Source organism: Leclercia sp. GLN_9 (genome assembly GCF_043105735.1).
Taxonomy (GTDB): domain Bacteria; phylum Pseudomonadota; class Gammaproteobacteria; order Enterobacterales; family Enterobacteriaceae; genus Enterobacter; species Enterobacter adecarboxylatus.
The window spans coordinates 396,036-453,706 of the sequence record NZ_JBICLV010000004.1 but is presented as its reverse complement, the minus strand read 5'-3'; the positions used below and the strand labels follow the sequence as shown (position 1 = coordinate 453,706).

The following is a 57,671-nucleotide window of genomic DNA, read 5'->3' as shown; positions in this document are numbered from 1 at the left end:
CTCTGCCAGCCGGGGCAGCGTTTTCTGAACCCCGTCAACGGGATCGTGACAGAACTGCCGCCAGGCGCAGAGCGGGCCTTGTGGCTGGTAACCGGGGATGTGTTTTCGTTTGATAACCAGCTGGGCTTTGCGTTTGTTCGCCCTGAACATCTGATGCCGCTCACGCCTGAAGAGGCGCCAGAAACCCTCGACGCCTTGATGCTGGATTGATTCAAAGCTGACGCAGCCAGTCGGCTAACACCTGCGCGTGATTCTGCTGCCGGTCTTTCGCTCCATACAGCAGCGTCACGGTCTGTTCGTCTGCAAGGCGGGCAATGCGCCGTCCTTCATCCTGATGCAGAACAAGCTCCTGACGATAGGCCTCGCTGAAGCTGGCAAAGTCTATCGTCTCGCTGTGAAACGCTTTGCGCAAATCGCTGGAGGGGGCCAGAGTCTTACACCACTCGTCGCAGGATAACGCCTCCTTTTTTACCCCCCGCGGCCAGAGCCGGTCCACCAGGATCCGGTAGCCATCCTCTTGAGTGGCCTCGTCATACAGTCGTTTACATGTAATCATTTTCCCGCTCCTTTTCCTGTCGCTGTAACGCTAAGCTATTTCCGCCCACTTATTTTAAGGTGTTGTGATATCAACGGAAGATCGGTAGTCTGAGGCGCCTTATGTTACTTGATATTTGTCTGGCATAAGGATCTCTCTATGGAACTCTCCGCGGTAAAAAATACCCTCCGAATTGCGCTGGTTGGCGACTACAATCCTGACGTGCTGGCTCACCAGGCGATCCCGCTGGCCATTGATGATGCCGCAGCGGTGCTGGAGATCACGGCCGACTACGACTGGCTGGCAACCACCGAATTAACCAGCCCGGAAGATCTGGTGGGCTACGACGCTATCTGGCTGGTTCCGGCAAGCCCCTATAAAAATGCTGCAGGCGCGTTTATTGCGGCACGCTATGCCCGCGAAAACAGCGTGCCGTTTCTCGGCACCTGCGGTGGCTTCCAGCATGCATTAATTGAGTATGCCCGTAATACCCTGGGCTGGCAGGATGCGGCGCACGCGGAGATCGATACCGAAGGCCGCATGGTGATTGCCCCGCTGACCTGCTCGCTGGTCGAAGTCAGCGACGCTATTGAATTGCGCGCCAACACCCTGATTGCCAGAGCCTATGGTCAGGAAGAGATCGAAGAGGGTTATCACTGCAATTACGGCGTCTCGCCTGAGTTCGCGCAGGCGCTGGAGAAGGGCGATATGCGCGTCACCGGCTGGGACGCGCAGGGTGAGATCCGCGCCGTAGAGCTGGTGACGCACCCGTTCTTTGTCGCCACACTGTTCCAGCATGAACGTGCTGCGCTGGCGGGCCGACCAGCCCCGCTGGTGCAGGCTCTGCTTCGCGCCGCACAGAAGTACTAAAAGCTGGCTTAGCCGGAGGTGATCTCCCGATCGCGTCCGGCAAGGATCCCACAGATGGCCATTACCACTGATACCAGTCCACAGGCCAGCAGCGGGATGCGCCAGTCACCGTTGGCATCGTGGATTTTGCCCATCAGCGGCGGCCCACAGGCGGCCAGCAGGTAGCCCACCGATTGCGCCATCCCGGAAAGGGCCGCGGCCTGATGTGCCGAGCTGGCGCGCAGGCCAATAAAGGTCAGGCCGAGGATCATCGTGGCCCCGGATCCGAAGCCAAAAATTAGCGTCCACATCACCGCCAGATCCGGCATAAACCACAGCCCCGCACTGCTCACCGCACACATCAGCGCCGAGAGTCCGGCTACGCCACGTTGATCCTTCAGCCGAAGCAGGATCAGCGGCACCACAATGCCCGGCGCAGCGGTTGCCAGCTGCAGCAACCCGTGCAGGGAACCGGCTTCGGTCTCGCTGTAACCATGGCTTTGCAGGATCGCCGGCAGCCAGCCAATAATCACGTAGTAAATCAGCGAGTTGATCCCCAGAAACAGCGTCACCTGCCAGGCCAGCGTCGAGCGCCAGATGCCCCGGCTTTGCAGCGCACGCGAGCCGCTCAGCGATCCGGCAGGGCGCTGGCGCCACTGCGGTAGCCACAGGAGCAACGCCAGTAGAGGGAATACCATCAGCATTAACAGCGCACCGTGCCAGCCTGCGCCGCTCAGGGCAACCGGCACCACCAGCGCCGAACCAAGCGCCGCGGCTGCCCCCATCGTCAGGGAGTACGCCCCGGTCAGTTTCGCCACCTGGCCGGGGAAATCACGCTTGATCAGCCCCGGCAGCAGCACGTTACCCAGGGCTATCCCGCAGCCAATCACCGCGGTGCCGCCAAACAGCAGCGCGGCAGAGGGGAGGGAACGCAGGGCGATCCCGGCGATGATCAGCAGCAGGGCGATCATCAGGCTGCGCTCCATACCGATGCGGCGGGCAAGACCGGCCGCCAGCGGCGAGATCAACGCAAAGGCCAGCAGCGGGAGCGTAGTAAGCAGCCCCGTCTGGGCAGTGGTCAGGGCATAATCAGTGCGGATGGCATCCAGCAGCGGTGCAGCACCGGTAAAGGTCACCCGCAGCGAGGTGGCAATCAGCAGGATCCCGGCAATCAGCAGCGCACGCTGTTTACCGGCAGGTGAAAGGGCAATAGTCATTGTTTTCTCTTACATCGAAATGAATCCACAGGATACGCATTTTCAGGCCGGTTGAAATCAAGCTAAAATGACAGATTATCGCTAATATCGGACAACATGATGATAGGCCTGGGCCTTGAGGGCTACGATCCCGACAGCCAGCATGACGCCGCGGTGGCGTTTCATGTGCGCGTGGTGGCAGACGAGCAGCGCATCCCCCTGCATCAACACCGGAAAGGGCAGCTGATCCTTGCCCTGCATGGGGCGATCACCTGCGAGGTGGAAAATGCGATGTGGATGGTGCCGCCGCAGTTTGCGGTCTGGATCCCCGGGCAATTGCCGCACAGCAATAAGGCCACGCCCAGCGCCCGGCTCTGTTTTTTATTTATCGAGCCCGGAGCCGTCACCTTGCCGGATCGCTGCTGCACGCTAAAAATTTCACCGCTGGTACGGGAGCTGATTCTGACCCTGGCTGAACGCAGCCCAGGACACCATGAGCCCGCTACCCGGCGGCTGGTGGAGGTGCTGTTTGATGAACTGCCCCGTCAGCCGGAGGAGCAGCTGCAGCTGCCGGTCTCCTCGCACCCTAAAATTCGCCTGATGAGTGATACCATGGCCGCATCCCCGGCGGAATGGCAGACGCTGCACCAGTGGGCGCACCATTTCGCGATGAGTGAGCGCAATCTTGCCCGGCTGGTGGTGAGTGAAACCGGGCTTAGCTTTCGCCGCTGGCGGCATCAGCTCCAGCTGATCGTGGCTCTGCAGGGATTGATCCGCGGTCAGTCGGTGCAGCAGGTGGCCCAGGAGTTGGGTTATGACTCCACCACCGCGTTTATCACAATGTTTAAAAAGGGGCTGGGTCAGACTCCCGCGCGCTATATTGCCAGTCTGGCTACGACTTCCCGATAAACAGCGATACCAGCCCGGCGGCAATCAGCGGGCCGACCGGTACACCGCGGAACAGTGCCACCCCCAACACCGTGCCCACCAGCAGGCCGGCCACCAGCGTAGGCTGGGAACTCATCAGCGTGACGCCGCGCCCGCCCAGCCATGACACAAACACACCTACGGCGATGGCAATTAACGATTTCCAGTTCATAAAGGCGTGGATCAGCGTGGAGGCCGGCAGGGTGCCGCTGGCAATCGGTGCCATCACGCCGATGGTGAGGATAATAATCCCGACGGTCAGGCCTTGCTTTTCGATCCACGGGAAAAAACTGCTAAGGGGCGTTACGCGGACGATGATCAGCACCAGGATAGAGATGGCCACCGTGGTGTTGTGGCTGACAAATCCCAGCGCCGCCAGGCCCAGAAGAATGAGCAGGGTAGGGTCAAACATATTGTATTCCTTGCCAAAATAAAAAAAGTAAGCCTGCTTACTTTACGCCCTGGCACGCCGGTAAAAAGGCTTTTCTACAAAAAAATGTCTGATTTGGGCGATTGCCTGAAGACGCTGAGCGATATGGCCTTTCCCGGCCTACGCTGCCCTTAATCCTCTAGCTCCCTTAAACCTCGTTTATCTCTTAAACCGTTTAAACCGTGAAAGCCCGTTGACAGATAATTGGAAACAATCATTCCATATCTTTATTAGTAGGCTGCTATATAATGTTTTCATTCGCTGACATTTTTTGAGATTTAATCAATTATGATTTTGGTTGTTATTAATTTATTGTCATGGAGGGTTCTGTGAACAGAAAGTTTAAAGAAATTGATGATACTGTTCGCAGTTTGAATCAATCCACAGATGCGCACTTTAGATGGTTAGTAAAAATATTACGATTTATCGACAGTCGTAATGTCGATTTACCTGAGATAAGCAGTGACGAAGCCCACCTGCATTGCGAGTTTGGCCACTGGCTGAATACCCGTTTACTGGAAGAGCGGGAAGACACTAATTTTTTACTGGATATTAACAAAAAACATATTCACGTTCATCAGGCGTGCCGTAATCTTATTTCCGCCATTGAACAGCATCGTCAGACCAATGACGTTTTTAACCTTTTCGAAGAATCCTTGCTGGCGTTTACCGAAGCCCTTACCCACTATAAAGTTCACCTGCTGCAGCTGCGTACCAGTTATGATGCGCTAACCGGCCTGCCGCTGCGACGCATTCTCGATGAGTCCTTCGCCAGCATGAATAAAGAGTTGGGCGCGGATGGCCTCTATTTATTATTACTGGATATCGATCACTTTAAGAAAGTGAATGATAATTACGGCCATCTTAACGGGGATATTGTTCTGCGTTCGCTGGCCCTGAATATCAGCAATAATATTCGGCGCTCTGAATCGATGTATCGCTATGGAGGTGAAGAGTTTATTGTTGTTCTGCATGCCAGCAACGATCAGGATGCGGTGGCCATTGCCGAACGCCTGCGCCGTGACATTGCCCGGCTTGAAACTATCGCCGGGGAACATCTCATTCGTGTTACCTTCACCGGCGGATTAACGCGCATTCATAAAGGAGAGTCCCTCCGGGAAGTGCTGGAGCGGGCAGATATTGCGTTATATACCGGCAAGAAAATCGGCCGAAATTGTTCCCAACTGATTAACCGGCAATTGCAAACGCAAAAGTTTTGCGATTAGAGAAAATAAGCCAGTTAGAAGTTAACTGGCTTAATTATGGCGACAGGGCGTGAGTTGCGCCCATATCATCATTCTTAAAATTTCAACTGTTTCTGCTCCTCTTATTCTCTTCATCCAGCGTTGTTCCCTCCCGCTTCGCCCGGCAATATTTTGACCCTGATTTACGTGCCTGCTCGTCACCTGCTTTCGTTAGCGAAAGGATTCACTTTACGGCGGTACTCCACGAAACCCCTTGCTCAGGCTCAGAAATGAAAAAAGTACGCTTTGCTCCCCATCCGCTGGCCCTGTCGTTGCTGATGACGATCTCCGGCTCCGCGATGGCGACAGAACCTACCAGCGCGCCCGTAGACGATCAGGATGTGATCACCGTGACGGCACCCGTGCTCTCTCCGCTTAACGTGGTGACCTCACCGAAAACGCCGCGGCAGCCCGTACCGGCCAGCGATGGCTCCGATTACCTGAAAACCATTCCCGGCTTCAGTCAGATCCGTAACGGCGGCAGCAACGGCGATCCGGTGTTTCGTGGCATGTTCGGCTCGCGTTTGCGCCTGCTGACCAACGACAGCGAGATGCTCGGTGCCTGTCCGTCGCGGATGGATGCGCCAAGCTCATACATCTCGCCGGAAAGCTACGATCTCCTGACGGTGACCAAAGGGCCGGAAACCGTACTCTGGGGGCCGGGCAACTCTGCCGGGACGGTGCGCTTCGAGCGTGAGCCGCCGCGCTTTGACAGCGCGGGCGTTAAGGGCGATGCCAGCTTCCTTGCTGCCTCAAACGATCGTTTCGATGAGAATGCCGACGTCAGCTTTGGTAACGATCAGAGCTATGTGCGTCTGAATGGGAATAAATCGAAGTCAGGTGATTACAAAGACGGCAACGGCGATCGCGTGGCCTCGAAGTGGGACAAGTGGAACACCGATCTCGCCATCGGCTGGACGCCGGATGCCGACACGCTGCTGGAGCTGTCCGCCGGGCAGGGCAATGGCGACGCCAGCTACGCCGGGCGTGGTATGGACGGCTCCCAGTTCAAGCGGGAAAGTCTGGGCCTGCGCTTTAAGAAAGAGAATATCGGTAAAGTCTTCGACTCGCTGGATGCGAGCATCTACTACAACTATGCCAACCACATCATGGATAACTACTCCATGCGCTCTCCTGGCACCCCGGATCCTGACGCCATGAACGGGATGCCGATGGGGTCGATGGACATGTCAATGCCGATGGAGAAACAGGTCGATCGCCGTACCGTCGGCGGCAGGATAATGGGCACCTGGCTGTGGTCAGATTTCCAGCTGCAGAGCGGGGTGGACATGCAAACCAACACCCACCGCAGTAACGACGATGACGAGGACAAAGGCTGGCAGGAAGATGCCCGCTTCCACGATTACGGTACATTTGGCGAGCTGACGTGGAATGCGACCGAGTTAAGCAAAGTGATCGGGGGCGCGCGTCTCGATAAGGTCGAGGTGGATAACTACACCGGCATCGGCAGCGACAGCCGGCAAGATATCCTCCCGGCGGGCTTTCTGCGCGTGGAGCATAATCTGGGCACCATGCCGGGCATGGTCTACGCCGGGCTGGGCTATACCGAACGTTTCCCGGATTACTGGGAACTGTTTTCACCCACCTACGGGCCAGATGGTACGTCGGACGTGTTTGATCATCTGAAACCGGAGAAAACCACCCAGCTCGATATCGGTGCCCAGTACAAAGGCGAGCGCACCACCGGCTGGATCTCGGCCTACGTCGGGCGCATCAACGACTATATCCTGTTTATTTACGACCCGGACGATAGCCACGTCAGCCAGGCCGACAACGTGGATGCCACCATCATGGGCGGCGAGATGGGGGCTACGTATAAGCTGAGCGACCAGTGGAAAACCGACGCGACCCTTAACTACTCCTGGGGCCAGAACACCGACGATCACCAGCCACTTCCGCAAATGCCGCCGCTGGAAGCGCGTCTTGGCCTGACGTGGGAGAAGGGCGACTGGAGTTCTACCGGGCTGCTGCGTATGGTCAGCCCGCAACATCGGGTTGCGATGAACGAAGGTAACGTGGTCGGGAAAGATTTCGATCAGAGCGCCGGGTTTGCGATCCTCTCAGCCAACGCATCCTGGAAGGTGAATCAGTACCTGAAGTTGAGTAGCGGGGTGGATAACCTGTTGGATAAGGACTACAGCGAACATCTAAACCTGGCGGGGAACAGCAGCTTTGGTTACTCCTCTGATACCCCGGTGAATGAGCCTGGCCGCACCGTCTGGGCGAAAATGAACGTCACCTTCTGAGGCTAACGTAACACCGCCGGTCAGTGACCGGCGGTGGAGTTAACTGTTGCTGGTGGCCGATTGCTTATGGAACAGCTCCCGGAAGACCGGGTAGATGTCGTCCTGATCGCGAATGTGCTGCATCGCGAAGTTATCGAACATCGCTTGCAGATGCTCGTACTCACGCCACAGCGTCTGGTGGGCGCGGCGGGTGATCTCGATATAACTGTAGTAGCGCACCACCGGCAGCAGTTTTTTCGCCAGAATTTCATGGCACAGCGGCGAATCATCTGCCCAGTTGTCACCATCTGATGCCTGGGCTGCATAGATGTTCCACTGCGCCGGGTCGTAACGCTCCTTCACCACCTCATCCATCAGCTTCAGGGCGCTGGACACGATAGTCCCCCCCGTCTCCTGGGAGTAGAAGAACTCATGTTCATCCACCTCTTTCGCCTGGGTGTGGTGGCGAATATAGACCACTTCCACGTTCTTATAGGTTCGGCTCAGGAACAGATAGAGCAGAATATAAAAGCGTTTGGCCATATCCTTGGTGGCCTGATCCATCGAGCCGGAAACGTCCATCAGGCAGAACATCACCGCCTGGCTTGAGGGTTCGGCACGTTTTTCGTAATTCTTGTAACGCAGGTCAAAGGTGTCGATGAAAGGCACGCGCTCAATTTTGGCGCGCAGTTCGGCTATCTCTTTACGCAAACGCTCCTCTTCGAGCAGCTGCGCCGGCTCGCTGTTCTCCACGCTATCCAGATCGGCTTCCAGCTCGCGAAGCTGACGCCGTTTGCCCGCCGTCATGGCGGTACGCCGCGCCAGGGAGTTCTGCAATGAACGCACCACGCTGATGTTGGCCGGTACGCCGTTGGCGGTATAGCCAGCCCGATGCGTTTTATATTCATTCAACTGACGGTGCTGATTCTTCTTCAGATTCGGCAGGGCCAAATCTTCAAACAGCAGATCCAGATACTCATCCTTGGAGATCTGAAACACAAATTCGTCCTGACCTTCCCCGTCCGGGCTGGCCTGGCCCTGACCACTGCCGCCGCCACCGCCGCCGCCACCTTGCGGGCGTTCGATACGGTCGTTCTGAATGAAATGGTCGTTACCGGGATGAACGCGATGGCGCAAACCGCCGCGTCCCTGATGAAACATCGGTTCGCTAATGTCGTCCGTTGGAATGGAAACGGACTCCCCACTGTCTACGTCGGTTACCGAACGCTTGTTAATGGCCTCGGAGATCGACTGTTTGATTTGCGCTTTATAACGGCGCAAGAAGCGCTGGCGGTTCACCGTGCTCTTGTTTTTGCCGTTAAGACGCCGGTCAATAAACCAGGTCATATGCCCCCCGTACTGCATTTGCCAACTTTATGCTGCGGCGCAGGGCCGGATGCGCGCTGCTTATCCGGCCTACGGTTCGCATCTTATGTAGGCCCGGCAGCAACGCGCCGCCGGGCACCGGGCTATCAGGACGATTTACGCACGCGCAGGTACCACTCGCAGAGCAGGCGAACCTGTTTGCGGGTGTAACCTTTCTCCATCATGCGGTCGACAAAATCGTCGTGCTTTTTCTGCTCGTCAGTTGAGGTTTTGGCATTAAACGAAATGACCGGCAACAGCTCCTCGGTATTGGAGAACATTTTCTTCTCAATCACGGTGCGCAGTTTTTCGTAGCTGGTCCAGTTCGGATTGCGTCCGCTGAAGTTCGCTCTGGCGCGCAGCACGAAGTTGACGATCTCATTTCGGAAGTCTTTCGGATTACTGATCCCGGCAGGCTTCTCGATTTTTTCCAGTTCCGCATTCAGTGACTCGCGGTCAAACAGTTGGCCGGTATCCGGGTCACGATACTCCTGATCCTGGATCCAGAAATCGGCATAGGTGACGTAGCGGTCAAAGATGTTCTGCCCGTACTCGGAGTAAGACTCCAGATAGGCGGTCTGGATCTCTTTGCCAATAAACTCGGCGTATTTCGGGATCAGATAGCCTTTGAGGAACTCCAGATAACGTTCAGCCTGCTCCTGCGGGAACTGCTCACGCTCAATCTGCTGTTCCAGAACGTAGAACAGGTGTACCGGGTTAGCCGCCACTTCGGTGTGATCAAAGTTGAACACGCGGGAGAGGATTTTAAACGCAAAGCGCGTGGAAAGACCGTTCATCCCTTCATCAACACCGGCGTAATCACGATACTCCTGGTAGGATTTCGCTTTCGGGTCGGTATCTTTCAGGCTTTCACCGTCATAGACGCGCATTTTCGAGTAGATGCTGGAGTTTTCTGGCTCTTTCAGGCGCGACAGGATCGAGAAGCGCGACAGCGTTTCCAGGGTTCCCGGGGCGCAAGGGGCATGAACCAGCTCACTGTGGTTCAGCAGTTTCTCGTAAATCTTGATCTCTTCGGAGATCCGCAGGCAATAAGGCACTTTGACGATGTAAACACGGTCAAGGAAGGCCTCGTTGTTCTTGTTGTTACGGAAAGTGACCCACTCCGATTCGTTGGAGTGCGCCAGAATAATACCGTTGAACGGCAGGGCGGAGATCCCCTCCGTACCGTTGTAGTTACCTTCCTGGGTTGCGGTCAGCAGAGGATGCAGCACCTTGATCGGCGCTTTAAACATCTCAACGAACTCCATAATCCCCTGGTTGGCGCGGCATAGCGCACCGGAATAGCCGTAAGCATCAGGATCGTTCTGCGCGTGGTTTTCCAGTTTACGGATGTCGACTTTACCGACCAGCGCAGAGATATCCTGGTTGTTCTCATCACCCGGTTCGGTTTTAGCAATCGCAATCTGTTCCAGAATCGACGGCCAGACTTTCACCACGCGGAATTTGGTAATGTCACCGCCAAATTCATGCAGGCGTTTCGCCGCCCACGGCGACATAATCGTGCCGAGATAGCGACGGGGAATGCCGTACTCTTTATCCAGGATTTGCGCATCTTCCTGCGGGTTAAACAGACACAGCGGATGGTCGTTGACCGGGCTGCGTTCGCCGTTGGCGCTGAGCACGTAAATGGGCACGCGCTGCATCAAGGCTTTCAGCCGCTCGGCCAGCGAGGATTTACCACCGCCGACAGGACCCAGCAGATACAGGATCTGTTTCTTCTCTTCCAGACCCTGAGCAGCGTGCTTCAGGTAGGAAACAATCTGCTCGATGGCATCTTCCATGCCGTAAAATTCTTCAAACGCAGGATATCGGGCGACGACCCGATTCGAAAACAGACGGGAAAGCCGTGGCTCCTGGGCAGTATCAACCATATTCGGCTCACCGATAGCCATCAATAGTCGTTCTGCCGCATTGGCATAGGCACTGCGATCTTGCCGACAAATGGTAAGAAACTCCTGCAGTGTGAACTCTTCGTCCTTGGCAGCTTCATAGCGCTGGCGATAGTGATCGAATATATTCATGGCATGCCGTCCTGTTGTAATCTGTGGGAACATTCAACAGCTATATGTTTTTAGCGTCACTTTCAACGGGATAATTTTTATGTACCGTCCTATTTGTTATGAGCGTGTATCGTCTTTTGATCAAGTTTTGAGTGGGTCAGGACTAGATGACCAACGTTCAATTATTGAACAGTTCTTAGACGATAACCCTGAGAATTTTACGAAAAATAGGATTTACATAACGGATGAAGGGGTGTCAGCTTTTAAAAATGCTAACATTTCAGCGGAGTCCAATCTTGGTAAATTTTTGCAGGATGTGCGAGGACGCAAGTACGGCAAAGGTGACGCACTTATCGTTACATCGCTGGACAGGTTGAGCCGAAGGTCGAGCTGGTCTGAAAACACAATCCAGTTCATCGTGACTAGCGACATAGTTATCTATGACATCAGTACAGGACTGGTGTTAAAGAAAGATGACAACTTTTCAAAGATTCTGATGGAAATCATTCTGCAACGTTCACACAACGAATCGCTGATGAAATCTGTAAGGGCAAAAGTAGCTTGGCAGAATAAGATTAACAAGGCCGTAGCCAATGGTGATGTTGTTACTAGTCGTATGCCGTTCTGGTTAGAGAACGTTGACGGTAAGTACTCAGTCATCAAAGAACAAGCGGAACTGATCGTAAATTGCTTTAACTGGTACGTTAAAGGATTGAGTACTGGTGAGATCATCAAAAAACTTAATAAACCGAAGTGGCACATGGTCACTGTTTCACGTCTCATTCGTGATCGTCGTTTGCTAGGTGAGCATAAACGATCCAATGATGAAGCAGTACCTAACGTTTACCCAATAATTGTTGATAGTGATTTATTCGTAACGGCAAACAGGATGATGGATTCAGTAATGATCCAGAAGAAAAAGCCTGCTGAAAAGATGGAGTACGTTCCAGAAGTCGTTGAGAAGATTTTCCAACTGTATGATACTGGTGTAGGTACTGGTGCAATCGTAAAACAGATACCTAGCGGGTGGAGTACTGTTAACGTTCTTAGAGTACTCAGAGACAAGGACGTTGTAGAACAAAGGATCATAGATAACCTTACATTTGAACGAGTGAATTTAAAGTTATCTAAAAATGGTGTTGCAAACCGTATTAGAAAAGATATCAAAATTGCCGCCGATGATTACATAACAAACCTGTTTCCTCGTATTCTAAAATGTGGCTGTTGTAATGGTAACATTGCCATACACTATAACCATGTTCGTGCAAAGTATGTGATATGTCGTAACCGTGAAGAAAAAAAGTCATGTAATGCAAAGTCATTTCAGTACATCAGAATTGAGGAAAACATTCTAAAGGTTGTTAAGAATGTGGATTTCCAAAAGCTAATGAATGAGGGCAGGGCGGACAAAAGCAGTATTTTAGACTCGTTACGTATCGAATTATCTTCATTGCGAGAGGAAGAAAAACTCTATCAAGAAAAGATAGCCGAACGTAAGGCCGCTGGTAAGAAAGCATCAATAGCATTCATGGAAGGCTTAACAGATGTTCAGGACAGGATTGATGAACTTGAAGATAGATTGAGTCATGAACAAGTAGAAAGTGAAATTCCTGCTTTTGATTTCAATCTTTATGATGTGTTAGATCCAACAAATGTAGAGCTTAGGGCAAAAGTTCGTAAAGAATTGAGATTAGTACTATCAAGTGTAAAATACATATTAGATGATAAACGTATTTTTATATCATTGAAATATTTTAATGAGGTTCTTTCTCATTTAATTGTTATCAATAACAAACGTTTTGGTGGTGAGGTTCTACAAGAAATATCCATTACAGAAAAGAATGGTGAAAGGATCTATGACATTAAAGAACTAGGTAAAACAGTCTTTAGAGTTGTTGTTACCATTGATGCTTATGATATGTGGACGCTTTCACTTAGTCGGGATAAAACCGTAGAGGCAGTAGGACCATACTTGGATCTACTAAAACGTGAAAATCTTGATTTGGTTGTAAATGAAGATCAGATCGAATGGATTGATTAAGTACTGAATGATTCAAAGAGCCTCGCAAATGCGGGGCTTTATCATTTGTTATACTGTAAATGTAGGGTAATGGGTTGGAGGTATAGAAAACGGTACAAGGCTTACATAGTAAAGTAACAAATTTTAGATAAAGCTTCGCACCCGGTGGGTTTGAATTTTCCGTGTAATTTAAAGCGAATCCTTTATATCATTACGGTTGTGAATGGTCAAGAAAAAATTTAAATTCCTCGATATTTTTTGTGAAAATTGTACAATAGCGTCATAAACCAAAACCAACGGAGGAGTACGACCCATGAGATGATTTTTAACTATGAGGAGTAGCAAAGATGCGTAAAAAAGAAAACAAAGATAAAAAGGAAAAGGTCAGCCTTTTTTTTCCAGCTAATTATGATATTGGACTCTCACTAAAAGAAAAGGTAGGTTTGAGGCTTTTCTCAAAGCGTGAGGATTCCAACGATGAAATTATATGTCAGTACTTTTTTTCTGACATAATTAAAGTGCAAAGTATATTTTTGCCATATTCTTCTGATATTCAAATCATTACAGAAGAATTTCCGCTATCTGAGAAAGGTTGTCAGGAATGCACACAAGCATTTAAGCACCCTATTTCAATGGAACTTGTACAAACAATACTTGAAACGAATTGTTTAGTAACAGGACTTGTGGTCTATTCAAAGCCTTTACTGAAATTAGTTAAATAGTATATCAATTTGATGGTGTTTTAAGTACTTCCAAACTAAATAATATAGTTAATAGTAATAGGGAGTACTTAAATGAATTTCTTTAAAAAATTAGCATATGAGATGGTGGGGGTTCTGCTCTACATTTTTGTGATAATCCCTTTTTTTTGCAATAGTTTGCGTAATTTTTATGTTTTTAACGTTATTGCTATTGCCTTTGAAGATTACAACGATAAATAAATGCGTAGGTTGAAAAGTGAAACGATAATATGAAATATGGTATAATATAGATAAATCCCTATCACATATAATTTAATTCCCATAAAAAACTCCCAATGATCTGGGTGTTTTTTTGCGTTCAAAAATGAAGAAAAAGAATTCCACAGAGGAAATGTTATGAAAGAAACGAAGAAACTATCAGTTAGTACTAAATTAAATGAAAGTCAGGTAGAGCTACTTGATAAGCTTATCCAGAAAGGAAAAGTTAAGACAAGGGCGGAAGCATTACAGTACTTAATAAATCAACAGCTAATTTTAGGTGAAAAATAAACGTTTGATACTGTCGTAAAAAGTATCGAGGCGTACTAACACGGAACGTTAGTACATATCATGGATGTTAGAACATGGAAGTTTGGAAAAAAACAGCTTATACAAATTATGAAGTAAGTAACTTAGGCAGAGTACGTAATACTAAAACAAGTAAAATACTAAAGGGGCATATAAACGATGGCAATGGTTATCGGACAGTATCACTCTCAACTCAAAATGGCACAGTAACAATAGAGGTACATCGATTAGTAGCAATAACATACTTAGGTTTTGAAGCTGGTAAAGTAGTACACCATTTAGATGAGAATAAATTGAATAATCAACTTATCAATTTAGAGTGGGTTACTCAGCAACAAAACGTACAGGCATCAGTAAGACCAAGAATTACTAATCCAAAACTAACGCCAGCACAGAAACAAGTTGTGAAAGAATTATATTCAAATGGTATGTCATGTATAAAAATCACGGCACATTGTAATCAACTATGGGGAAGAACAACTACAAGAGCGACGTATACACGCATTGTGAGAAACTAAAGAAGTATCGAGTACTGGTATGTGGATGCCAGTACTTTTTAAGTAAAGGAAATTATTATAATGAAAAAAAATAATGAAGAATTCAAATCTATTCAAGGTGGGTTTAGTAGCTATAAAAATGATCTTACAGTTGAAGCAAAACGTCTAATCATCAGTACAATCAGTGAAGCGATGAAAAGTAGTAACAAGCCTTATTCAGCGGCTAAAGTGTACTATGTAGTATATAACGCAAGTACTTTGAACTTTGACGGCGTGAAGTACTGGCTACAACGCTACTACGCGACGCACCGAGGCGAACCACTGCCACAGGATGCAACCATACGTAAGTATGTTACCGTAGTGAAGAAGGTAGCGAAGGTACTGGTAGAGGCACATACGCAGGGTTTAAAACTCTTCAAGTCTGCCGAGGAAGGGAAGCACTACATGAATGAAGAACAGCAGTATCAATTTAAGTCTCTGATTGATGAAGGCGTAGCAACAGAGGATCTGATGGACGCCTTAAAAAATATGATGGATAAAAACGAGAACCAATAGGTTCTTATTTGATGCGTTTGGTTCTCGTTTTGAATATTTTGAGAACCAAAAATTGCTTTAAATCTGCAATATTATGCATTTAAGTGATATTTTTATGCATAAATTATGGATTTTATGCATAAATTATACCGCCTGTGTAAAAACGAGAACTATATTAATATTAACCCATACCCATACCCATAACTTTATAAGTATATGAGACTTACATATTTCCAGTCTCAAAGAGCCTATTCGCTTTGCTCATAGTCTCTGTAAAACTCAAAATAAAATCGAAACTTGCGTTTTTGCCAGTCCCTCAAGGAACTACCAAAAGCCGCCGAGTTCCATTACTCGCTTTCGCTCAGACAGGTATCAGTACTGACAAAGGACTACTCAAAGTGATTCGTGAGTACGATGCCCGAGTCCAGCTACCCAAGTGTACACCGAGTAATAACACTTTTTAAATCACAAAACAAACGCATTGACGGTACGGTAAAACGTATCACTTTAGTGAAATTTTTATCACAAACAGGCTTTGAATTTAAGACTCCTAAGCGAGAAGTTTTCACCCGTAAGGTAGGCGTTGATATTAATACTATAGAAAAGAAAGCTGATGAGCCAGTACTAAACAAAGATAGAGTCAAGTCACTATTGGAAGTACTATAATTTTGGTAAGCACAAATCATAATTAAAGTACCAGTACTTTGAAAATCGACAGCCTTGAAGTTAGTGCTTGAAGTACTTTTTTTGATAGTTTATAATTTTAAGGCAGAGTCATTAATTAAAAAAATGACTTGACGTGCCTAATTCCCGCTTATACTATATCTTCTCACCGGGGGATTATCCCTTTTCAGGTGAAAAACTCGACTCAGTAAAAATGAACTATAGATGAGCCTCAATGGTTCAATATCTCAATGCTATGTCATTTACTAATGGCATACTTGAGTGACGGGTTAACTATATATTAAGTCTAAAAGTGGTAAATATCATGATTAATAAAATACATAATCAAAAAGAGATTGAACAGCATTATCAGAACGCTGTTAATGTATCAACAACCTCAACTAGAGAAGTAGATGGCATCAAAATTGTCAGTTTCTGGGAGGAGGATGTAGAATATATTTATGAACGTAAACCTAATGAAGATTGGAAGCGAGTACCTTTCTTGTACGAGAAGAGTGAAGAATAATTAAATAAGTTCTGCAAAACAATGGCTGAACAATATCAGCCATTGCATAATACCTAAGAATCACAATCTATGATTACTATCCAAAGTATATATAAGCAATGCTTAACTTTATATAATAGTACTAACAAATATTGAAGTTCTCAGATGGTTAGCCGATACTCGTTCTACAAACAAAACGTGAACGAGGAATTTCTACAATGTCTACACTTACAGCAAAGATTCTTTCTAAACTCAATACTACTGATTTTAACATAGGGATTCTTAGTGCTGACAATGCCGACCGGGCAGCACTGGTAAAGGTTAAACCAGAAGATATCGATACTCTGATCGACAATCTAAACCAACTCAAAACCTATGTTGCAGACCTGCAAGAACACAAGCAGGCCAACGCTCGCAAGCTACTTGAATCACTAGTAGCTGAATCATCAGAGTTCAGTACCGTTGAAGAACTGCTATCTGTACTGGGTAAAAACGTAGAAACATCAGCCTCAGCCGCTACCACAGCTACCAAAATGAATACCAATAAGTCATTCGAGGTAGTACTTACAGATTCATCTAACAACGAACGCCGTACTTTCACCATCACCAATAAGGTGCTTCCGAAGGCGTTACAGAACGATCCGGTATATCAAGCAATTATTGCTAAAAACAAAGAACTGACTGATGTTGATTTGTTCTTACGTGCATACAGCCCTACGTATGCAGAACAGTACCCAATCAATGCTAAGTTCAAGAAAGAAACGTTCTATCTGAACAGCAAAGGCCGCTTGAATGCTCAGGGTACTAAGTACTTTGAAGCATGGAAGAAAGAAAATCCAGAAGGTGATGAAAAATCCTTTAAAGAAGCAGTGACGAAAGCATATAAGAACGTATAGGAATAATTAGCCCACTGTAATAGTGGGTAGTTAACGGGTATAGAGTGTTAAAAGTGTAGAGGGATATATGGGTAAAAATAGTCAACAAAGACGGGCAGCTAAACAAAGTAAGAAAAACCAAACAACTAGAGAAATAGCTGCAAGGAAAAACAGGCAATTGTATATGACACCAGACATATTTTTTGATGAGTCGGGCAATACTGGCGGGAATCTTTTGGATTCGAATCAATTCTGTTTCACTTTAGGTTCATGTCAAATAAGCAAGTCGGATGCACTTAAAGCTCTCGAACTAACTGGAAGCAAATCACCTGATGAAGCACATTTCAAAACGCTAAGACGTAGAAAATCAGGTCAAGATGGAATTATTAGGCTATTGGAAAGTAAGTGCATTAATACTGAAAGTGTAAAAATTTTCATTATTGATAAAAGCTACATGTTAACTACAAAAATAGTTGATATTTTAATAGAAAATTGGAGTTTCAATCGGGGTGTTGATATTTACAAAAATGGTCAAAATATAGCTTTATCTAATTATTTTTATTATTGTCTGCCTGTCTTTTGTGGGAAAGAACCAACATACAAGATGTATGAACAATTTATGAAAATGATTAAAATTCAGGATAATGAATCAATTGAGGAATTTTATGCCTCTGTCGAACACTTGAAAACTTGTACATCTGATGAAAAATTTATTAGTAGTATTGATAGAATTAGCATTACAAGAAGCGATATAGAAGATATCCTTGAGGATACTGAAAAATACATGCTTGACCCTGCCATCCCATCCTTCTTTAAACATTGTATAGAGTGGGATAAAATCTATCCGAATGGGTATCATATTAAGCATGATGATTCTAAAGCAATAAATGAGCGAAAAGGATTATTCGATACATTCATGGACTACACAAAAGAACCTGAAACATTTGGCTATGATCGAAGAACTTTTGATCTTCCACTTAAAGCTCGTTCTTTAACTTTTCACTCCTCAGTAGAGTTTCCGCAAATTCAAATTGCTGACATAGTAGCTAGTGCAGCAGCATATTATGGGAACTGTATAAAAGATAACAAGACTGATGACTATCTTTTTAAAGAGTTAGAAAGAATTAAAATTGATAAGTATTTTTACGATATGCTTTTATGGCCGACAACTTCTGTCACTCCAGAGGAGTTAGGAACGGTGCACACAGGCGGTATAAATCCCGCTGATGGTGTGGCAAGGTTCCTCACAGAAGCTTGAGCGTAAATTCATTAAGATATAAGAACGAACTAGCCCACACTTAATCGTGGGCTTTTTTTATTTTGGAAACTGGAAATAATCATGAATGTGTTTTTTGAAATTAGATGAATCATCTACTATATCCTCTTTGAGTTTTCCTAATTCATTATGAACAATATCAATCGCTCCGAAATCTTTCATAAATATGCAACCTTGTAAGCTATAAGAAATGTCACAAAACTTTTTCAACCTGGCAAAACATCTATGTGTTTCAGGTAACACCAAAATATTCCAGCGTTGACACGCATAAAGTTTTGATTGCAAAGCAATAATCCTATATGCCAATGCTTCAACTTCATTCCATGTTTCAGTACATTTAGGATCGTTGGTTCTAATGGTTATAATTTTGAAATATAACTTTTGAAGATCATTTTCAATCACATCATATTCAGACATAAGAGCTGATACATGGTTAAATCCAGCTTCATAACTTTTCTGCATTATCCAATTAGGTGCTGCCTTGTACGCACGATATGCTATATACGTTGTCAAGACAGATGAAGCAGTACTTACCCAATCAGACACACTACCCCACTCTAAGCCACTCATACCTGTAAATAACACCTTTGAGAAAGAAATAATTGCGGAAATTAAAAGTACTATAACTAATCCTATGAGGACCAAATTAGTTAGCTTCAAATTCTCCATTTATTATACCTATATCGAGTTGTGATTATATTGTTCTTACATTGCTTTTATTGTTAGTACCGTAGGTTCCATCTTTTTCTAGATAAAGCTAACTTTTTAGGAGCAAGTAAAAAAACCAATATTTCATGAATGTAAGGAACTAAAGGATCTTTTATTCCCTTTTCAAGCTCAATTTCATCAACGCAATCTTTAAGCGTTGATACTAAATGATAGTAAGGTTGTAGCATATCAATAATTTCCATAACAATATATGGAGAAACGTTACGCACTTTCCATGTCAAAATATATTCATCAATTTGGCTTAAAATATACCCATCTAAACCTTTATTCCATGTGTAACCAAAGGCTTTGTTTTTTTCTGCCCAAATGTTTAAATCGTACTCGAGTTTTTCTTTTCTCTTATCTGAAATGTGCTTTCTAAAGCATGAATTGATTATTTCATTCCATAATGATAAAGGATCAATGCTTTGCTTTTTACCTTTAACAATTTTATCAAGATTGTAGTATCGGGATGTATCAGCAAAATCAGAAAGCATTGTTAAAATAAGGTCTTGCTGCCAGTTTAATTTCCAATCAAAATTTGGTAGTAGTTTCCCCCCATAGGTAGAGCAATGAGTATGAAGCTCATAAATGTTATGACTAAATTTTTTAAGTGTTTTAAAGTCAGGCTTTTCTAAATCATTTTCAATCATATGATTAAGAATGAAAACTATTTTGAATAATCTCTCCATGCCAACTGATAGTTGGAAAAAAGAGCTATAGAAACTACCTTTGTCATGTGGACTACATTTCCTTAACGCAGTAAGACCACCGCAAATTGATGAACTTACAAGATAAGACTCAACCATGAATTGATTGAATGAATCACCTAACATTCTAATTCTCCATTTAAACAATAATTATTGAGACTATTCATTTGAGGTATTCTTTAGTTTTAATTATTAGGATCAATCAACTATTCTTTTTGTTATTCTATAAAATTAATTCATTGAAACGTGTATTTTATACTTTACCACTGAAAACGTACTCAAGTACACTACCTATTCACGCACTGTCTGCAATGGGTTTGTTATTATGGGATGGACGGTGCGTGATTCCTTAAAATGGAAGTTCACCCTGATCACAAAACCAATCTTGCTCGTCATGGAGCTGTTGCATACGCCGCTTTGCATTGAGGTACGTCAGTCCATCAATCACCGTATCTAACGGTTCTTCATAGAGCAGTACAAAGCAATGACTTTCAATGATACCCACCCAGTACTGACGATACTCATTCTGGAAGAATACCCGATCACCAATGTTGTACTCTTCCAAAACTGACCCCCAGTAGCATACCGTACCCCATTGCCCGTGATGCACGAACCGCTGTATGCCTGTAGTAATCGACGGATCAAAGCCATCTTTACTCATAATTTAACCCTCCATTTAACTGTGTGTGTATACAGTAATGCGGACACGGAAAAGAAGATCCAGATTGCAGTACTTCATGATGAACACAACGCCGTATAACGCTCTGTATCGCGTTCTAAGCGATGCAGTACAAACACGTGTGAGTACTCAAATAATTGATTTAAAGCCACTAAATAGCGATACACGCACGTTTGAAAGGTACTCGACAGGTAGTCGCAATCGGGAGTGTTCGGCAGCGAGTTCTTTTAATCGTATGTGCAAAAAACGATCAATCGCGTGCCGAACCTACTGAAATCATAAATACCAGTACAGCAACAACAGTACTGGAGATTTCAGAATGGCTATTAACAAAAATGAATACGGCAGGCGATACGGTGTGAATGAATCTACCGTTCGTGGATGGGTAGAACGCGGTATGCCACAAGATACTGATGCCGAAGCTACCGCCTGGATTGTAGAGAACATACTCAAACCGTTGCGTGATACCGATACGAAAGAGCAGATTGAAAAGGCTCGTCTAAGGAAGTTAATTGCCGAAGCAGAACAGGCCGAAACCGAACTAGATAGGCAGCGTGAACTACTGATCCCCGCCGATGAAGTTTATAAAGAACTAAACCAATTCTTTAAAACCCTCCGTGATTACTTCCGCACGTTACCGAACAAGATTCAGCACGAAGTATTTGAACAGGATTCTGTACTTAAAGTTAAGCGAGTATTACAACAACGCATTGATGAAATGTTAACTGAAATCGGGGATATGAAATACGAAATAGAAAAAGGCAAGGATGCCGAAGATGAAAACAAACAAGACTCTGAAAGTACTTAAACGTACTATTAAAATATTAAAACCGCCTCAAAAGATGAGGCCCAGTGAATGGGCAGAGAAACATTTAATTTTGCCAGATGGTGCAGCAGCCGGGCAGAAGTTAAAATTATATTCCTTTCAGAAAGAAATGCTAGATATTATCGACGACATTCGATACCGCAAAGTTGTATATAAAACATCAGCCCAGATTGCAAAAACCACTTTGCTAAATTCAGCATTATTTTACTGGATGGGTACTGATTCTAGTAACATCGGTATTGCACAAAGTTCATTGGCAGAATTGAAACAATGGAAATCTGCAAAGATTGATAAAACAATTGAGCAGGTGCCAGTACTATCAGAATTAATCACAGACAAAAACGACAAGACCAAAGCAAACAACCAACAGCAGACCGAATTAAAAGACGGTTCTTTCTTGTATTTTATGACTCTTGGATCTGCTAAAGCATTACGCGGTAAAACACTTAAACGAATCATACTTGATGAAGTATCGGCAATTGATCAAAACTCACCAGAAGGGAACCCGATTCGCTTATCTGAGCAGAGGGCGACGGATTTCGGCCAGGAAGCGAAAATCCTCATAAGCTCAACACCAACATTTTCAGGTGATGCTATCGATGTTGAGTACCAGAACAGTGATCAACGTGAGTACTTTGTTAAGTGTTACCACTGCCAGCATGAACATACATTGAAGTGGGAGAACGTAAAATTCGACTGGAAGAAGAACGGCAAGCGTAGCATCCCTGATTCCAGTACTGCAAAGCTACATTGTCCAAATTGTCAGGAAGAGATAACCGAATCTCAACGTATCAAAATGGTATCTGGTGGATGCTGGATAGCTCAGAATCCAGAAGTAACAGATACAGCAGGATTTTTTATTAATCGACTGTACAGTCCTAACAGTACTATCCAAGCTATTGCAAAAGAGTTTGAATTAGCATGGTATGAATATAACTATCAAACCTTCTATAATACAGTACTAGGTTTACATTATTCAGATCTTCAAGAAGAACTAGATGATTTAGCATTAGAAAATCTACGTGATGATACGTTTGATTTATCTAATATACCTGATTCAGTACTTGGAATTGTTGTCGGTTGCGATCAGCAATTAGACAGACTTGAAGCACAAGTATTAGGTTTTAATGAAAGTGAATTATTCGTTTTAGGATATCGATACTTCTACAGTCCTAACTGTGAGATTAAAGGTGCTAAAGCCTATAACGATCTTGCGACCTTCTGTAATCAGAAGTTTAAGACAGTATCCGGGCGTGAAGTACCAGTGCTTAAAGTTGCTGTTGACGGTGGTAACGGTAGAGCAATGCAGACGGTACATAGTTTCTGTCAGCAGTATAAAAAGTTTGAAATGATCAAGGGTTCATCAAGTACTACAGGTGATTTGTTCAAGCGTAGTACTACCGATGGTAGGCAGTTCTACATGCTGAACGTGCACGAGGGTAAGACATGGGTACGTAGCCTTCTTAACAACGCTGTAGCAGGTAAAACAGATGCACCATTAACGATACGTTTTGCACACGATTTGCCTGATGACTACTTTGATCAGCTCACATCTGAGAACTTAGAACGTACTGGTTCTGGCGTTAGATGGAAGCAGATCACAGGCCGCAGGAACGAAGCGTTAGATACATTGGTCTATTCATTATGCATGATGAAACTGGCACTCAGTAAATTAGGTGGTCAACCGTTTAAGAAATTACGAGAGTACCGAAGCACTAAACGACAAGAAATAGCTCCAGATAATACGCCTACCGAACAACCCACCGAAACCAGAAATAAAAGTACTAAATATACTAAACCAGCAAACAAAACCAGCATTGGTAAATCATGGTTCGGATAGGGATAAATAAAAATGAAAGAAACAATCTATATCGGTGAAGTACTCAATGAAGTACTACAGCCTAATACAACAATTAAAATCGGGAATAGTACTAATACGTTATTCACACACAGCACACAGGATGAAACTGAATCAGTAGCTATTGATACCTCAGAATGGCAATCAGGCTATTATTCAGTTGTATATAACAACAATGGTGAACTAACGATTAGTACTGTAACCGTCATTGATCCGATGGCACAAACAGACCGATTAACAGAACTTCAAACACAATTAGATGATATTAATAAAATTATTACCGCACGTATTAACGGTGATACTCATACGTTAACCATCAATAATAAGACCTTAATGAAAGAAGATCTGAATACATTGAACAATCTAAAAAACAGTATCACTAAACAGGTTAATGACCTGAAACGTAAACTAACTAAAGGCAATGCAGGCTTTTTTAAAAGTACTATTCATTGCCGCTAATAACAGGAGATCACAAGGATGTGGCCTTTTAACAAACGGCAAATAGAACCAGTACCAGTAAATCTACCAGTCCCGCAAAAAAATACTAATCATGTACGAAAACACCAGGACAGTAATACAGAGTTCCAGACAAATACACGTTCTTTAACTGGCTTACCTAATAAGGTTTTAGGTAAATTTGGTAATGGTGTTCAGAACGTAAACATCAATGCAATACTTAGACAGTCATTACCAGCTTTACGTGATGCAAGTCGTTCTCTGGTACTACAGAATCCTTATGCACGTCAGTACGTGAACCTATCAGCGGGAACTGTAGCTGGTGCAGACGGTATCACCGTTCGACCTTCACCAGTTGGCCTCGATGGACAAACTGATCCAGTACTGGCAGATCAGCTTGAGAAGTTGTTTTACGAATGGGCATCAGATGCAAAACGCTTTAGTGCAGACGGTGCTATCAGCTTTGATACCTTCCAGGCACTTGTAGAACGTTCAAGAGCTACAGATGGTGAATGCTTCATTCGTTTGCACAGTGGTGGTGATGAACTCCATGTATCGATTATCGACGCTAGTCGTGTACCTAGTAGCAAGAACGAACTTCTAAAGAACGGTGTATACATCAGCAATGGTATTGAACGTGATAAGAACGGGCGGGTACTGGCCTATCACGTGGCAGATGTTCACCCGTTAAATTACTCAATCCAGACCAACAGTACTCAACGTGTACCAGCCGGTGAAGTACTACATTATTTTATTCCAGAATTTCCCGGTCAGGAAAGGGGATTTCCAGACTGTATCGCAGTAATCAAAACACTTGATGATTTCAATAGCTACAACGAAGCGACTGTTTTACAGAAGAAGATCGCAAGTTCAGCTATGGGATTCATTACCAATAGCGATAACACACACGAAGAACTTCTAGACGGTGAAAATCCAGAAAGGGAATTTGTAGAGTACTTTGAACCGGGCAGTATTAAAGAATTAGCACCAGGGCAACAAATACAAACTCTGAACCCTACCGCAGGTACAGATAAGATCACAGAGTTCTATGATGCTTGCTTAACTACTATCAGTACTGGTCTGGGTATTCCTAAGCAATCACTAATTTCTGATACCAGTTCTGCAAGTTATTCAGCCAGTAAATTGGCTGATCGTATGAGTCGTGAAGGATTCAAAACACGTTCTAATTTGCTAATCAGTAAAGTACTGAAACCTATCTACCGTGAATTTATCAAACGGATCATGGTATCTGAATTTAAAAGTCTAAGTTTCACCAATTTTGAAAATATTGCTAATTGTACTTTTATCACCGTAAAACAGATCTCTTTAGATCCGGTTAAAGATGCACAGTACGAGCAAGTACTTTTAGATATGGGTGTTAAATCAAAATCTCAAATTATCCGTGATTTAGGCATGGAGCCTCAGCATGTATTTGAAGAACTCAAACGAGAAGCGGAGATAAATAAAACAGAAGATACAAACGAACAAGGAAGTTCAAATAATGAAATTCAACAAAAAACAGAAAAGGGAGATGACGTTAACGAGTGATAACGCACTTTCCGATACAGACAATCGTACTGTATCCCTTGCATTCAGTTCTGAAAATCCAGTAGTACGATCAATTGGCGGTCAGGAATATAACGAAATTCTTCTACATAACCCTGAGAACGTTACTTTAGAACGGCTACAAAATAAAGCCGCATTACTTTTCAATCATGATTTTGATAACCATATTGGCGTAATTGAATCTGCCACTATCGATTCTGATCATGTAGGTCGTGCATTAGTACGTTTCTCAAGTGTAGGTATAGGTGCTGAAAAATTTGAAATGGTACGTGAAGGTACTTTATCAAAAGTTAGTGTTGGTTATTCCATTCTTGATTATCGAATTGAAGGCGACAACCTTTTAATTACTCAATGGGAGCCTTACGAAATCAGCATGGTATCAGTACCAGCAGATGATTTTGTAGGTATAGGCCGTTCCCTAGAAGAACCAGAACCAACTGAAGAGGAACGAGAAGAGGAAACTGAAAATGAACCAGAACCCGATCAAACAGCTACTGAACCTACTCATGATAGTACTGAACCTACTACCGAAGAAATTCAAATTAACGAACAAACCGAAGAAGTAGAAAAAGAACGCCGTACTGATGAAAATATTTCTGGAGAAGTACCAGAAACAGCAACGATAAATAATACAGATACAGCACAATCAGATTCTAACCCTGAAACTAACTCTGAGCTAGAACAGGAAGTTCAGCAAGAAGAAGATCAGGAAGCTATCCAATCTGAACAATCACGAATTGCCGAAATAAAAGCAATTTCTCGTACTTTCAATGTTAACGAAGAAATTAGTAATCAGGCAATCGAATCAGGCTTAAGCATTGATGCTTTTAAACGCCAGGCAATTAATAAACAAACTAATATCAAGGAAGATATAAAAATGGAATTTTCTCTTAATTCTCTAATTCGTTCAATTCTGGACGGTGATAAAACTGGTATTGAATATGGTAACAAGGGTGTTATTGTAAGTGATACTGATTTTGTTAATGCAATTCGTGCTGGTGTTAATACTACCAATGCAAAAGATGTAATTCACTCTGATGTACTTTACGGTTCATTCATTGATGTACTACGTGCACAGTCAGTACTGAAGAACTTGCCAGTACAAATGTATACCGGGCTAACTTCTGAAATTGCACTTCCAAAACTATCTGGTGATTTCACTTCTGCTTTTGGCTTTATTTCTGAAAATGGCGTATCACCAGAAGTTGATGCGAATTTCGAATCAGTTTTAATGAAGCCTAAAACTTTCACCGGTTCCGTACCTCTATCCCGTTCAGTAGTTAAATCTTGTCCTCAGATTGAACAGATCGTTACTCAGGCTATTGTTGCAGGTTCCGCCGAACGTCTTGAAACCCTAATCCTACAAGGCATCGTTGCAGCAGCACAGGCCGCAGGTAAAGTACAAGCCGTTGATGCATACGATTATGCAACTATTGTTGATGCTCAAGGCCAACTGGGAGATGAAGGTGTACAGTTCGGTTCTATCAGTGCTGTTATGTCACCATCTACTAAAGCAACTCTACGCAGTACTCTACGTGGTACTAATACCGCAGCAGTTTATCTATTCGATGATGGTGATCTATGTGGTGTACCTGCTTACGATTCTAAAGTACTAGCAGGTCAAGACTTTATCATTCTCGGCGACTTCTCTAAAGTAGCTATTGCACAATGGGGTAATTCACTAGAACTCGACATGGACGACACGACCAACCGTAATCGCGGTTCTGTAATCGCTCGCGTATGGGCAGAACTAGATTTTGCACTAACCAATCCAGAAGCATTTCGTGTAATTAAATTGGCATAACATTATGAGAGCATTCAATTCAAATGATATGGATGCTCTGATTAATAGTTTTGGTGAAAAATTACTACTTAAAAATGGCAGTGCTATTACTGTCATTTTCGAGCAAGATGAAATTGCGATACAAACTACCGAAGGTTTAATCCAAACGACAGAAAATTATTTTACATGCCGTCATGATCAGATTACCTATGATGATACTTTTGTACTGAATAATGTTCAGTATGAAATTTATAATATCATTGATGATCTATCAGGTTTATGTAATGTCTATTATAGAGGCTTGAATGCATGAATATATCTACAATTAAAAATCATGTTTCAAGCCTTTTTTCATTTTCCGGTTTGAAAGTACGTAAAGCTACCAAAACAAACAGTCAGACTTTCAATGATTACATTCTGATGATCAGCAATGTTACCGAACAATACGAACAGCTAGAATATAGTAACCATCATTCTGTCATGTTAACGATGGATGTATTAGTTACATCAAATAGTGAATCAACAGCACAAGCAACAATGGATAAAGTACATGAACTATTATTCAGTACTGATCTAATTATTGGTCTATTAGATAAAGGGATAAATGTTAGTACCGTTAAGCTACTTTCAGTAGTCGATGATAACGATCCAGATACAGCCATAAATACCATTATGACAACGTGCCAGATTACTTACATTGCACGTCCAACAAATAATGGAGAATAATAACAATGGCAGGGATAATGCTCGGCAACAGGACGTTGCTATCTTATAGTACTGATGTGAATAATACACAGCCTACCGCACAATTTATTAATATTGATAATCTGGCTGCTTTCCCAGAGGTCAAAATTAACAGTACTAATCAAACCATCGAAACATATGATCAGGAATATACTTCCATGATCTCTGGTGGATTGAAAATTAATAACATCAGCATTGTTGTACATTATGAATCAACTAATATTGGTCATATGTTCCTCAGTAATGCTTATAGTACTAACAGAATTTTTCAATTGAAATTCTCTTTGTATGAAAGTGCAACAAGTTTTCGCCAACATTACATCATTCTGAATGGTCGTATTACTGCCTGGAAAGATGATGCAGACGTAAACAAGGTTTACGGGCGAACCTGGACATTCACACCAGATACAATCGTTCGTCAGGGATCGATAGACGAACCGCCAGTACTATACACGGGCAATTTTGGTGTTGGTTCTGATGGAACAACCGTACCGCATTATGAATCAGATGCTGGTAACGCATTCATCAAAGTATCAGCTACCCGTACAGATAACCCTATCGGCGTTGATCTTCTGGGTGTTGGTCTGGTGGATGGTGGCGGTATTAGCAAAGCACAGATAGTACTATCAGAATCCAGTACGCCACGTATGTACATCAAGAACACGGATAGTAATGCATGGGATCAAGTCTACAGTACCGCTAACAAGCCAGTACTTAACGCGGGTACGACACAAGGTATTACAGGGATCTTACCCATCGCAAATGGCGGTACTGGTAGTTCTGTAGCGGCTACAGCTTTGAGTAACTTAGGTGGACTTGCCAAAACCGGCGGCACACTTACCGGAGCAGTCACAGGTACGGCGTTAACCCTATCCAGTACTTTATCTGTTACTGGTGTAGCGACAGTTAACAATACGATTAACCAGGACGGTGTAGCGGCAGCTACTTACGGCCATACATCACTATCAGCAGCCGCAGCAGGTACTAAAAGTTATTTGCGTAAAATGCGTGGCGGTACTGGTGATACCATCTTTCATGAAACAGTACAGTCAGGTAACTACCGCCTTGCTACCGGGGCAAGTACAGACAGCAGTGATGCACTCACATTATCCAGTACGGGCAATCTAACAATTACTGGTGTTCTCACAGCTACCGGTGCAACGTTCAGTACAGCATTGCCGATCAGTTCTGGCGGTACTGGTGCAAGTACTGCAATTGCAGCATTACAGAACCTAAACGGTGTACCCCAAACAACTACCGTAAATGGTAAACCGCTATCAGGAAACGTGGTATTAGCTCAGGCAGACATTGCAGGAACAGTACCAACAAGCCGTACAGTGAACGGTAAAGCGTTAACAGGTAATATCGTATTAGCACAGACAGATGTTGCAGGAACAGTACCAACATCATTAACCATCAATGGCAAAGCGTTAACGGGTAATATACTCCTGTCACATGCAGATATTACTGGGTTAGGTGATTCCTGTACTTACGATATTGGTACATCAGGTGCTAATGTTCCGCTATTGAGTAACAGTAATGTATGGTCTGGTTCTCAAACAATAAACGATCTATACGTTGGGCCAGCAAGAGGAGGTAACGTAGTCGTTGAGATTGGAAGCCTTACCACTGCATCGGCTGCCGTAATCGATTTCCATAGTTCAGGCTCTAACAATGACTACGACACAAGGATCATCGCAACGGGCGGCGTTGCTGGTACATCGAACCAGGGCACGCTGACGTTTTCAGGCAGTAAATTACAGTTTAATGGTACTCCATCATTCAATACAGCTATTCCTGTTACCAGTGGTGGCACAGGCAGTACCACAGCATCGGGAGCATTAACTAATTTAGGGGCAGTAAGTACCGCAAGAAAGGTAAATGGTTATTCCTTAACCTCAGATGTAACGTTAAGTGCTGATGATGTTAGTGCATTACCTTCACGTGGCCTTATTCCAGTAGGTACTGATTTAAATGATTTGGATGGAACGGTACAGGGTTATTATCAGCAAACTCTAAATTCAAATGCCACAGCGATATTAAACTATCCAGCTCAATACGCAGGTACATTAGTAGTACTTCAAAACTCAGCAACTCACGTTAAATCGTGTACGCAGATGTACTATCGCTATAACACCAATGATCTCTATACTCGTACCGGATATTCAAATAGTTCAGGTGTAATTGCATGGGGTGCGTGGGGGATGTATGCATACACCGATATTAATGGTGTAAACAGTAACATCAAATCACTAACCGGATTGACTACCCCATTAGTACCAACTAACCGTACCGTAAATGGTAAAGCGTTAACAGGTAATATTGTATTAGCACAGGCAGACATTGCAGGAACAGTACCAACATCCTTAACAATTAATGGCAAGCCGTTAACAGGAAATGTAGTACTTTCAAATACCGATGTTTCAGGTAGTGCATCCTCCGGGGCAAATAGTGATATTACAAGCCTGTCAGGTCTTACTACTGCACTTAGTGTTGCACAGGGTGGTACTGGTAGCACTTCTGCAAGTGCAGCGTTGAGCATTCTCGGCGGTATGCCTAAATCTGGTGGTACATTCTCTGGTGCAGTAGGTGTATCAAGTACTTTAGCAGTTACAGGAACTCTAACCACAAGTAACAGTATTATTCAGGACGGTGTTGCACAAACTACATATTGTCAAACTGCATTGAGTTCTGGCACAGCAGGTAATAAATCATATCTGCGAAAATTCCGTGGCGGTACTGGCAATACAATATTCCATGAAACTGTACAGGGTGATAATTATCGTATTGCCTCCGGTACTACTGATACAACAGATGCAATGACATTATCAAGTACTGGCGACCTTACTACATCACATCTGACAGTTACAGATAATGATGCATCCTTACCAGGTACTGGCAGTACTGTTTATGGTGGTCGATTAAAATCACTGTACACAGTAAATGGTATTGAAAAAACATCCACTTATTTGCAATCAGTTAAACGTATTGAATGGGATTACTCTATAGCACGTCTATTTGTGAATCAGACAGGTGGTGGAACCGATACGGCACAATCACGATATTTTGACTTTATGTCCAACGGCAATGTGCAAATTCCGGGACGTATGTATATGGGTAGTCCGGCTGTTAACTCGTGGTGGAACTCAGCACAGCCCCACTATGCCGCCTATTACACGGACACAGCCACAGACACTCCGGGTAGCGGGGCTATAGCTGGCCTTTCCTGGGGATATCAGCATGGCGGGGGCTATAACCTGCGAACAATGTGGGGGAATGTCGGGAATGGTACGGTGAACTGGGGTAACACCGCAATGACCCAGTTTGGGGACAGCGGTTCTAAGATCCGCTACTGGTACTTCACTCCCGTTAATGGAGACCTTGTCACTTCAACATCCGGGGATGGGGGATTTGCAGGTAACTATACTTTCCAGAAAGCAGCAACATCTGACGCAGCATTGAAACATGGTATTGAATATAACGATGGCAAACAATCATACGATAATATTAAGAAGTTAAAGCCTTGTACTTTCGTATATAATTTCGATGAATTAAATCGTAAACGTCGCGGTATTATTGCACAGGATGCATTACGTGATATTGATAGTGAGTACGTGAAATTAGTACCAGCGGCACCAGAATATGATGATGAAGGTAATCGCTGTGATAAAGATGATACTTTAGCACTTGATAATAACGTCATAATGATGGATACGGCTATTGCTCTTAAAGTTGCGATTGAGAAAATAGAAGCAATGCAACAACAGTTTGAAGTACTACAAACTGAACTTGCAGAACTAAAAGCACTAAATAAGTAAGAATAAACACTTTTAATGAAAATTCAGTACCGGAAGGATTCGGTACTGAATATTAACTATGATAAGGAAATCATAATATGCCAATGAATATTTTTACAGGCACTAATCTAACTGTAGGTATTGGTACAGCAGGTGCAACCGTAGCCACTACTTTTACTTCTATTCCAGAAATTGCAGCCTTTCCAAGTACTGGTAGTTCTGCAACAGTAATCGATGTAGTTAGTTTTGATACGAGCGTAAACCGAAAACTGGTCGGTAGTAAAACAAACTCAGATGTAACATTACAAGTTAACTGGATTCCAGATAATGCCGTTCATCAGCAACTTGTTACTGCATTTGAAAACCAAACACGTATTCAACTGAAATTCAGCTATTTTACTGATGCGACTAAAACATCAGGTTTTTACGTCGTTTATAACGGCTATATTACTGAAAAGAAAATTGAAGGTGATCGCGATAAAGTCATTAATCTTACTATGAACTTTGCATGTGATGGTGCATTTGTAGCACAGGGAGTACTTCCATAATGGATATTCATACTCTATTTGCTGCACTAAGACCTGAACTACATAAAGTTACTTTAAAGAACGGTGCAGAACTCTATGTTCATCGTCCTGCTATCAGTAATTTCGAAAAGTGTACTGATGCTAAAAGTACTCTTCTCTATACAGTATCTGATGAAGATGGTGTACCCATTTTCTCTGATGTAGATGAAGATGGGAAAATTAATGTTAATCAAATTGATGCTCTAATTGTCTCTGAAATTAATGGCGAAGTAATGAAGCTATGGCCTAAAGCAGAAGAACCACAGATTCAGGATCATATCGAAAAAAAATAAGAAACAATCCACGTTTGATGTTTACCCTGAAACTACTTAACAAACGTGGATTGAGTCCATCAGAACTGGAATTAATTGATCCAGAACTTTTCGAATATATGATGATTTACGATTCCAGTATTGAACCATCCGGGTCAAGGTTTGAGCATATTAAGTACTCAAACCTTGCACATTTGATTTTAATGTCCAGTGGTAATTTAACCGAAGCAGGGATGAAGAGAGCCAGTGTAAACGATTGGGATATGTACGGATTACTTTCTAATAAAACAGTACATGAACGTATTCAGGAACAGGATGAAGCTGAACAAGCGAAACAACAATTACAAAATTCCGCAATGATGAATTTCATTACTGGAGGGCTAAGGAATGGCACAGAATAATCAACAATTAGTTTTTAATATTAATGGTAATGCTACTGGCTTACAACGTGCATTAGCTACTGCCGGAAATAGCCTTAACAGTTTCAGTACTCAAGCAGGCGGATCATTAGCGGGGCTTGCTGGTAATTTTGGTAGTTTAACCGGGCAAATCGGCGGGATGAATACTGGTGTACTGGCTCTTGCAGGCGGCTTTGGTGCATTAACGGCAGTAGTTGCATCACAAGTAAATGCGGCAAGTGATTACGTTAAAGTACTGAATGATGCCGCTAACAGTTCAGGTATGACTGTAGAGCAGCTACAGAAATTAAAAGGTGCTTTTGCTGGTCTTAATATCGAATATGATACTTTTGCACAGTACAATATCGACTCGAAAGATCATATGGGTGATTTTTTTCGCGAAGGTAAAGGCGGTTTCGGGGATGATCTAAAAGCATGGGGTGTAAATCTTCAAGGCTTTACTAAGTACATGAATGATGCCGATGGCGGTATAAAGATGATCATCAAAACATTCTATGAACTGCAAAAGGCGGGTAAATCAAATGCTGAGATCACGAACGCTATGGAAAGTATCGCCAGTGATTCAAGTAAGTTATTGCCAGTACTTAAACAGTACAAATCAGAAGTTGAAGCCATTGCCGCTATTGAGAAACAGCATGTAGGTATTACTACCGATACAGCACAAGCATATGCACTGTATCAGCAAAATATTGCTCAGTTAGATCGTAACTTTCAGGAGTTCAGAGTTAATGCTCTACTACCAGTGATTGAGGCATTAAACGAGTTACGTAACATTTTTGCAGGTGATTGGCATTTTCCTTCATTTGATCAGATGGGTGCAAACTTAAAGCGATTTGCATATGACTTTGCATCATTAGGTAATCATCATGCATTACCGGATTCATGGGGGCAGGGGCAGTATTCAAACAGTGCTATGCCACAGTCAGAATCTAATAAACCGGGCATCACTAAACCCTATGTTCTACGTGATCCAGACGGTGAGAAGAAAGCAGCAGATGCCGCTAAAGCGTTAGCTCAGAAGCAGGTACAGGCACGTATTAACCTTAACCAGGTAATGTCACAGTTAGGACGTAATGAAGCGGAAACACGAGTACTTCAATATAACTACTCTCAGAACGAGTTACGTAAAAAGATGGATGAGGCATTAAGCATTCTAAATCTTAATGAAGAACAGAAAACCAGAATCATTACCAGGCAACAGCAAGCAAGGCTTGAGGGTTCTAAACGCCTCATTACAGAAATGCTTGAAGCTACCGATCCACAGCAGTTATCGGAAAATCTTGCAGCACTTAGTATCGGTAACGTACAGAACATTACGCCAGAACATATCCAGAAGATTCTTTCTGCACAGGATGTACGTTCAGGACTACATGATCCCAATAATGTATTTGGTAATCAGGTTGATATTAAAGCACAGCAGGATGAACTATATAAGCAACGTGATTTTGAAATTCAGATTGATCAGCAGCTATACGCAGATAAGTTAATCTCAAAAGAAGAATTTGAAAAGCGTAAGGCTGAACTAACAGCACGGTACAATAATAAAGCCGCAGCAGTAGAACGCCAGAACAGCCAGTTACAGATACAGACCTTTGCAGATACAGCAACCAGTATCGGTACTATGCTCGAAGGTGTTGCAGGGAAGGGCAATAAAGCGGCTCAGGCGGCGTTTATCGTTGGTAAGTCGATCAGTATTGCCAATATCGTTATGAAGATTCAGGAGGCTCTGGCTAATGCTATGGCTACGCCGTGGCCTGCTAACTTTGCCAACTATGCTACCGTAGCGAGTCTTGGGGCCAGCATAATAAGTACCGCACGTGGTACACAGATTCAAGGTCAGGCTCACAGTGGTATTGATTCAGTACCTAAGCTGGGTGGACGTGATGAAAGTACATGGATACTGAAAGCGGGTGAACGTGTAGTTAACAACAATACGAATCGTGATTTAACTCAATTCCTGAAACAGCAAGATAAGCCAGATAATAGTGGTACTGGTCAGACTGTAATCAATGCACCGTTAGTAGTTAATGGTGGTGGTCAGATTACCGATCAGCAATTCCAGACGATGCTAAAGAAACATTCTGCAAATGTGATGCAGGCAGTACGAGCAGCACAAACACGTAGTACCTAAAAATGATCCAACGGTCGATGAAAAAACCTATATAAATGGTAGTACCGTTGGATCATTTTCATCATCACAAGTCCAGCTAAATGCTGGCTTTTTTACGTCCTGGATTTGGATAAATACTGTAAATCCAGGAGAATTTAAAATGGCTTTATTTACGAACAATATAAAAATAAGTGACTTCAAGTTACAAAATATAGAACCAGCTTACTCTAATAAAAGTTGGACGGGTACACAGAACCGACGCAGTACAGGTATTCAGTACTATCAGATTTCATTCAATCTTCAATTCAATCAGGCAGACCGACAGGAAGTACTGAATTTCATTGCTCAGTACTCACAGGGTAAACCATTTACTACCGATTTAGGTTATTTTAGCCAGTACACAGGTAATCAAATTGGTACAGTATCAAGTACAGCAACTGTTAGCAAAGGCGGTACTGTTATCCCTTGTAATGCTAATACACTGGAAGTAGGTACTTTAGTTACATTCCAGAATAGTACTAAAATTCATCGTATTATTGCCAGTACAGGTACATCTATTACCGTATTTCCGGCCTTACGTCAGAACGTACAGGCAGGTGAAGTTATCCGTTATCAGGGTATTAGTGGTTCATTCATTATTGACGTTGATTGTGATCTTAACTTGCCATCGACAAATATTATGTCTCTGCAAGTAAAAGCAACGGAGGCACTGTAATGAACTCAGCAGTATTCACTAATCCGGCTCTGTTGCAGTACTGGAACCTTACGAGAGGTGGCAATAAATCACAGTTATCAGTATCAGAAGTCATGCAGTTAGGCGTTACAGTTAAATGTGTTGATATCTATCCAGTACAGGGATCGGGAGTACAGGCACTACATCTTAATGATGGTTATATTGACCTGAATATTTCAGGCAATCTATACACCAGTTTTCCAGATTTTATAAATGATTCGTTTGGTTCATTCACTGAACAGAAAGATATTAGTAATGAATCGCTATCTTTCAAGGTCAGTAATGTTAATCAGTCATTTCAGGCACTGGCATTATCTGGAGAACTGAAAAACGCACAAGTTAATTTATGGCTAACGATACTCAACCCTGCAAACGCTACAGTACTTGATAATTCATTAATGTTTAGTGGTTACATCGACTACTTTGAATCTATTTCGAATAATGAAGATATTAAGAATGAACTTACCGTTTACGTTAACAGTATATGGAAGAAACTGGACGTTCAACAGCGTACTTTAGCCGCTAACTCTGTACATCAAAGTACTCATAAGAATGATGCGTACTTTTCACTATTAGGAAAGATCAACTCTCAGCAAACATGGAAGTATAAGAAATGAGAAACAACATTATTAAAATTCATAACATTGCACAGGCATGTATTAGTACTCAGTTCGAATTAGGTCAGAATGATTGTAATATTCTTGTACTTAAGGTTATTGATCAAGTATGCGGTACTAATTATACCGATCTGGCTATTGGCAAATACAAGACCATCAAAGCAGGGCAGAAGTTATTCACTAAGCATGAATTAGGTTCATTAGAAGAGATCTGTAAGCAACACGGTGTACTGGTAGATACGCCTGTATTCGGTGACATTATGGTTAAAGGTATTCACGGTTCTGTAGTACTCGATGGTAAGTACATTGCACTGAACACTGACAGTACAGGGTTCAATGTTGCAGTACTACCGTGGATTAGTGATTGGAAGTACTACCGTATCACTCCTGCTAACGGTGGGGGTGAATAATGGGCGGTAAAATTTCAGGTGCTGGGTTAGTCGGTGCATTAATCACAGCCGTTGCAGTCGCAGCAGCCGCATGGACGGGCGGGGCAAGTCTTACAGCCGCAGCAGCATGGGGGGCAGGGGCTGGAGCAGCCTCATTAGTAGCAACATCGATGTTATCACAGATGCCCGGTATTACCCCTCATACAGATAGTGCTACAACGTTAAGCCGAAGTACTTCACCGCAATCGGGTATACCTATCTTGTACGGTGATAAGGTCAAATGCGGCAGTATCGTTAACTGGTATAACGTACAGAACAATTCAAGCCAGTACTTGTTTACAAGTCATGCCCTTGCAATGGGTGAGATTAACAAGATTAGTCAAATCTGGATTGATGATGAACCAGTACTGACGAGTCCGATCACATCTGAGGGAGTAGTAGCAAGTGGCTTAATTAACGCAAAGTACCGCGACCTTCTGCAATTAGAGGTTTATTTCGGCAAGCCAAATTACACGGCGGGTAAAGTATTAGCGGGTACTTATGGTGGTTCTCAATGGAACAACAGTACTTTTAAAGGTAATGGGATCGTACAGGTTTATACTGTTATCAAGAAAACCCAAAAGTCATTAGAAGATAACTTACTGGTCAATGATAATTATGTACTAACTGCTGAATGTTCTGGTAAGAAAATATACGATCTAACTACCAGTACTACAATCGTCAGTAACAACCCTGTTAACCAATTATATGATTACATAACTAACACAGAGTACGGCCTTGCTGTGAGTCCTGGTAACATTGATTTAGCATCATTCCAGACAGCAGCACAGTACTGTAAGCAGTACGCAATGTTCAGTAATGGAGCAATCAATTATCAGGATACCTATAAGTCAAACATTGAAAAATTGTTGATGACATTCGGCGGTATCACAAGTATTCATTGTGGTAAACTGTATCTAACAGTAGATATTCCGGCATTGTCAGTACAGACATTTGATGAAAGTACTATATTCGGTGAATTCACCAGTACTACAACTGGTATCAGTGACTACTTCAATACAATCGATGCAACATGGAAGAATATAACTAATAATTACTCAGATGACATTTTACGTATTCCTTCTGATATTGCAGCAAGTGATGTGCTAACCAGTGATGGACTGATTATTACAAAGGCTCTTGATTATTCATGGGTATATGGCAAGTCTCAGGTAGAACATCTTATTAATATTGAATTACTCAAGGGTAAGTACTCTCACAATACAATTAGTTTTGCTACAGATTCAGGATGGGATTTAAAAGTATGGGATGTAATTACCGTTAATTTTGCCGAACATGGATATCAGAACAAGCTATTTAGAATCATCGGTAAATCTATCAGTACTAACACTGATTCAATCGGCATGGTTCAGTTGCAATGCGTTGAGTACTTCCAGGGGATCTATGAAGGGGTAGACGTTCCTATGTACGGTTGGGAAGGTTCTTTACCTTCACCAGTAGCAGTACAGCCGCCGTCTAACCTATCCGTTGTTAAAAAGGGTGCAACCAATCAGGGGCAAACCGTAGTACTAACCTGGTCAGCCAGTATCGATCAGTACTTAAGGGGTTACTACGTCTATTACCGTCAGACAGGTACTCAAACATGGACGTATGGCGGCAGTACTAACCAGTATGTAGAGTCATATGAGCTATACGGCCTCACAGCAGGCGTTCAGTACGATTTTGCCGTAGCCGCCTTTAATAACTTAGGGATTGTGTCAGACAAGGTTACACAAAACGGTGTAGTACCAGACTTTGCATTTACTTTGCCTGCTATTACTGGATTGCAGCTTATCAACCGTGGCAGTACTGCAACTACTACCGATGCACTGGATTTCATCATCGGATGGGATGATCAGCTATATGTAACTGTGAACGGTAAGAAGTTCAGCGAGTACTTCAACAAGTACGAAATCATCATCTACGATACCGGGATGGTGAAGAAGCGTTCTTACTTCATCCAGGCGAACCAGTTCACATACACCTATGCAATGAACAAGCTGGATACTCTTAGCCGTACACGTACTTTCGGTGTTGTCGCGTGGGGTCATAACAGCAGTATCTACAGTGCAGAAGCACGTATCACAGTGACTAACCCACAATGCCCGGGCTTAACTGGATTTACGGCTAATGCTGGTTATCAGTCAATATTCGTTCAGTACGATAACCCAGAAGCAGGGGCTACTGACTTTGCCGGGGTAAACGTTCAGGTAGCAACTAACAGTACTTTCACACAGAACCTTAAAACGTTCGGTACTAACAGTCCGTTCATGCATAGTTTTCCGGTTGCTGATGGGAAGTACTATGTACGTGCAGGAGCTTATGACAATTTCGGGCAGGACTCGATTATCTACTCGTCAGGTGTGTATGTAGATCTGCAATCAAAAGTTAACTGGTCTGCACAGGATGAACAGTCACTAAATGATTTCCTACATCTGGACGGAAAGATCAGTACTGCTATCAGTGATGCAGTTACACAGGCCAACGCGAACACCACAACTAAGATCGGTGCATCTGAAACTAAAACGACAAAGTTGATTACAGATGGTGATAATGCCAACTCTACAGCAATCACAAACCTAACCAGTAAGACAGCAAGTGATATCAGTGCAGCAGTAACTACTTTGAACCAGACCATCACTACTAAAGATTCTGCACAGACCGCAGCATTGAATGCACAGGTAAGCAGCATTAATAGTAATATCACGGCTCAGGTAGCAACGCTTAACAATACCATAACGACTAAAGACACCGCTCAAAGTACTGCACTGACTCAGGCTAAATCTGAATTAAATGGTAATATCAGTTCAGTCAGTACTGCAATGACTACTAATATTGATGCACTGAAAAATAGTGTTAACAGTCATTACGAATTGAAGGTAAATGCAAATGGTACTGTTGCAGGTATGGGTATCTATGCAGATGCAAATACCAAAGCAAGTGCTGTGTATTTCGTAGCTGATGATTTCAAGATCATTACTGCTAAAACTTCCAGTAATGTCAGTAGTCCGTTTATCCCATTTGCAGTACAGAATAACAGGGTATACATCAACTCAGCTATGATTGCTAATGCCAGTATTGGGCAGGCGATGATTGCCGATGCAAGTATAAGTAATGCTAAAATTCAGGACGGTGCAATTAACAACGCAAAAATTGGTAATCAGATTAGTTCGAATAACTGGATTGACGCCTGGCCTTCTGATGGTGGTCAGGGCTGGTGTATTCGTAAGGATGGAACCAGCTATTTCAATAATGGTTATTTCAGGGGTAGCGTTTTTGCTGAGAATGGTTACTTCAAAGGAGACGTTTACGCAGAGAACGGCTATTTCAAAGGTATTGTATATGCATCAGGCGGTTCATTCACTAATGGTAGCTTCATTAACTGTACCATTGATAATCTGAAAGCAAACAGCATTCAGGGAGATATTATGCGTATGTTTCTGTTAGGAGCGGGTGGTATAACCATCCCAGCAGAACCACAGTTTGCCCGTGTTCTAACTATTCCGTGTATCCCAGTGACTGTAAAGGGCGGGTATGATGGGACTTTTACTCCTCCGCGAGAATCAACTAACACACGTGCTGTTAGTGTATATGCGAATGGGAGTGTATTACGAGTTGCGAGCATATCTGCCAGAGGTCTTGAAAGTGATATTACTGTTGGTTCTGCATCGATGACAATTCCAGCAGGCGTAGCTGTAACATTAACAGTTGATTTACGGTCAAATGGAAATTTAACTACTTATAACGGGCCTGATTTAACGGTTATTGTAGGGAGAGCATAATATGATAACAGGATCTTTTCAGCAGGGGGCAACCCCTGCTAATGCAGTACGAATACTTAACCAACAAGGGCAAGCATTCATTACTTCATTTCAATCAGAACTAACCAAGCGTTGCCGGGCACTAGCTAAACAGGTACAGGATGATATTAACAATACAGTAGATGGTGGAGCAGTAGCTTTTACCAAACGAGCGATATTCTTCAACTTCATTCAACATGGTAATGGAACCAGAACGAACCAGATCATAGTACGTGGTCAACAGGTTGCATACTTACGTTCAGTACTCACAGATGATCAGACAATGTTTAATAAAATTGTGCCTACTAGCAGTGCAAGATTAACGGCTCAGGGCAACATTGCAAGCCTGCATACCCAAATGGGTAAGAGGTACAAAGTAGTTGAACAAAACGGTAAGAAGTACTTGATTGATACTAGCCAGAAGAAGAAAAAAAGAGGTGGACGAGTTATAGGGAAATACGAGAAAAAGAAACGCAAGATTATCTATGATTTCTTTAATGAGACTGAACAAAAAGCAAGATTAGTGCTAAATACTATGCGTGGACAGTTTACATTGAGGAGCGTTTAAATTGCAGCAACCATATGATGAAGAAATAACTAAAAATATTAAACTGAACGGATGTGATGTATTGATGTGTAATATCCCTTTCAATAAGATTCTTATTGATGCAAAGTACTATACAGGCTATGGGCTTGATGTGATGGGCTATGATCTTATGAATGTTGGATTTTATGATTTACAAGATCGTTATCCATTATTAGAAAAAGGTGATATTACAGATTGGCAGTACTTTGACGAAATATACAAAGTACAGGTTATCGACTCTTACAAACTATTTGTAAAAGGCATAAATATTCAGTTGTATCTTGTTCAGTTTAAAGAGTCATTTTTAGATGAATAAAATAAATACTCTATATTAATCTTATGGAGTAAAAATTATGAGAAAAACAAAACTTGAATATATTATTTGGGTGGTGGCAGTAGTTGCACTTGCAGGTTTGTATTGTTTCGCAGGTCTACCGTTATGGGTGGTGATACTACTGTCAATTATATTAGGATAAAACATGGTAATTACATCAACTATGATCGGTATTGGTAGTGCATGTATTGCTTTATGCGGATTAGTACTGTCAAGGTACAGGGAGCATAAAATGGATTCAGATCAACTTTACAAACGTATTTCAGATCTTGAAGCAGAACAACGATTATTAAAACAACAACTTGAAACTATGAGTCAGGATCAAGTACTTTTTGCAACAGAACTACGGTCAGTACAAAATCGTTTACTTGATATCGATGTTAAGCTTTCCAGGATTCTAACGATACTGGAAGTACAACAACACTAACAATAAAGCCAGCATTACGCTGGCTTTATTGTTTTATCCTCTTATTACCCATTTAATCAACTGATCAATTCGGTTTGGTGTCTGGTGGTACAGTTTACTATCTTTTAGTTCTAATATGGCCGTAGCATAATTCTGTGTTTTGAGTGCATAGATGCAACGTTTAAAATTACTGAATCCTTTTAAACCTAACTGGAAAACAAGTACTGTTACCAATGAATACCAGCGTGAATCTACAGATAAACCTAGATTTAACGAGTTAGTACCATCAATCGCTTTTTGGTAATCGATTTCTAGAAGTTGGTTTGCCTGTGCTTCTGTAATGCCATTTTTAAAATGTTCTTTTTCACCTGGTAGTACTAAATGACCGTAACCAATAGTTTCATATCCTAGTGAATCTTTATAGGTCCAGAATTTGCCATTCTTGAAATAACCTATTTTTTCCTGATATTGCTTAGTACCTTCTAGGCGTTTCAACATTTGTAGTACTTCAACTTTATTAACACTCATTCGTTCTCGTTCCTCGATAAATAATTGATACAGTATTTATTAAGGAAATTAATTAAATGGATAGTTATAAAAATGAGTGGCAAATGTGGTATAGGAATGAAGATTTAATTCCCGAAGAAACGGCATGTTTTGTTTATATAATTCAGTTTCCACAATCGGGCGAATTCTATATTGGTCAAAAACGACTATGGAAAGGAATCAAGAATGTTTCAGAAATTAAAGCAGACAGTAAACAAAGTAATTGGGAAGAGTACTGTAGTAGTAGCAAAACGGTGATAGAGAAGATTGAAGCGGGTGAACAGTACAAGAAAAGTATTCTTGCTTGTTTCCCTACATACGCCGAAGCACTTCACTGTGAGTCAGCACTTATCTGTATGTTGTGTTCTCAGTGGGGGAGTCTGAACAAAGCATTAATGGCTAAGTTCAAGTTTACGGGTCGAATGAACAAAGAACATATGCAGAAGGTCAGAGAACTACTGGAGGATTTAACATGAAGAGACTGATTAATATATTATTCAAAGGGATAGACTTCTTTATTAAAAGAAAGACTATTCAAGTAGATGAAGAAAAAACAAATTCCGAAGGACAGATAGAGACTTACAGAGAAGAAATTGAAAAAATAACATTCCACTGGCGTAACGCTTTGGGATTCGTACTAACTCTAATTATTCTTTATAATTGGATTATTGTACCTGTACTCGATGCATTTGGTGTCGTCGTCATTCAAGTACCATTAGGTCAACTATTACAAGTACTTTTAATTCTGGTTGGTGGGAATTAGGCCGGGGGAACCGGCCTAATTTTAATTAGATAATAATGTTAATTTTACTCTGCTGACTTCTTTATTAGTTTCTTCAACGAATTTATTTAAATATTCAAAGTCAGGAGAGGAACCGCAAATTTTCATTAATTCCTCACCGATGGGTGAAAGCAAAGCTGGCCCTGTTGAAAGTGTCCATGTAGTCGGATTGTTTTCTTGAAATTCTACAAGGATGCCTATGCCGTAATAGGATAGGTAAGCGATTTGTTGATGGAAAGTTAAACTGTAACCTAATCCTTGCTGAATAACTCCCAATGAGTCTAAGATTGCCAACTGACTAAAAGTGATACCTTCTGTATTACCGTTTTCATCACATGGAATGACCGGTGTAAGATGACTCGCAGCCCAAACAAATTTACCAAAAAACGTGATTAAATTTGCTTCCTCTTTATTTAAAGTTGATAGCAGTTTTAAGGTTCGACGACTAAAAGAGCCCTTTGATTTTGCCTCTTCAGAAAGAATTTTCCCCCAGATGGTTTGCATCTGCTCATCATTAATATCTTCACATTCTCTAAAGAAAGCTTCTATCCATTCCTCTTCAATGTCAGTGATGGTATCTGTATCAGAAAGATTTTGTGCAGCTTGAAGAGTTATATTTTCTATGTTTTCTTGCCGTTTAGCTTCACGCTTGAGAAAACGCTCAACCGCTCGTTTTTCTAACCCTTCAAGCTCTAATTTTGAAATTAACTCAGTACGTTTAGCCTCGGACTCCGCTTTTGCTTTTTTACGTATCCTTGTTGGCTCATAAAGAACCCCAATGGCATCGCTTACCTTTTCAATGAGTTTTGTTCCTGGTTTCGATAAACCGGACAAACTTAAATCTATAAGGCTCATAATTTTCTCCTGTCAACCTTACATTTTTACTCACATTTCCAAATAGTGTTTTGGACACCACTACCTTTAGGCAGGTTAGGGTTCATATTTGCACTATGTATATAAGTGGCTTTACTTTTCCCATACTGCTGGCAAGAGGCATTAGCTGTTTTTTGTAAACTATCCAAACCATACCAACCATCAGACTGAATACTTACAGTGTTACCATCATTATACTGCACTGCTGCACAACCCACTAAAGCTAATGGGATTAAAACCATAGATAGGTTTTTCATTATTATTTTCCTAAATACCCGTACAACAACTGTACAAGGGTATTTTATGGCAAGAATTTCAAAAAAGGAATCTACATTACACATAAGAGTAATGGATCTTATTCATTCAGATAAGCAATTAACACAAGACGATAAAGAGTTTATCTTCAATAACTACAAAGGCGATGGTATCGGTGCTACTGGTGCTTTCTTCACACCTGAAATGCTCGCATGGGATTTCATACTTGATGCTGGTTGTACTGGAGTATGTATTGAACTCTGTGCGGGTATTGGTCGCCTCAGTTACTACCAGTACCTAAGAAACAAGCCAAATCACATTACATGTGTAGAACTCAATCCTGAATACGTGATGATTGGAAAGCGGGTGCTACCAGAAGCGGAATGGATCATTGGTGACGCTCTCCAGTACTCACCAGACCGTTTCTATGACGTTGCCTACGGCAATCCCCCATTCGGTAAGATCAACACATCAGAAGCGTATACAGGCCGTTATACAGGCTCAGAATTCGAATACAAGGTGATTGAACATGCGAGTACTTTCGCATCCTATGGGGTATGGATAGTACCTCAAGGTTCAGCGGGTTTTGTCTACAGTGGGGTACATTGCTACGAGCGGAGAGAATCAGGTAAGTACCAGAAGTTTGTGAATGACACAGGCTTAAACTTACACCCTGGGGTAGGTATTGATACCAGTATCTACAAGGACGAATGGAACGGTACTAAGGTCATATGTGAAAGCGTTTGTGTAGACTATGACGGTACAAATCTATAACTGCATCATCCAGTAGTGGTTTTTAACAGATAGAGATGGGGGATATAGGCTGGGTGAAAAACAACCGATTAGGGAGTGGTTAAAGATTTTTTGAATGTTCCCGTTGATGATTTCATGCGTCCTTTCGTTTTTTAGCACAGGAAAAGAGCCGTTCATATGAATAGTAGAGGCTCCCGGAAGCGGGATCCGTTGCACCTCACTGCAAGAGCAGCAACCCGTGTGCCAGGTCGGGCGCTAAAACCGCGGGGTGATTCGGTATTCAGCTTCTTAAAATTAAGCGTAGATGGCATTTGCAAAACTTGCATGCACGCAAAATCTAATTTCAATGACATATCAATAACTCATCCAGAAATTTAGCCAGCGCTTGCAAGACAAAGAGACTTCCTTCACTGAACGGTAATCTGGCTGACTGCGTTCCGTCATGTAAGGCACATACCATGACGGGTTAATCAAATTGATTAGTTAACAAAAAATTTTGAGAAATGGGGGGAATGACGGTTACACTTCATTCGCTGATTATTTGACTACAGGAAAGAATGGATTGTGACCAAACTCAAACTTCTGGCACTGGGGATTATCGTTGCCACCTCAGTGAGTACAGCATACGCGGAGAATCAGTGGTCAGTTGGTGCTGGTGTAGGCGTAATCAATAGCCCTTATAAGCAATATGACCGTGATATCTATCCGGTTCCGGTGATTACCTATGAAGGGGATAATTTCTGGTTCCGCGGCCTGGGCGGTGGCTACTATCTGTGGAACGACCAGACCGATAAACTCTCTATCATGGCTTATTACGACCCGACGCACTTTAAGCCAGGAGACAGCGATAGCTACCAGCTTCGTCAGCTCGATAAACGTAAGAGCACCATGATGGCAGGGATTTCCTGGGTCCATAACACCGAATACGGTTTCCTGCGCACCGCCCTGGCGGGCGATACGCTGGATAACAGTAACGGCTATATCTGGGATCTGGCGTGGTTGTACCGTTACACCAACGGCGGGCTGACGCTCACCCCGGGTATCGGTATGGAGTACAGCAGCGAAAACTACAACGACTACTATTACGGCGTGTCCCGTAAGGAAGCAAGACGCAGCGGCCTGAACAGCTATGATGCAGACGATGGCTGGAGCCCGTACCTGGAGCTGACCGCCAGCTATAAGTTTGCCGCTGACTGGAACGTCTATGCCACGGGTCGTTACCACCGTCTTAGCGATGAAGTGAAAGACAGCCCAATGGTCGATAAGTCCTGGACCGGACTGATGTCGATGGGTGTCACCTACAGTTTCTGATTGTGCATTTTTACTGTGCATTTTATGCATCATAACGGAGCGCTTGCGCTCCGTTTGTTTTAGGGTGGTGCAGATAAACAGGAGAGTGTGATGAGCGAAAAAACCGTTACCTTTGGCGACAATATCCTGCTTCCGGCCATTGGCCAGGGCACCTGGTATATGGGCGAGAAGGCGAGTCAGCGCCGCCAGGAAGTGGATGCCCTGCGGGCAGGTATTGAACGTGGACTGACGCTGATTGATACCGCCGAGATGTATGCCGACGGCGGCGCGGAAGAGGTGGTCGGCGAAGCAATCGCTGGTCAGCGCGACAAGGTATTTCTGGTCTCCAAAGTCTACCCGTGGCATGCCGGAGGGCAAAAAGGCATGGCCGCCTGTGAAGCGAGCCTGCGCCGTCTCGGTACCGACCATATTGACCTGTACCTGCTGCACTGGCGCGGAAATTTTTCTCTGGCAGAAACCGTCCAACTGATGGAGACGCTGCAACAGCAGGGCAAAATTGGCCGCTGGGGCGTGTCGAACCTCGATTATACGGATATGCAGGAGCTTTGGCAGGTGCCGGGCGGGCAGGCCTGTGCCACCAATCAGGTGCTGTATCATCTGGCCTCGCGCGGTATCGAATATGATCTGCTGCCGTGGTGTCAGCAGCAGTCGATGCCGGTGATGGCCTATTGCCCGCTGGCTCAGGCCGGGCGGCTACGCACCGGGCTGTTCAATCATCCGGTGGTGAATGCGGTGGCAAAAGAGTACAACGCCACGGCGGCCCAGATCCTGCTGGCGTGGGTGATCGGTCACCGCGAGGTGATGGCAATCCCGAAAGCCTCGTCAATTCAACATGTGGAAGAAAATGCAGGCGCGCTGGCAATTTCTCTCTCAGCGGAGGCAGTAATGCAGCTGGATGCTGCCTTCCCGGCGCCTAAACAAAAAACGGCGTTAGACGTGGTATAAAGCGAGTGTAATGCCCTCTCTGCATGGAGAGGGCAAGGGCAGGGGATTAACGCTTCACGATGTGAATAGTTTGTCCCAGACGCGAAGGTTTCTCTTCGGTCGCGGTTTGCGGTTCGCTGACACAGGCGGTTTCAACGCAGACGAAGGTTTTATAGCCATCATCCGGGATGTCACCCATGCTTACCGACAGCGCCGGGCCAGGGTTCCAGCCCACCACGTTGCTGTGGTGGTGATGGATCACTTCGATAGCGCGGTTCAGCGCTGTATCTTCGATGACGCTGCAGGCTTCCGGGTTCAGATAGACGCGGTCGGTACGATCCGGGAAGGTCTGCGAACCGTCGTTCAGTTTCCCTTCTTTCGCATTATCCACTTTATCAATAAAAGTATCGCCGAGACCATTCACCGTTACGGCAGCAATATCGCCGACGTTGAAATAGGTGTGCAGGGCAGAGGTGGTCTCAAATTCACCGTGCGCTTCCAGTTCGATTTCACAGGTTTTACCCAGCTTGAAGCGGGCGTAAAGGGTGAAGTCGTGCGGCCACAGCTTACGCGTCTCGTCATCGCTTTGCAGTTCAAAGGTCAGCACCACGCCGGACTCATCTTCGTTGTGGGCTTGAAGCGTCCATGGCAGGTTGCGGGCAAAACCGTGTGACGGCAGACCCTGCTCCTTAGACGGGCCAAACCACGGCCAGCAGATTGGCACACCGCCGCGGATCGCCGCCCCTTTTTTAAAGGAGGTGATGTCGCTCAGCCACAGCGCTTCTGCTTCGCCTTCTGGCTTCCAAGAGAGCAGGTGTGCGCCATGCAGGGCAACAGAAGCCTGCACCTGCGGGTGTTCAATCACAATCACTTCGACATCATCAATCTGACGACGGGAGAGCACAGGGGTAAGTTGTTCGACTACCGGAAGTGCAAAAATTGTTTTAATCATTACGCAATCCTCTGTCTTTAATGCCATAAAAAAAGGCGACCGAGGTCGCCTTTTTGGATCAGAATCTCATCTCACTTATTTAGAGATGTGAGCGATCAGGTCCAGAACTTTGTTAGAGTAACCGGTTTCGTTGTCGTACCAGGAAACCAGTTTCACGAAGTTGTCGTTCAGTGCGATACCTGCTTTAGCATCGAACACGGAAGTGCACACTTCGCCGTTGAAATCGGTAGAAACAACGTCGTCTTCGGTGTAACCCAGAACGCCTTTCATTGCGCCTTCAGAAGCCGCTTTGATTGCTTTCTTGATTTCTTCGTAGCTTGCTGCTTTTTCCAGACGAACGGTCAGGTCAACAACAGATACGTTAGGAGTTGGAACGCGGAACGCCATACCAGTCAGTTTACCGTTCAGCTCTGGCAGTACAACGCCTACAGCTTTAGCAGCACCGGTAGAAGATGGGATGATGTTCTGAGCTGCGCCGCGGCCGCCGCGCCAGTCTTTGTGAGACGGGCCATCAACGGTTTTCTGAGTTGCGGTGGTAGCGTGAACGGTAGTCATCAGGCCTTCAACGATACCGAAGTTGTCGTTGATAACTTTAGCCAGTGGCGCCAGGCAGTTGGTGGTGCAGGATGCGTTGGAAACGATGTCCTGGCCAGCATACTTCTCGAAGTTAGCGCCTTTAACGAACATTGGGGTGTTGTCTTTGGATGGACCAGTCAGAACAACTTTTTTCGCGCCAGCGGTGATGTGCTTACGCGCAGTTTCGTCAGTCAGGAAGATACCGGTTGCTTCAGCAACTACGTCAACACCGATTTCGTTCCACTTCAGGTTAGCTGGATCTTTTTCAGCAGTAACACGGATGGTTTTGCCGTTGACAACCAGGTGGCCGTCTTTCACTTCAACGGTGCCGTTGAAACGACCGTGAGTTGAGTCGTACTTCAGCATGTACGCCATGTATTCAGCGTCTAACAGATCGTTGATACCAACGATTTCGATGTCAGAACGTTCCTGAGCAGCACGGAAAACAATACGGCCGATACGGCCAAAACCGTTGATACCTACTTTGATAGTCATATATTCCACCAGCTATTTGTTAGTGAATAAAAGGTTGCGTGTAAAATTACAAAAACCTTACGCAGCGTCAAGCGGAATCGTGTCAATCATTGCGACAAATCAATCCTTCGCATTACCTTTGCTCGATTGACTCACCTCACATTCCCTCGGAGCTAGCACCCATATGGGGCCTGCGCACGGAATTTTAAAGGGCTGGCCGCATAAAAATGTGGTCTAGATCACATTTGGCCGAGTGCCTTTTGGCAACGAGTAAGTTTAGATCAAAAGTTCATACTTCAGTGTTAATGTTTTGTTAGAATCGAGGGTAAAAGTTGTCTGTTTCAACTGCGAGATGTAAGCCTATGTCGAATCAACAAAACCCCGATGACCTGAAAAAAAACCTTACCGAAATGCAGTTCTACGTAACGCAAAATCACGGTACGGAACCGCCATTTACCGGGCGTCTGCTGCATAATAAACGGGATGGCGTATACCACTGTCTGGTGTGTGACGCTGCGCTGTTTAACTCCCAAAGCAAATACGATTCCGGTTGCGGCTGGCCGAGCTTTTATGAACCGGTCAGCGAGGAGGCGATTCGCTACCTGACCGACAACAGCCACGGCATGCAGCGCATTGAGATCCGCTGTGGAAACTGTGACGCGCATCTCGGTCACGTCTTCCCGGACGGTCCTCAGCCGACAGGCGAACGTTTTTGCGTCAACTCTGCCTCTTTGAGCTTCACTGATGACCAGAATGGCGACCAGATGAAAGGTTGAAAAATCGATTCAGCAAATTATTCCTTTGGAGTCGGATTTAACATGAATATTGAAGAGATGATCAAGGGCATGACGCCGGACGTATACCAGCGTCTGGTCACGGCGGTCGAGCTGGGAAAATGGGCTGATGGCGTGGCGCTGACGCCGGAGCAAAAAGAGAACTGTCTGCAACTGGTGATGCTGTGGCAGGCGCGCAACAATACAGACGCGCAACACATGACCATTGATACCCAGGGCCAAATGGTGATGAAGAGTAAGCAGCAGCTTAAAGAAGATTTCGGCATTGCGCCGAAGCCGATCGTCACGCAGAAATTGCATTAATGCTCTGCCGGATAGCGGTTTTGAGGTAAAAAAAAACGGTAACCCGGGTTACCGTTTTTTTATCTTCGAGCCCTTTCCCTGTGGGAGAGGGTGAGGTATCAGGCCGTAAAAAATCCCAAGGATTATCGGCCGGGTAGCATAGTGCTGCCCGGCCAAACCGGCATCAGGCCTGCGTCTCCTGCCAGTCTGCCAGCGTATACAGCGTGGCGCCTTCCGCCGCCATATCCATAAACGCCTGCGCGCTGTCCTGGCGCTGGATGTTGACCCCGCGACAGCCGTCGGTGATCACGTTCACCCGGTAACCCAGCTGTAGCGCATCCAGCACGGTGAATTTAACGCAGTAGTCGGTTGCCAGGCCCATCACAATCAGTTCCACGATTTCGTGATGGCGCAGCCACTGATCCAGCCCGGTTTTCTGCCGATGACCGTTATCAAAGAAGGCGCTGTAACTGTCGATGTTCGGGTTTTCCCCTTTCTGGAAGACGGCGTCAATGGCTTTGCTGTTCAGCAGAGGATGCAGCTCTGCGCCCTCCGTGTGCTGCACACAGTGATCGGGCCAGAACGTTTGTGGCAGGCCATCCAGCTCGCCCTGGGTGAAAGGCTCGACCTTGTGCTGGCTGGCAAAGCTGCCGTGATCTGCCGGATGCCAGTCCTGGCTGGCCACCACCGCTTCGCCGCGGGCTTTACACCACTCAATTAAAGCGTTGGCGATATCCACCGTACTGTCGCCTTCAGCCACCGCCAGCGCGCCGCCGGCACAAAAATCATTCTGTAAATCGACCAGTAACAAGGCTCGTTGTTTCATGCAGACTCCTTATTCGTCTGGCGTCAGTTCGCCACGCAGGTTTTGCATCATCGCGGTGCGAATCGACTGCACGTCCAGATCCTGACTCAATAAGTAGTGAAGTTTAGTCAGAGTGGCTTCTACCGTCATATCGAATCCGCTGATAATCCCCGCTTGCGCCAGAGCGTTTCCGGTGGCATAGCCGCCCATGTTCACCTTGCCCGACATGCACTGGGTCAGGTTAACGACCACGATCCCACGGCTGCTTGCCTCCTGAAGCTCCTTAAGGAACTCGCCGTTTTGCGGGGCGTTGCCCACGCCGTAGGAGCGCAGGATCAGCGCTTTTACCGGCTGGCGGAGGAAGTTACGCACAACATCGGCGGAGATGCCGGGATAAATCGTCACCACGCCAATCGGCTGCGGGATAATAGGATGAACCACCAGCTCGCCCGTAGTATGAGGGGCGGGTGGCGTACCGAGGCGGCGAATATGAATCCCGGCTTCCAGCAGCGGAGAGAGGTTCGGCGAGGCAAAAGCATCAAAGCCATCCGCATGCGCTTTGGTGGTACGGTTGCCACGATACAGGCGGTTGTTAAAGAACAGGCTCACTTCATTAATCGGGAAGTTGGCGGCCACGTACAGGGAATTGAGCAGGTTGATCTGCCCGTCGGAACGCAGCTCCGCCAGGGGGATCTGCGAGCCGGTCACGATCACCGGTTTACTGAGGTTTTCCAGCATGAAAGAGAGCGCCGAGGCGGTAAACGCCATGGTGTCGGTGCCATGCAGGATCACGAAACCATCATACTGATCGTAGTGCGCCTTGATGTCGTCGGCGATATGTTGCCAGTCTTCCGGGGTCATGTCGGAAGAGTCCATCAGCGGGTCATACTCGTGAATGGTGAAATCCGGCATCTCCGGGCGATGGAACTCAGGCATTAACGCCAGTTGGCGTTGCAGGTGACCCGACACCGGGATATAGCCGTTTTCCGAGCGCTGCATACCGATCGTACCGCCGGTATAGGCCACATAGATTGATTTCTTTTGCATCATGTAATGTTCTTGGGCTTCAAAGAAAAATCCCCTCTTCGCAGAAGAGGGGATGATGATTAACGTACGTTAGCGCAGGTGAGGCAGAACGCGTAGCGATTTTGCGGATCGTTAAAGGCGGCCAGTTTATCGCCCTCCGCTTTGACTGCTTTCGCCGCCGAGGCGACCGGTGCAGGCAGATACGCCTGCAGCGCATCTGGCAGCATGGCTTTAACCGAGCCGGAGAAGCTGTCCATTACCACATCAATGAAGGTCGGCTCATCCTGATAGAAATCGATATGCCACTGCTTCAGCTTCGCCAGCTCGGCGGCTTTGGCGACGGCGTCATCGAAATCACCCAGATTATCCACCAGCCCATTGGTCTTCGCATCCTGGCCGGTCCAGACGTGGCCCTGCGCAATCTGATCAATCTGCGCCGGGGTCTGCTTACGGGAGTCGGCCACCAGGGTGATAAAGCGCTTATAGCCGTTCTCAATGCTGAGTTGCATCATCTCTGACACTTCCGGCGGTAAGGCTTTGGTGATGGCAACATCCGCCAGCGGCGAGGTCGCAACGCCATCGGTATGCACGCCAAGATAGTCGAGGCTGTTTTCCACGGTGTTGATTACGCCGAAGATGCCGATGGAGCCAGTCAGGGTGCTCGGGTTCGCCACGATGTAGTTCGCCGGGGTCGAGATCCAGTAACCACCGGATGCCGCCATCCCGCCCATAGAGACCACCACCGGTTTGCCGGCGGCGCGCGCCGCTGACAGTTCCGCGCGGATCACTTCCGAGGCGCTGACGCTGCCGCCCGGGCTGTTCACCCGCAGGACGATGGCTTTCACTTTCGGATCGAGGCGCGCTTCGCGGATTTGCGCCGCGGTCGTATCGCCGCCAACGTTGCCCGGCGTCTCTTCGCCATCCATGATTGCTCCGTTAGCGAAGACCACGGCAATGCTGTCACCGGTATCGGCCGGTTTTTTCGCCTGATAGTCGTAGAAGCTGACGGCGCTGTAATTCTTCTCCTCTTTACTCCAGCCGAACTGTTTAGTCAGAGATTTTTCAATCTCGGCGCTGGTACCCAGGGCATCCACCAGCTTAGCGTTCAGGGCATACTTCGCGGTATCCCCCTCGACTTTACGCAGTCCGTCCAGAACCCCCTGCGCACCCGGGAAGACCTGCTCCGGGGTGATCTGACGGTTCGCAGCAACGGTGCCCAGGTAGTTTTTCCACAGTTCGCCGATCCAGCGGCTGTCTGCTTCGCGGGCAGCAGGGGACATGTCGTCGCGGATAAACGGCTCAACGGCAGATTTATAGGTGCCGACACGGAACACGTGGGTGGTGACTTTCAGCTTATCGAGCAGCGTTTTGTAATAGAGGCCATTGGTGGCAAAGCCATGCAGATCGACGGTGCCCTGCGGCGAGAGCCACACTTTATTGGCGAAGCTTGCCAGATAGTACTGCCCCTGGCTGTAGTTATCGCCCACCGCAATGACCGGTTTGCCGCTGTCGCGGAACTCGCGCAGCGCTTTACCGATGTACTGCATGGAAGGCTGATCCGCCCCGGCGAAGTTCTTCAGATCGAGCACGATGCCGGTAATGTTACGGTCATCTTTCGCCTGACGAATGGCATCGACGATATCAAACAGCGAGTTTTCCTGCAGACGGTCGCTACTGGCGCCAAACAGCTGGCGACCCAGCACGCCAAGACGATTGCTGGTGGAGGGTTTATCCACCACGACCCCAGCGATATCCAGCAGAAGCGCACCGCGGCCGGTGTTCTGCGACTGGCTGGTGGCGCTGAGGTGCATCCAGACGCCCACGCAAACCATCAGAATAAGGATGAAGAAGATGTTCATCACCAGATTGCGGACGAAATTAAGCAGTCGCCACGTCCATTTAAAAAAGCCGGCAAACAGTCGCCAGAGGGTTCGCATGTATTCTCCCTGTCCAGATAATTACCTTCCCGTCGCCATGGACGGTGTTGTCGGGCTATCGTAATGACCCGACCGCCACTTGTCAGCAGGAATCGCCTGCCACGCTGTAACAAAATCTGCCGTCGTGTTAATTTTGAGTAAATTTCAAGACAGGAGTAACCCCATGGATGCACTCGAACTGCTTGTTAACCGTCGTAGCGCGGCGCGCCTGGCGGAGCCAGCCCCGGCAGGTGAACAGCTGGACAACATTCTTCGCGCCGGGATGCGTGCCCCGGATCACGGCACCTTACAACCGTGGCACTTCTTTATCATAGAGGGTGATGGACGCGATCGCTTTAGCGCCCTGCTGGAGAAAGGGGCCGTGGCCGCAGGTCAGGATGAAAAGGCGATTGAAAAAGCCCGTAATGCCCCGTTCCGCGCGCCGATGATTATCGCCGTGGTCGCGAAATGCCAGTCGCAGCACAAGGTGCCGGTCTGGGAGCAGGAGATGTCAGCCGGATGTGCGGTGATGGCCATGCAGCTCGCCGCCGTTGCCCAGGGTTACAACGGTATCTGGCGCAGTGGTGCGTTAACCGACAGCCCGGTGGTACGCGACGGCCTGTCCTGCGGCGCAGACGATAAAATCGTCGGATTCCTCTATCTGGGCACCCCACAGCTCAAAGCCTCGACCACCGTTTCCGTGCCTGATACCGCGCCATTCGTCACCCATTTCTGATCCCCAACACAAAACTGTCTGGATCCTGAGCAACCGCAGCAGAATTCAGACAGTCATACTTATCACTTAATGGAATGAGCGCTACCATAGTGCAATTGTAATGAAAGGAGATTGTCATGAGCGAGCAAGCTATTCGTTTAACGCAATACAGCCATGGAGCCGGTTGCGGTTGTAAAATTTCCCCTAAAGTGCTGGAAACCATTCTCCATAGCGAGCAGGCGAAGTTTGTCGACCCGAACCTGCTGGTGGGTAACGAGACCCGCGACGATGCGGCAGTCTACGATTTAGGCAACGGCACCAGCATTATCAGCACCACCGATTTCTTTATGCCGATCGTCGATAACCCGTTCGATTTCGGGCGCATTGCCGCCACTAACGCCATCAGCGATATCTTTGCCATGGGCGGCAAGCCGATCATGGCGATTGCGATCCTCGGCTGGCCGATCAACACCCTGGCCCCGGAGATCGCCCGCGAGGTGATTGAGGGCGGTCGCTTTGCCTGCCAGCAGGCGGGGATCGCGCTGGCGGGTGGCCACTCCATTGACGCGCCTGAACCGATTTTCGGCCTGGCAGTGACTGGCGTAGTGCCGACGGAGCGCGTCAAACGCAACAGCACCGCCGAAGCAGGCTGTAAGCTGTTTCTGACCAAACCATTAGGCATTGGTGTCCTGACGACCGCGGAGAAAAAATCCCTGCTGAAGCCAGAACACCAGGGGCTGGCGACGGAAGTGATGTGCCAGATGAACCTCGCCGGTGCCGCCTTCGCCAACATTGACGGCGTGAAGGCGATGACCGACGTGACCGGCTTTGGCCTGCTGGGCCACCTGAGCGAAGTGTGCCTGGGGGCGGGTGTGCAGGCGCAGGTCTGGTATCAGGACGTGCCGAAACTGCCGGGTGTGGAAGCCTATATTGCCCAGGGGGCTGTGCCGGGTGGCACGCAGCGTAACTTCGCCAGCTACGGTCACCTGATGGGCGAGATGCCCGCCGAGTGGCGCGATCTGCTGTGCGACCCGCAGACTTCCGGCGGCCTGCTGCTGGCGGTCACCCCGGAGGCCGAAGCAGAAGTCCAGGCAACCGCCGCTGAGTTCGGTATCACCCTGACCGCCATCGGCGAGCTGGTGACTGCGCGCGGTGGCCGTCCGATGATTGAGATCCGTTAATTCAATGCGGTTATTTATTGCCGAAAAACCCAGCCTCGCCCGGGCGATTGCGGATGTATTACCCAAGCCGCATCGCAAGGGCGATGGTTATATCGAGTGCGGGAACGGGCAGGTGGTCACCTGGTGTATCGGCCACCTGCTGGAGCAGGCCCAGCCGGATGCCTACGACAGCCGCTACGCGCGCTGGAATCTCAACGATCTCCCTATCGTGCCAGAAAAGTGGCAGCTGCAGCCACGCCCGTCGGTGACCAAACAGCTCAACGTCATTAAGCGTCTGCTGAATGACGCAGCAGAAGTGATCCACGCCGGTGACCCGGACAGAGAAGGGCAGCTGCTGGTGGACGAGGTACTGGATTACCTGAACCTCGCGCCAGAAAAACGCCACCAGGTAAAACGCTGTCTGATTAACGATCTCAACCCGCAGGCGGTAGAGCGTGCCATTTCGCGTCTGCGATCCAACAGCGAGTTTGTGCCGCTGTGCGTGTCGGCGCTGGCCCGTGCCCGCGCCGACTGGCTGTACGGCATCAACATGACCCGCGCCTATACCATTCTCGGGCGTAACGCGGGTTATCAAGGGGTGCTGTCGGTGGGCCGCGTACAGACGCCGGTGCTGGGGCTGGTGGTGCGCCGTGATGAAGAAATTGAGAACTTTGTCGCCAAAGACTTCTTCGAAGTGAAGGCCCATATTGTCACCCCGAAGGACGAACGCTTTACCGCCGTCTGGCAGCCGAGCGAGGCCTGCGAACCTTATCAGGATGAAGAGGGACGTCTGCTGCATCGTCCTCTGGCCGACCACGTGGTGACCCGCATTCAGGGCCAGCCCGCCGTCGTCACCAGCTATAACGATAAACGGGAATCAGAACCCGCGCCGCTGCCGTTTTCCCTTTCCGCTCTGCAGATCGAGGCCGCGAAACGCTACGGCCTGAGCGCGCAAAACGTGCTCGATATCTGCCAGAAGCTGTATGAAACGCATAAGCTGATTACCTATCCGCGTTCTGATAGCCGCTATCTGCCGGAAGAGCATTTTGCCGGACGCCACGCGGTGCTGAACGCCATTGCCGCTCATGCTCCTGATTTAATGCCGCAGCCGGTGGTCAACCCGGATACGCGCAACCGCTGCTGGGACGATAAAAAGGTGGATGCTCACCACGCTATCATTCCGACCGCCCGCAGCAGTAAGGTCAATCTGACCGAGAATGAGTCGAAGGTTTATAACCTTATTGCCCGTCAGTACTTGATGCAGTTCTGCCCGGATGCGCTGTTCCGCAAGTGCGTCATTGAGCTGGAGATCGCCAAAGGCAAGTTTATCGCCAAGGCACGCTTCCTCGCCGAAGCGGGTTGGCGCACGCTGCTGGGCAGTAAAGAGCGGGATGAAGAAAACGACGGCACGCCGCTGCCGGTGGTGAAAAAAGACGATGAGCTGCTCTGTGAGAAGGGCGAAGTGGTGGAGCGACAGACTCAGCCGCCGCGCCACTTCACCGACGCGACTATCCTCTCCGCCATGACCGGAATCGCCCGGTTTGTGCAGGATAAAGATCTGAAGAAGATCCTGCGTGCTACCGACGGGTTGGGAACGGAAGCGACCCGCGCCGGGATCATCGAGCTGCTGTTTAAACGCGGTTTTCTGCACAAGAAAGGGCGTTACATCCACGCGACGG

At 45.5% G+C, this 57,671-nt stretch carries 58 protein-coding genes (2 of these 58 cut by a window edge); 42 read left to right on the top strand and 16 right to left on the bottom strand.

Features of this window, described 5'->3' with window-relative positions:
- Positions 1–210: the 3' portion of a hypothetical protein gene (locus tag ACF8PE_RS02265; protein WP_032617672.1), read on the top strand. It extends 96 nt beyond the left edge of the window; only the last 210 of its 306 coding nucleotides appear in the window; its start codon lies off the left edge, out of view; its stop codon occupies positions 208–210.
- Position 211: 1 nt separating this feature from the next.
- Here ACF8PE_RS02265 and ACF8PE_RS02260 read toward each other — a convergent pair whose 3' ends face one another.
- Positions 212–556 (bottom strand): DUF488 domain-containing protein, encoded by a 345-nt coding sequence (locus ACF8PE_RS02260; protein WP_059308206.1) that lies wholly within the window; start codon positions 554–556, stop codon positions 212–214.
- Positions 557–694: 138 nt separating this feature from the next.
- Between ACF8PE_RS02260 and ACF8PE_RS02255 the strand changes: the two genes are divergently transcribed.
- Positions 695–1,405: a CTP synthase gene (locus ACF8PE_RS02255; RefSeq protein ID WP_392494457.1), complete on the top strand. Its 711-nt coding sequence runs from the start codon at positions 695–697 to the stop codon at positions 1,403–1,405.
- An 8-nt stretch (positions 1,406–1,413) separates the two neighbouring features.
- Here ACF8PE_RS02255 and ACF8PE_RS02250 read toward each other — a convergent pair whose 3' ends face one another.
- Positions 1,414–2,601 carry a CynX/NimT family MFS transporter gene (locus ACF8PE_RS02250; RefSeq protein ID WP_077226411.1) on the bottom strand — a complete coding sequence of 396 codons (1,188 nt, stop codon included), beginning with the start codon at positions 2,599–2,601 and terminating at the stop codon, positions 1,414–1,416.
- 99 nt (positions 2,602–2,700) lie between these two features.
- On the opposite strand from ACF8PE_RS02250, the gene ACF8PE_RS02245 reads away from it, so the two are divergent.
- Positions 2,701–3,489, top strand: coding sequence for a helix-turn-helix transcriptional regulator (locus ACF8PE_RS02245; protein WP_077226421.1), 789 nt, complete (start codon positions 2,701–2,703; stop codon positions 3,487–3,489).
- Here the strand turns inward: ACF8PE_RS02245 and ACF8PE_RS02240 are convergent.
- Positions 3,473–3,919 carry a DUF441 domain-containing protein gene (locus tag ACF8PE_RS02240; RefSeq protein ID WP_032617676.1) on the bottom strand — a complete coding sequence of 149 codons (447 nt, stop codon included), beginning with the start codon at positions 3,917–3,919 and terminating at the stop codon, positions 3,473–3,475. The genes ACF8PE_RS02245 and ACF8PE_RS02240 overlap by 17 nt on opposite strands.
- A gap of 347 nt (positions 3,920–4,266) precedes the next feature.
- On the opposite strand from ACF8PE_RS02240, the gene ACF8PE_RS02235 reads away from it, so the two are divergent.
- Positions 4,267–5,163 carry a diguanylate cyclase gene (locus ACF8PE_RS02235; protein ID WP_392494455.1) on the top strand — a complete coding sequence of 299 codons (897 nt, stop codon included), beginning with the start codon at positions 4,267–4,269 and terminating at the stop codon, positions 5,161–5,163.
- A 248-nt stretch (positions 5,164–5,411) separates the two neighbouring features.
- The gene (locus ACF8PE_RS02230) at positions 5,412–7,448 is read left to right on the top strand and encodes a TonB-dependent copper receptor (RefSeq protein ID WP_392494453.1); all 2,037 of its coding nucleotides are present in this window, start codon (positions 5,412–5,414) and stop codon (positions 7,446–7,448) included.
- A 39-nt stretch (positions 7,449–7,487) separates the two neighbouring features.
- On the opposite strand, the gene ACF8PE_RS02225 is transcribed toward ACF8PE_RS02230, so the two are convergent.
- Both ACF8PE_RS02225 and yeaG read right to left on the bottom strand, forming a co-directional pair.
- Positions 7,488–8,774 (bottom strand): YeaH/YhbH family protein, encoded by a 1,287-nt coding sequence (locus ACF8PE_RS02225; protein ID WP_032617680.1) that lies wholly within the window; start codon positions 8,772–8,774, stop codon positions 7,488–7,490.
- 125 nt (positions 8,775–8,899) lie between these two features.
- Positions 8,900–10,834, bottom strand: coding sequence for a protein kinase YeaG (yeaG, locus tag ACF8PE_RS02220; protein ID WP_032617681.1), 1,935 nt, complete (start codon positions 10,832–10,834; stop codon positions 8,900–8,902).
- Positions 10,835–10,913: 79 nt separating this feature from the next.
- Here yeaG and ACF8PE_RS02215 point away from each other — a divergent pair, with 79 nt between their 5' ends.
- From ACF8PE_RS02215 to ACF8PE_RS02180, 8 genes are all read left to right on the top strand, one after another.
- Positions 10,914–12,854, top strand: coding sequence for a recombinase family protein (locus ACF8PE_RS02215; RefSeq protein WP_392494451.1), 1,941 nt, complete (start codon positions 10,914–10,916; stop codon positions 12,852–12,854).
- A gap of 326 nt (positions 12,855–13,180) precedes the next feature.
- Positions 13,181–13,555 (top strand): hypothetical protein, encoded by a 375-nt coding sequence (locus tag ACF8PE_RS02210; protein WP_392494449.1) that lies wholly within the window; start codon positions 13,181–13,183, stop codon positions 13,553–13,555.
- A 375-nt stretch (positions 13,556–13,930) separates the two neighbouring features.
- Entirely contained in the window at positions 13,931–14,083 is a 153-nt protein-coding gene (locus ACF8PE_RS02205) for a hypothetical protein (RefSeq protein ID WP_392494447.1), read from the top strand.
- Positions 14,084–14,157: 74 nt separating this feature from the next.
- On the top strand, positions 14,158–14,619 hold the full coding sequence (locus ACF8PE_RS02200) for an NUMOD4 motif-containing HNH endonuclease (RefSeq protein WP_392494446.1): 462 nt from the start codon (positions 14,158–14,160) through the stop codon (positions 14,617–14,619).
- Between the two features lie 60 nt (positions 14,620–14,679).
- A complete protein-coding gene (locus tag ACF8PE_RS02195; RefSeq protein WP_392494444.1) occupies positions 14,680–15,153 on the top strand; it encodes a hypothetical protein in 474 nt (157 codons plus the stop codon).
- Between the two features lie 967 nt (positions 15,154–16,120).
- Positions 16,121–16,321 carry a hypothetical protein gene (locus ACF8PE_RS02190; protein ID WP_392494442.1) on the top strand — a complete coding sequence of 67 codons (201 nt, stop codon included), beginning with the start codon at positions 16,121–16,123 and terminating at the stop codon, positions 16,319–16,321.
- A 197-nt stretch (positions 16,322–16,518) separates the two neighbouring features.
- Positions 16,519–17,196, top strand: coding sequence for a hypothetical protein (locus tag ACF8PE_RS02185; RefSeq protein WP_392494441.1), 678 nt, complete (start codon positions 16,519–16,521; stop codon positions 17,194–17,196).
- 67 nt (positions 17,197–17,263) lie between these two features.
- Positions 17,264–18,433 (top strand): DUF3800 domain-containing protein, encoded by a 1,170-nt coding sequence (locus tag ACF8PE_RS02180; RefSeq protein ID WP_392494439.1) that lies wholly within the window; start codon positions 17,264–17,266, stop codon positions 18,431–18,433.
- A gap of 57 nt (positions 18,434–18,490) precedes the next feature.
- Here ACF8PE_RS02180 and ACF8PE_RS02175 read toward each other — a convergent pair whose 3' ends face one another.
- From ACF8PE_RS02175 to ACF8PE_RS02165, 3 genes are all read right to left on the bottom strand, one after another.
- The gene (locus ACF8PE_RS02175; RefSeq protein ID WP_392494437.1) at positions 18,491–19,120 is read right to left on the bottom strand and encodes a hypothetical protein; all 630 of its coding nucleotides are present in this window, start codon (positions 19,118–19,120) and stop codon (positions 18,491–18,493) included.
- Between the two features lie 53 nt (positions 19,121–19,173).
- Positions 19,174–19,995 (bottom strand): hypothetical protein, encoded by an 822-nt coding sequence (locus ACF8PE_RS02170; protein ID WP_392494435.1) that lies wholly within the window; start codon positions 19,993–19,995, stop codon positions 19,174–19,176.
- Between the two features lie 223 nt (positions 19,996–20,218).
- Positions 20,219–20,530: a hypothetical protein gene (locus tag ACF8PE_RS02165; RefSeq protein WP_392494434.1), complete on the bottom strand. Its 312-nt coding sequence runs from the start codon at positions 20,528–20,530 to the stop codon at positions 20,219–20,221.
- Between the two features lie 337 nt (positions 20,531–20,867).
- On the opposite strand from ACF8PE_RS02165, the gene ACF8PE_RS02160 reads away from it, so the two are divergent.
- The 19 genes from ACF8PE_RS02160 (at position 20,868) to ACF8PE_RS02070 (ending at position 41,870) form a co-directional block, all read left to right on the top strand.
- Entirely contained in the window at positions 20,868–21,356 is a 489-nt protein-coding gene (locus ACF8PE_RS02160; RefSeq protein WP_392494432.1) for a hypothetical protein, read from the top strand.
- Positions 21,325–23,214 (top strand): terminase gpA endonuclease subunit, encoded by a 1,890-nt coding sequence (locus ACF8PE_RS02155; protein ID WP_392494430.1) that lies wholly within the window; start codon positions 21,325–21,327, stop codon positions 23,212–23,214. Before ACF8PE_RS02160 ends, ACF8PE_RS02155 begins: the two co-directional genes overlap by 32 nt.
- 12 nt (positions 23,215–23,226) lie before the next feature.
- Complete coding sequence (locus tag ACF8PE_RS02150) at positions 23,227–23,691, top strand: hypothetical protein (protein WP_392494428.1); 465 nt, start codon at positions 23,227–23,229, stop codon at positions 23,689–23,691.
- An 18-nt stretch (positions 23,692–23,709) separates the two neighbouring features.
- Positions 23,710–25,236: a phage portal protein gene (locus ACF8PE_RS02145; protein WP_392494426.1), complete on the top strand. Its 1,527-nt coding sequence runs from the start codon at positions 23,710–23,712 to the stop codon at positions 25,234–25,236.
- Positions 25,190–27,058 (top strand): phage major capsid protein, encoded by a 1,869-nt coding sequence (locus ACF8PE_RS02140; protein WP_392494425.1) that lies wholly within the window; start codon positions 25,190–25,192, stop codon positions 27,056–27,058. Before ACF8PE_RS02145 ends, ACF8PE_RS02140 begins: the two co-directional genes overlap by 47 nt.
- Before the next feature lie 4 nt (positions 27,059–27,062).
- The gene (locus ACF8PE_RS02135) at positions 27,063–27,350 is read left to right on the top strand and encodes a hypothetical protein (protein ID WP_392494423.1); all 288 of its coding nucleotides are present in this window, start codon (positions 27,063–27,065) and stop codon (positions 27,348–27,350) included.
- Positions 27,347–27,763, top strand: a complete 417-nt coding sequence (locus tag ACF8PE_RS02130; RefSeq protein WP_392494421.1) for a hypothetical protein — start codon at positions 27,347–27,349, stop codon at positions 27,761–27,763. Before ACF8PE_RS02135 ends, ACF8PE_RS02130 begins: the two co-directional genes overlap by 4 nt.
- Positions 27,764–27,768: 5 nt before the next feature.
- Positions 27,769–31,599 (top strand): tail fiber domain-containing protein, encoded by a 3,831-nt coding sequence (locus ACF8PE_RS02125; protein WP_392494419.1) that lies wholly within the window; start codon positions 27,769–27,771, stop codon positions 31,597–31,599.
- A gap of 77 nt (positions 31,600–31,676) precedes the next feature.
- A complete protein-coding gene (locus ACF8PE_RS02120; protein ID WP_392494417.1) occupies positions 31,677–32,126 on the top strand; it encodes a hypothetical protein in 450 nt (149 codons plus the stop codon).
- On the top strand, positions 32,126–32,437 hold the full coding sequence (locus ACF8PE_RS02115) for a hypothetical protein (protein ID WP_392494415.1): 312 nt from the start codon (positions 32,126–32,128) through the stop codon (positions 32,435–32,437). Before ACF8PE_RS02120 ends, ACF8PE_RS02115 begins: the two co-directional genes overlap by 1 nt.
- 17 nt (positions 32,438–32,454) lie before the next feature.
- Positions 32,455–32,817 (top strand): hypothetical protein, encoded by a 363-nt coding sequence (locus ACF8PE_RS02110; RefSeq protein WP_392494414.1) that lies wholly within the window; start codon positions 32,455–32,457, stop codon positions 32,815–32,817.
- Positions 32,804–34,966: a hypothetical protein gene (locus ACF8PE_RS02105; protein WP_392494413.1), complete on the top strand. Its 2,163-nt coding sequence runs from the start codon at positions 32,804–32,806 to the stop codon at positions 34,964–34,966. Before ACF8PE_RS02110 ends, ACF8PE_RS02105 begins: the two co-directional genes overlap by 14 nt.
- Before the next feature lie 139 nt (positions 34,967–35,105).
- Positions 35,106–35,660, top strand: a complete 555-nt coding sequence (locus ACF8PE_RS02100; protein ID WP_392494411.1) for a hypothetical protein — start codon at positions 35,106–35,108, stop codon at positions 35,658–35,660.
- The gene (locus ACF8PE_RS02095; protein ID WP_392494409.1) at positions 35,660–36,295 is read left to right on the top strand and encodes a DUF2163 domain-containing protein; all 636 of its coding nucleotides are present in this window, start codon (positions 35,660–35,662) and stop codon (positions 36,293–36,295) included. The genes ACF8PE_RS02100 and ACF8PE_RS02095 overlap by 1 nt, the downstream gene beginning before the upstream one ends.
- Complete coding sequence (locus ACF8PE_RS02090; RefSeq protein WP_392494407.1) at positions 36,292–36,705, top strand: DUF6950 family protein; 414 nt, start codon at positions 36,292–36,294, stop codon at positions 36,703–36,705. The genes ACF8PE_RS02095 and ACF8PE_RS02090 overlap by 4 nt, the downstream gene beginning before the upstream one ends.
- Positions 36,705–40,505 (top strand): fibronectin type III domain-containing protein, encoded by a 3,801-nt coding sequence (locus tag ACF8PE_RS02085; RefSeq protein ID WP_392494406.1) that lies wholly within the window; start codon positions 36,705–36,707, stop codon positions 40,503–40,505. The genes ACF8PE_RS02090 and ACF8PE_RS02085 overlap by 1 nt, the downstream gene beginning before the upstream one ends.
- 1 nt (position 40,506) lies before the next feature.
- Positions 40,507–41,091: a hypothetical protein gene (locus ACF8PE_RS02080; RefSeq protein ID WP_392494404.1), complete on the top strand. Its 585-nt coding sequence runs from the start codon at positions 40,507–40,509 to the stop codon at positions 41,089–41,091.
- 1 nt (position 41,092) lies between these two features.
- Complete coding sequence (locus tag ACF8PE_RS02075) at positions 41,093–41,425, top strand: hypothetical protein (protein ID WP_392494402.1); 333 nt, start codon at positions 41,093–41,095, stop codon at positions 41,423–41,425.
- A 250-nt stretch (positions 41,426–41,675) separates the two neighbouring features.
- Positions 41,676–41,870, top strand: coding sequence for a hypothetical protein (locus ACF8PE_RS02070; protein WP_392494400.1), 195 nt, complete (start codon positions 41,676–41,678; stop codon positions 41,868–41,870).
- 33 nt (positions 41,871–41,903) lie between these two features.
- Here the strand turns inward: ACF8PE_RS02070 and ACF8PE_RS02065 are convergent, their stop codons facing one another.
- Complete coding sequence (locus ACF8PE_RS02065) at positions 41,904–42,377, bottom strand: glycoside hydrolase family protein (protein WP_392494398.1); 474 nt, start codon at positions 42,375–42,377, stop codon at positions 41,904–41,906.
- A gap of 56 nt (positions 42,378–42,433) precedes the next feature.
- On the opposite strand from ACF8PE_RS02065, the gene ACF8PE_RS02060 reads away from it, so the two are divergent.
- Together ACF8PE_RS02060 and ACF8PE_RS02055 are read left to right on the top strand one after the other, a co-directional pair.
- Complete coding sequence (locus ACF8PE_RS02060) at positions 42,434–42,871, top strand: hypothetical protein (protein WP_392494397.1); 438 nt, start codon at positions 42,434–42,436, stop codon at positions 42,869–42,871.
- Complete coding sequence (locus tag ACF8PE_RS02055; protein ID WP_392494395.1) at positions 42,868–43,158, top strand: hypothetical protein; 291 nt, start codon at positions 42,868–42,870, stop codon at positions 43,156–43,158. Before ACF8PE_RS02060 ends, ACF8PE_RS02055 begins: the two co-directional genes overlap by 4 nt.
- A 21-nt stretch (positions 43,159–43,179) precedes the next feature.
- Here the strand turns inward: ACF8PE_RS02055 and ACF8PE_RS02050 are convergent, their stop codons facing one another.
- Together ACF8PE_RS02050 and ACF8PE_RS02045 are read right to left on the bottom strand one after the other, a co-directional pair.
- Positions 43,180–44,031 carry a DUF2806 domain-containing protein gene (locus tag ACF8PE_RS02050; RefSeq protein ID WP_392494394.1) on the bottom strand — a complete coding sequence of 284 codons (852 nt, stop codon included), beginning with the start codon at positions 44,029–44,031 and terminating at the stop codon, positions 43,180–43,182.
- A 26-nt stretch (positions 44,032–44,057) separates the two neighbouring features.
- Positions 44,058–44,306, bottom strand: a complete 249-nt coding sequence (locus ACF8PE_RS02045) for a hypothetical protein (RefSeq protein ID WP_392494392.1) — start codon at positions 44,304–44,306, stop codon at positions 44,058–44,060.
- A 46-nt stretch (positions 44,307–44,352) separates the two neighbouring features.
- On the opposite strand from ACF8PE_RS02045, the gene ACF8PE_RS02040 reads away from it, so the two are divergent.
- From ACF8PE_RS02040 to ACF8PE_RS02030, 3 genes are all read left to right on the top strand, one after another.
- Positions 44,353–45,078, top strand: a complete 726-nt coding sequence (locus tag ACF8PE_RS02040) for a methyltransferase (protein ID WP_392494390.1) — start codon at positions 44,353–44,355, stop codon at positions 45,076–45,078.
- Positions 45,079–45,621: 543 nt separating this feature from the next.
- Positions 45,622–46,368 (top strand): MipA/OmpV family protein, encoded by a 747-nt coding sequence (locus tag ACF8PE_RS02035; RefSeq protein ID WP_032617683.1) that lies wholly within the window; start codon positions 45,622–45,624, stop codon positions 46,366–46,368.
- A gap of 90 nt (positions 46,369–46,458) precedes the next feature.
- On the top strand, positions 46,459–47,313 hold the full coding sequence (locus tag ACF8PE_RS02030; protein ID WP_392494388.1) for an aldo/keto reductase: 855 nt from the start codon (positions 46,459–46,461) through the stop codon (positions 47,311–47,313).
- A gap of 46 nt (positions 47,314–47,359) precedes the next feature.
- Here the strand turns inward: ACF8PE_RS02030 and ACF8PE_RS02025 are convergent, their stop codons facing one another.
- Both ACF8PE_RS02025 and gapA read right to left on the bottom strand, forming a co-directional pair.
- Positions 47,360–48,244 (bottom strand): D-hexose-6-phosphate mutarotase, encoded by an 885-nt coding sequence (locus tag ACF8PE_RS02025; RefSeq protein WP_059308179.1) that lies wholly within the window; start codon positions 48,242–48,244, stop codon positions 47,360–47,362.
- A 75-nt stretch (positions 48,245–48,319) separates the two neighbouring features.
- A complete protein-coding gene (gene gapA, locus ACF8PE_RS02020) occupies positions 48,320–49,315 on the bottom strand; it encodes a glyceraldehyde-3-phosphate dehydrogenase (RefSeq protein WP_032617687.1) in 996 nt (331 codons plus the stop codon).
- A gap of 341 nt (positions 49,316–49,656) precedes the next feature.
- Between gapA and msrB the strand changes: the two genes are divergently transcribed.
- Together msrB and ACF8PE_RS02010 are read left to right on the top strand one after the other, a co-directional pair.
- Positions 49,657–50,070, top strand: coding sequence for a peptide-methionine (R)-S-oxide reductase MsrB (gene msrB, locus ACF8PE_RS02015; protein WP_077226407.1), 414 nt, complete (start codon positions 49,657–49,659; stop codon positions 50,068–50,070).
- A 42-nt stretch (positions 50,071–50,112) separates the two neighbouring features.
- Entirely contained in the window at positions 50,113–50,391 is a 279-nt protein-coding gene (locus tag ACF8PE_RS02010) for a YeaC family protein (RefSeq protein WP_279868765.1), read from the top strand.
- A 163-nt stretch (positions 50,392–50,554) separates the two neighbouring features.
- Here the strand turns inward: ACF8PE_RS02010 and pncA are convergent, their stop codons facing one another.
- The 3 genes from pncA to sppA are packed head-to-tail and all read right to left on the bottom strand — an operon-like array spanning position 50,555 to position 54,138.
- Positions 50,555–51,196, bottom strand: a complete 642-nt coding sequence (pncA, locus tag ACF8PE_RS02005; protein ID WP_077226406.1) for a bifunctional nicotinamidase/pyrazinamidase — start codon at positions 51,194–51,196, stop codon at positions 50,555–50,557.
- 9 nt (positions 51,197–51,205) lie between these two features.
- Positions 51,206–52,222, bottom strand: coding sequence for an asparaginase (gene ansA, locus ACF8PE_RS02000; protein ID WP_262660407.1), 1,017 nt, complete (start codon positions 52,220–52,222; stop codon positions 51,206–51,208).
- Between the two features lie 59 nt (positions 52,223–52,281).
- On the bottom strand, positions 52,282–54,138 hold the full coding sequence (gene sppA, locus ACF8PE_RS01995) for a signal peptide peptidase SppA (protein WP_032617692.1): 1,857 nt from the start codon (positions 54,136–54,138) through the stop codon (positions 52,282–52,284).
- A gap of 163 nt (positions 54,139–54,301) precedes the next feature.
- Between sppA and ACF8PE_RS01990 the strand changes: the two genes are divergently transcribed.
- The 3 genes from ACF8PE_RS01990 to ACF8PE_RS01980 all read left to right on the top strand — a co-directional run.
- The gene (locus ACF8PE_RS01990; protein ID WP_262660115.1) at positions 54,302–54,853 is read left to right on the top strand and encodes an NAD(P)H nitroreductase; all 552 of its coding nucleotides are present in this window, start codon (positions 54,302–54,304) and stop codon (positions 54,851–54,853) included.
- Positions 54,854–54,969: 116 nt separating this feature from the next.
- Positions 54,970–56,013 carry a selenide, water dikinase SelD gene (gene selD, locus ACF8PE_RS01985; protein ID WP_234549077.1) on the top strand — a complete coding sequence of 348 codons (1,044 nt, stop codon included), beginning with the start codon at positions 54,970–54,972 and terminating at the stop codon, positions 56,011–56,013.
- A 4-nt stretch (positions 56,014–56,017) separates the two neighbouring features.
- Positions 56,018–57,671 carry the 5' portion of a DNA topoisomerase III gene (locus tag ACF8PE_RS01980; RefSeq protein ID WP_117386085.1) on the top strand. The gene runs 251 nt beyond the window's last position, so the window shows 1,654 of its 1,905 coding nt (coding positions 1–1,654); it begins with the start codon at positions 56,018–56,020; its stop codon lies off the right edge, out of view.

Bases quoted from the DNA above. Each gene is read 5' to 3' on its own strand.
- ACF8PE_RS02155 (WP_392494430.1), top strand. From the start codon at position 21,325: ATGAAAACAAACAAGACTCTGAAAGTACTTAAACGTACTATTAAAATA.
- selD (WP_234549077.1), top strand. From the start codon at position 54,970: ATGAGCGAGCAAGCTATTCGTTTAACGCAATACAGCCATGGAGCCGGT.
- ACF8PE_RS02055 (WP_392494395.1), top strand. From the start codon at position 42,868: ATGAAGAGACTGATTAATATATTATTCAAAGGGATAGACTTCTTTATT.
- ACF8PE_RS02095 (WP_392494409.1), top strand. From the start codon at position 35,660: ATGAACTCAGCAGTATTCACTAATCCGGCTCTGTTGCAGTACTGGAAC.
- ACF8PE_RS02175 (WP_392494437.1), bottom strand. From the start codon at position 19,120: ATGGAGAATTTGAAGCTAACTAATTTGGTCCTCATAGGATTAGTTATA.
- ACF8PE_RS02115 (WP_392494415.1), top strand. From the start codon at position 32,126: ATGGATATTCATACTCTATTTGCTGCACTAAGACCTGAACTACATAAA.
- ACF8PE_RS02010 (WP_279868765.1), top strand. From the start codon at position 50,113: ATGAATATTGAAGAGATGATCAAGGGCATGACGCCGGACGTATACCAG.
- ACF8PE_RS02110 (WP_392494414.1), top strand. From the start codon at position 32,455: ATGTTTACCCTGAAACTACTTAACAAACGTGGATTGAGTCCATCAGAA.
- ACF8PE_RS02255 (WP_392494457.1), top strand. From the start codon at position 695: ATGGAACTCTCCGCGGTAAAAAATACCCTCCGAATTGCGCTGGTTGGC.
- ACF8PE_RS02125 (WP_392494419.1), top strand. From the start codon at position 27,769: ATGGCAGGGATAATGCTCGGCAACAGGACGTTGCTATCTTATAGTACT.
- ACF8PE_RS02045 (WP_392494392.1), bottom strand. From the start codon at position 44,306: ATGAAAAACCTATCTATGGTTTTAATCCCATTAGCTTTAGTGGGTTGT.
- ACF8PE_RS02105 (WP_392494413.1), top strand. From the start codon at position 32,804: ATGGCACAGAATAATCAACAATTAGTTTTTAATATTAATGGTAATGCT.
- ACF8PE_RS01990 (WP_262660115.1), top strand. From the start codon at position 54,302: ATGGATGCACTCGAACTGCTTGTTAACCGTCGTAGCGCGGCGCGCCTG.
- ACF8PE_RS02230 (WP_392494453.1), top strand. From the start codon at position 5,412: ATGAAAAAAGTACGCTTTGCTCCCCATCCGCTGGCCCTGTCGTTGCTG.
- ACF8PE_RS02130 (WP_392494421.1), top strand. From the start codon at position 27,347: ATGAATATATCTACAATTAAAAATCATGTTTCAAGCCTTTTTTCATTT.
- ACF8PE_RS02100 (WP_392494411.1), top strand. From the start codon at position 35,106: ATGGCTTTATTTACGAACAATATAAAAATAAGTGACTTCAAGTTACAA.
- ACF8PE_RS02060 (WP_392494397.1), top strand. From the start codon at position 42,434: ATGGATAGTTATAAAAATGAGTGGCAAATGTGGTATAGGAATGAAGAT.
- ACF8PE_RS02070 (WP_392494400.1), top strand. From the start codon at position 41,676: ATGGATTCAGATCAACTTTACAAACGTATTTCAGATCTTGAAGCAGAA.
- ACF8PE_RS02140 (WP_392494425.1), top strand. From the start codon at position 25,190: ATGAAATTCAACAAAAAACAGAAAAGGGAGATGACGTTAACGAGTGAT.
- msrB (WP_077226407.1), top strand. From the start codon at position 49,657: ATGTCGAATCAACAAAACCCCGATGACCTGAAAAAAAACCTTACCGAA.
- yeaG (WP_032617681.1), bottom strand. From the start codon at position 10,834: ATGAATATATTCGATCACTATCGCCAGCGCTATGAAGCTGCCAAGGAC.
- ACF8PE_RS02090 (WP_392494407.1), top strand. From the start codon at position 36,292: ATGAGAAACAACATTATTAAAATTCATAACATTGCACAGGCATGTATT.
- ACF8PE_RS02025 (WP_059308179.1), bottom strand. From the start codon at position 48,244: ATGATTAAAACAATTTTTGCACTTCCGGTAGTCGAACAACTTACCCCT.
- ACF8PE_RS02040 (WP_392494390.1), top strand. From the start codon at position 44,353: ATGGCAAGAATTTCAAAAAAGGAATCTACATTACACATAAGAGTAATG.
- ACF8PE_RS02160 (WP_392494432.1), top strand. From the start codon at position 20,868: ATGGCTATTAACAAAAATGAATACGGCAGGCGATACGGTGTGAATGAA.
- ACF8PE_RS02065 (WP_392494398.1), bottom strand. From the start codon at position 42,377: ATGAGTGTTAATAAAGTTGAAGTACTACAAATGTTGAAACGCCTAGAA.
- ACF8PE_RS02080 (WP_392494404.1), top strand. From the start codon at position 40,507: ATGATAACAGGATCTTTTCAGCAGGGGGCAACCCCTGCTAATGCAGTA.
- ACF8PE_RS02050 (WP_392494394.1), bottom strand. From the start codon at position 44,031: ATGAGCCTTATAGATTTAAGTTTGTCCGGTTTATCGAAACCAGGAACA.
- ACF8PE_RS02205 (WP_392494447.1), top strand. From the start codon at position 13,931: ATGAAAGAAACGAAGAAACTATCAGTTAGTACTAAATTAAATGAAAGT.
- ACF8PE_RS02245 (WP_077226421.1), top strand. From the start codon at position 2,701: ATGATAGGCCTGGGCCTTGAGGGCTACGATCCCGACAGCCAGCATGAC.
- ACF8PE_RS02195 (WP_392494444.1), top strand. From the start codon at position 14,680: ATGAAAAAAAATAATGAAGAATTCAAATCTATTCAAGGTGGGTTTAGT.
- ACF8PE_RS02145 (WP_392494426.1), top strand. From the start codon at position 23,710: ATGTGGCCTTTTAACAAACGGCAAATAGAACCAGTACCAGTAAATCTA.
- ACF8PE_RS02150 (WP_392494428.1), top strand. From the start codon at position 23,227: ATGAAAGAAACAATCTATATCGGTGAAGTACTCAATGAAGTACTACAG.
- pncA (WP_077226406.1), bottom strand. From the start codon at position 51,196: ATGAAACAACGAGCCTTGTTACTGGTCGATTTACAGAATGATTTTTGT.
- ansA (WP_262660407.1), bottom strand. From the start codon at position 52,222: ATGCAAAAGAAATCAATCTATGTGGCCTATACCGGCGGTACGATCGGT.
- ACF8PE_RS02165 (WP_392494434.1), bottom strand. From the start codon at position 20,530: ATGAGTAAAGATGGCTTTGATCCGTCGATTACTACAGGCATACAGCGG.
- ACF8PE_RS02120 (WP_392494417.1), top strand. From the start codon at position 31,677: ATGCCAATGAATATTTTTACAGGCACTAATCTAACTGTAGGTATTGGT.
- ACF8PE_RS02030 (WP_392494388.1), top strand. From the start codon at position 46,459: ATGAGCGAAAAAACCGTTACCTTTGGCGACAATATCCTGCTTCCGGCC.
- ACF8PE_RS02185 (WP_392494441.1), top strand. From the start codon at position 16,519: ATGTCTACACTTACAGCAAAGATTCTTTCTAAACTCAATACTACTGAT.
- ACF8PE_RS02250 (WP_077226411.1), bottom strand. From the start codon at position 2,601: ATGACTATTGCCCTTTCACCTGCCGGTAAACAGCGTGCGCTGCTGATT.
- ACF8PE_RS02200 (WP_392494446.1), top strand. From the start codon at position 14,158: ATGGAAGTTTGGAAAAAAACAGCTTATACAAATTATGAAGTAAGTAAC.
- ACF8PE_RS02225 (WP_032617680.1), bottom strand. From the start codon at position 8,774: ATGACCTGGTTTATTGACCGGCGTCTTAACGGCAAAAACAAGAGCACG.
- gapA (WP_032617687.1), bottom strand. From the start codon at position 49,315: ATGACTATCAAAGTAGGTATCAACGGTTTTGGCCGTATCGGCCGTATT.
- ACF8PE_RS02260 (WP_059308206.1), bottom strand. From the start codon at position 556: ATGATTACATGTAAACGACTGTATGACGAGGCCACTCAAGAGGATGGC.
- ACF8PE_RS02135 (WP_392494423.1), top strand. From the start codon at position 27,063: ATGAGAGCATTCAATTCAAATGATATGGATGCTCTGATTAATAGTTTT.
- ACF8PE_RS02085 (WP_392494406.1), top strand. From the start codon at position 36,705: ATGGGCGGTAAAATTTCAGGTGCTGGGTTAGTCGGTGCATTAATCACA.
- ACF8PE_RS02190 (WP_392494442.1), top strand. From the start codon at position 16,121: ATGATTAATAAAATACATAATCAAAAAGAGATTGAACAGCATTATCAG.
- ACF8PE_RS02240 (WP_032617676.1), bottom strand. From the start codon at position 3,919: ATGTTTGACCCTACCCTGCTCATTCTTCTGGGCCTGGCGGCGCTGGGA.
- ACF8PE_RS02170 (WP_392494435.1), bottom strand. From the start codon at position 19,995: ATGTTAGGTGATTCATTCAATCAATTCATGGTTGAGTCTTATCTTGTA.
- ACF8PE_RS02210 (WP_392494449.1), top strand. From the start codon at position 13,181: ATGCGTAAAAAAGAAAACAAAGATAAAAAGGAAAAGGTCAGCCTTTTT.
- ACF8PE_RS02180 (WP_392494439.1), top strand. From the start codon at position 17,264: ATGGGTAAAAATAGTCAACAAAGACGGGCAGCTAAACAAAGTAAGAAA.
- sppA (WP_032617692.1), bottom strand. From the start codon at position 54,138: ATGCGAACCCTCTGGCGACTGTTTGCCGGCTTTTTTAAATGGACGTGG.
- ACF8PE_RS02215 (WP_392494451.1), top strand. From the start codon at position 10,914: ATGTACCGTCCTATTTGTTATGAGCGTGTATCGTCTTTTGATCAAGTT.